61 protein-coding genes (2 of these 61 cut by a window edge) are annotated in these 54,890 nt (G+C 62.3%); 29 read left to right on the forward strand and 32 right to left on the reverse strand.

What is annotated here, in order from left to right; genetic code table 11:
• The 11 genes from ppsA to V5N12_RS06185 all read left to right on the forward strand — a co-directional run.
• Window positions 1-876 carry the end of a pyruvate, water dikinase gene (gene ppsA, locus V5N12_RS06135; protein ID WP_332898271.1) on the forward strand. It extends 1,398 nt beyond the left edge of the window, so only the last 876 of its 2,274 coding nucleotides appear in the window; its start codon lies beyond the left edge, outside the window; the stop codon is at window positions 874-876.
• A gap of 43 nt (window positions 877-919) precedes the next feature.
• Window positions 920-1,672: a DUF7537 family lipoprotein gene (locus tag V5N12_RS06140; RefSeq protein ID WP_332898272.1), complete on the forward strand. Its 753-nt coding sequence runs from the start codon at window positions 920-922 to the stop codon at window positions 1,670-1,672.
• Window positions 1,673-1,776: 104 nt separating this feature from the next.
• Window positions 1,777-2,343 carry a YqaA family protein gene (locus tag V5N12_RS06145; RefSeq protein WP_442904928.1) on the forward strand — a complete coding sequence of 189 codons (567 nt, stop codon included), beginning with the start codon at window positions 1,777-1,779 and terminating at the stop codon, window positions 2,341-2,343.
• Between the two features lie 43 nt (window positions 2,344-2,386).
• Window positions 2,387-3,076: a LiaF transmembrane domain-containing protein gene (locus V5N12_RS06150; RefSeq protein WP_332898273.1), complete on the forward strand. Its 690-nt coding sequence runs from the start codon at window positions 2,387-2,389 to the stop codon at window positions 3,074-3,076.
• A gap of 263 nt (window positions 3,077-3,339) precedes the next feature.
• On the forward strand, window positions 3,340-5,400 hold the full coding sequence (gene metG, locus V5N12_RS06155; RefSeq protein ID WP_332898274.1) for a methionine--tRNA ligase: 2,061 nt from the start codon (window positions 3,340-3,342) through the stop codon (window positions 5,398-5,400).
• Between the two features lie 50 nt (window positions 5,401-5,450).
• Window positions 5,451-5,648, forward strand: a complete 198-nt coding sequence (locus V5N12_RS06160) for a hypothetical protein (RefSeq protein WP_332898275.1) — start codon at window positions 5,451-5,453, stop codon at window positions 5,646-5,648.
• Window positions 5,649-5,694: 46 nt separating this feature from the next.
• Window positions 5,695-7,449 (forward strand): pyruvate kinase, encoded by a 1,755-nt coding sequence (pyk, locus tag V5N12_RS06165; RefSeq protein ID WP_332898276.1) that lies wholly within the window; start codon window positions 5,695-5,697, stop codon window positions 7,447-7,449.
• Between the two features lie 23 nt (window positions 7,450-7,472).
• Window positions 7,473-7,640: a DUF7312 domain-containing protein gene (locus tag V5N12_RS06170; protein WP_332898277.1), complete on the forward strand. Its 168-nt coding sequence runs from the start codon at window positions 7,473-7,475 to the stop codon at window positions 7,638-7,640.
• A 37-nt stretch (window positions 7,641-7,677) separates the two neighbouring features.
• A complete protein-coding gene (locus V5N12_RS06175; RefSeq protein WP_332898278.1) occupies window positions 7,678-8,241 on the forward strand; it encodes an NfeD family protein in 564 nt (187 codons plus the stop codon).
• Between the two features lie 559 nt (window positions 8,242-8,800).
• The gene (locus tag V5N12_RS06180) at window positions 8,801-10,015 is read left to right on the forward strand and encodes an SPFH domain-containing protein (protein WP_332898279.1); all 1,215 of its coding nucleotides are present in this window, start codon (window positions 8,801-8,803) and stop codon (window positions 10,013-10,015) included.
• Window positions 10,016-10,066: 51 nt separating this feature from the next.
• The gene (locus tag V5N12_RS06185; RefSeq protein ID WP_332898280.1) at window positions 10,067-10,681 is read left to right on the forward strand and encodes a winged helix-turn-helix transcriptional regulator; all 615 of its coding nucleotides are present in this window, start codon (window positions 10,067-10,069) and stop codon (window positions 10,679-10,681) included.
• Here the strand turns inward: V5N12_RS06185 and V5N12_RS06190 are convergent.
• Window positions 10,678-10,914 (reverse strand): DUF7123 family protein, encoded by a 237-nt coding sequence (locus tag V5N12_RS06190; protein ID WP_332898281.1) that lies wholly within the window; start codon window positions 10,912-10,914, stop codon window positions 10,678-10,680. The genes V5N12_RS06185 and V5N12_RS06190 overlap by 4 nt on opposite strands.
• Before the next feature lie 233 nt (window positions 10,915-11,147).
• On the opposite strand from V5N12_RS06190, the gene V5N12_RS06195 reads away from it, so the two are divergent.
• Window positions 11,148-11,573 carry a TRAM domain-containing protein gene (locus V5N12_RS06195; protein ID WP_332898282.1) on the forward strand — a complete coding sequence of 142 codons (426 nt, stop codon included), beginning with the start codon at window positions 11,148-11,150 and terminating at the stop codon, window positions 11,571-11,573.
• A 176-nt stretch (window positions 11,574-11,749) separates the two neighbouring features.
• On the opposite strand, the gene V5N12_RS06200 is transcribed toward V5N12_RS06195, so the two are convergent.
• Window positions 11,750-12,130, reverse strand: a complete 381-nt coding sequence (locus V5N12_RS06200; protein WP_332898283.1) for a hypothetical protein — start codon at window positions 12,128-12,130, stop codon at window positions 11,750-11,752.
• 244 nt (window positions 12,131-12,374) lie between these two features.
• Between V5N12_RS06200 and V5N12_RS06205 the strand changes: the two genes are divergently transcribed.
• Entirely contained in the window at window positions 12,375-13,559 is a 1,185-nt protein-coding gene (locus V5N12_RS06205) for an MFS transporter (RefSeq protein ID WP_332898284.1), read from the forward strand.
• A 24-nt stretch (window positions 13,560-13,583) separates the two neighbouring features.
• Here V5N12_RS06205 and V5N12_RS06210 read toward each other — a convergent pair whose 3' ends face one another.
• The 4 genes from V5N12_RS06210 to V5N12_RS06225 all read right to left on the reverse strand — a co-directional run bounded on the left by V5N12_RS06210 (window position 13,584) and on the right by V5N12_RS06225 (window position 15,664).
• Window positions 13,584-14,228 (reverse strand): YkgJ family cysteine cluster protein, encoded by a 645-nt coding sequence (locus V5N12_RS06210; RefSeq protein WP_332898285.1) that lies wholly within the window; start codon window positions 14,226-14,228, stop codon window positions 13,584-13,586.
• 36 nt (window positions 14,229-14,264) lie between these two features.
• Entirely contained in the window at window positions 14,265-15,047 is a 783-nt protein-coding gene (locus V5N12_RS06215) for an MBL fold metallo-hydrolase (RefSeq protein WP_332898286.1), read from the reverse strand.
• A 37-nt stretch (window positions 15,048-15,084) separates the two neighbouring features.
• Window positions 15,085-15,366 (reverse strand): MarR family transcriptional regulator, encoded by a 282-nt coding sequence (locus tag V5N12_RS06220; RefSeq protein WP_332898287.1) that lies wholly within the window; start codon window positions 15,364-15,366, stop codon window positions 15,085-15,087.
• A gap of 133 nt (window positions 15,367-15,499) precedes the next feature.
• Window positions 15,500-15,664: a hypothetical protein gene (locus tag V5N12_RS06225; protein ID WP_332898288.1), complete on the reverse strand. Its 165-nt coding sequence runs from the start codon at window positions 15,662-15,664 to the stop codon at window positions 15,500-15,502.
• Between the two features lie 107 nt (window positions 15,665-15,771).
• Here V5N12_RS06225 and V5N12_RS06230 point away from each other — a divergent pair, with 107 nt between their 5' ends.
• Entirely contained in the window at window positions 15,772-16,476 is a 705-nt protein-coding gene (locus V5N12_RS06230) for a class I SAM-dependent methyltransferase (protein WP_332898289.1), read from the forward strand.
• Between the two features lie 58 nt (window positions 16,477-16,534).
• Entirely contained in the window at window positions 16,535-17,437 is a 903-nt protein-coding gene (locus tag V5N12_RS06235; RefSeq protein WP_332898290.1) for a glycosyltransferase family 2 protein, read from the forward strand.
• Here the strand turns inward: V5N12_RS06235 and V5N12_RS06240 are convergent.
• Window positions 17,434-18,246: an amidohydrolase family protein gene (locus V5N12_RS06240; protein WP_332898291.1), complete on the reverse strand. Its 813-nt coding sequence runs from the start codon at window positions 18,244-18,246 to the stop codon at window positions 17,434-17,436. The two genes, V5N12_RS06235 and V5N12_RS06240, sit on opposite strands and share 4 nt — an antisense overlap.
• 246 nt (window positions 18,247-18,492) lie before the next feature.
• Between V5N12_RS06240 and thsA the strand changes: the two genes are divergently transcribed.
• On the forward strand, window positions 18,493-20,070 hold the full coding sequence (gene thsA, locus V5N12_RS06245; protein WP_332898292.1) for a thermosome subunit alpha: 1,578 nt from the start codon (window positions 18,493-18,495) through the stop codon (window positions 20,068-20,070).
• A gap of 2 nt (window positions 20,071-20,072) precedes the next feature.
• On the opposite strand, the gene V5N12_RS06250 is transcribed toward thsA, so the two are convergent.
• The 3 genes from V5N12_RS06250 to V5N12_RS06260 are packed head-to-tail and all read right to left on the reverse strand — an operon-like array spanning window position 20,073 to window position 21,954.
• Window positions 20,073-20,690, reverse strand: a complete 618-nt coding sequence (locus tag V5N12_RS06250; RefSeq protein ID WP_332900077.1) for a trimeric intracellular cation channel family protein — start codon at window positions 20,688-20,690, stop codon at window positions 20,073-20,075.
• Window positions 20,690-21,439 (reverse strand): SAM hydrolase/SAM-dependent halogenase family protein, encoded by a 750-nt coding sequence (locus tag V5N12_RS06255; protein ID WP_332898293.1) that lies wholly within the window; start codon window positions 21,437-21,439, stop codon window positions 20,690-20,692. Before V5N12_RS06255 ends, V5N12_RS06250 begins: the two co-directional genes overlap by 1 nt.
• The gene (locus tag V5N12_RS06260) at window positions 21,436-21,954 is read right to left on the reverse strand and encodes a nicotinamide-nucleotide adenylyltransferase (protein WP_332898294.1); all 519 of its coding nucleotides are present in this window, start codon (window positions 21,952-21,954) and stop codon (window positions 21,436-21,438) included. The genes V5N12_RS06255 and V5N12_RS06260 overlap by 4 nt, the downstream gene beginning before the upstream one ends.
• A 174-nt stretch (window positions 21,955-22,128) precedes the next feature.
• Between V5N12_RS06260 and lonB the strand changes: the two genes are divergently transcribed.
• The gene (gene lonB, locus V5N12_RS06265) at window positions 22,129-24,159 is read left to right on the forward strand and encodes an ATP-dependent protease LonB (protein WP_332898295.1); all 2,031 of its coding nucleotides are present in this window, start codon (window positions 22,129-22,131) and stop codon (window positions 24,157-24,159) included.
• A 4-nt stretch (window positions 24,160-24,163) separates the two neighbouring features.
• Window positions 24,164-24,853 carry a CPBP family intramembrane glutamic endopeptidase gene (locus tag V5N12_RS06270; protein WP_332898296.1) on the forward strand — a complete coding sequence of 230 codons (690 nt, stop codon included), beginning with the start codon at window positions 24,164-24,166 and terminating at the stop codon, window positions 24,851-24,853.
• Window position 24,854: 1 nt separating this feature from the next.
• Here the strand turns inward: V5N12_RS06270 and V5N12_RS06275 are convergent, their stop codons facing one another.
• Both V5N12_RS06275 and V5N12_RS06280 read right to left on the reverse strand, forming a co-directional pair.
• Entirely contained in the window at window positions 24,855-25,703 is an 849-nt protein-coding gene (locus tag V5N12_RS06275; RefSeq protein WP_332898297.1) for a VOC family protein, read from the reverse strand.
• Between the two features lie 83 nt (window positions 25,704-25,786).
• Entirely contained in the window at window positions 25,787-26,248 is a 462-nt protein-coding gene (locus V5N12_RS06280) for an MGMT family protein (RefSeq protein ID WP_332898298.1), read from the reverse strand.
• 93 nt (window positions 26,249-26,341) lie between these two features.
• On the opposite strand from V5N12_RS06280, the gene trpC reads away from it, so the two are divergent.
• The 5 genes from trpC (at window position 26,342) to V5N12_RS06305 (ending at window position 31,242) form a co-directional block, all read left to right on the forward strand.
• Window positions 26,342-27,094 carry an indole-3-glycerol phosphate synthase gene (trpC, locus tag V5N12_RS06285; protein ID WP_332898299.1) on the forward strand — a complete coding sequence of 251 codons (753 nt, stop codon included), beginning with the start codon at window positions 26,342-26,344 and terminating at the stop codon, window positions 27,092-27,094.
• Window positions 27,091-28,320: a tryptophan synthase subunit beta gene (gene trpB / locus V5N12_RS06290; RefSeq protein ID WP_332898300.1), complete on the forward strand. Its 1,230-nt coding sequence runs from the start codon at window positions 27,091-27,093 to the stop codon at window positions 28,318-28,320. The genes trpC and trpB overlap by 4 nt, the downstream gene beginning before the upstream one ends.
• Window positions 28,317-29,129: a tryptophan synthase subunit alpha gene (gene trpA, locus V5N12_RS06295; RefSeq protein ID WP_332898301.1), complete on the forward strand. Its 813-nt coding sequence runs from the start codon at window positions 28,317-28,319 to the stop codon at window positions 29,127-29,129. Before trpB ends, trpA begins: the two co-directional genes overlap by 4 nt.
• Before the next feature lie 28 nt (window positions 29,130-29,157).
• Window positions 29,158-29,952 (forward strand): 2-amino-3,7-dideoxy-D-threo-hept-6-ulosonate synthase, encoded by a 795-nt coding sequence (locus V5N12_RS06300; RefSeq protein WP_332898302.1) that lies wholly within the window; start codon window positions 29,158-29,160, stop codon window positions 29,950-29,952.
• 117 nt (window positions 29,953-30,069) lie between these two features.
• The gene (locus V5N12_RS06305; protein ID WP_332898303.1) at window positions 30,070-31,242 is read left to right on the forward strand and encodes a 3-dehydroquinate synthase II; all 1,173 of its coding nucleotides are present in this window, start codon (window positions 30,070-30,072) and stop codon (window positions 31,240-31,242) included.
• Here the strand turns inward: V5N12_RS06305 and V5N12_RS06310 are convergent, their stop codons facing one another.
• The 4 genes from V5N12_RS06310 to V5N12_RS06325 form a co-directional block, all read right to left on the reverse strand.
• Window positions 31,243-31,662 (reverse strand): zinc ribbon domain-containing protein, encoded by a 420-nt coding sequence (locus V5N12_RS06310; RefSeq protein WP_332898304.1) that lies wholly within the window; start codon window positions 31,660-31,662, stop codon window positions 31,243-31,245. It lies immediately after the preceding gene.
• Between the two features lie 53 nt (window positions 31,663-31,715).
• On the reverse strand, window positions 31,716-32,396 hold the full coding sequence (locus V5N12_RS06315) for a type I 3-dehydroquinate dehydratase (protein WP_332898305.1): 681 nt from the start codon (window positions 32,394-32,396) through the stop codon (window positions 31,716-31,718).
• 36 nt (window positions 32,397-32,432) lie between these two features.
• Window positions 32,433-33,470, reverse strand: coding sequence for a DNA-methyltransferase (locus tag V5N12_RS06320; protein WP_332898306.1), 1,038 nt, complete (start codon window positions 33,468-33,470; stop codon window positions 32,433-32,435).
• 85 nt (window positions 33,471-33,555) lie between these two features.
• Entirely contained in the window at window positions 33,556-34,530 is a 975-nt protein-coding gene (locus tag V5N12_RS06325) for a transcription initiation factor IIB (RefSeq protein ID WP_332898307.1), read from the reverse strand.
• A 232-nt stretch (window positions 34,531-34,762) separates the two neighbouring features.
• Here V5N12_RS06325 and yjjX point away from each other — a divergent pair, with 232 nt between their 5' ends.
• Window positions 34,763-35,272: an inosine/xanthosine triphosphatase gene (yjjX, locus tag V5N12_RS06330; RefSeq protein ID WP_332898308.1), complete on the forward strand. Its 510-nt coding sequence runs from the start codon at window positions 34,763-34,765 to the stop codon at window positions 35,270-35,272.
• On the opposite strand, the gene V5N12_RS06335 is transcribed toward yjjX, so the two are convergent.
• On the reverse strand, window positions 35,269-37,089 hold the full coding sequence (locus V5N12_RS06335; RefSeq protein ID WP_332898309.1) for a flippase-like domain-containing protein: 1,821 nt from the start codon (window positions 37,087-37,089) through the stop codon (window positions 35,269-35,271). The genes yjjX and V5N12_RS06335 overlap by 4 nt on opposite strands.
• An 80-nt stretch (window positions 37,090-37,169) precedes the next feature.
• Window positions 37,170-38,891 carry a radical SAM protein gene (locus V5N12_RS06340; RefSeq protein WP_332898310.1) on the reverse strand — a complete coding sequence of 574 codons (1,722 nt, stop codon included), beginning with the start codon at window positions 38,889-38,891 and terminating at the stop codon, window positions 37,170-37,172.
• Window positions 38,892-38,970: 79 nt separating this feature from the next.
• Here V5N12_RS06340 and V5N12_RS06345 point away from each other — a divergent pair, with 79 nt between their 5' ends.
• Complete coding sequence (locus V5N12_RS06345; RefSeq protein WP_332898311.1) at window positions 38,971-39,129, forward strand: DUF7559 family protein; 159 nt, start codon at window positions 38,971-38,973, stop codon at window positions 39,127-39,129.
• Window positions 39,126-39,593: an Hsp20/alpha crystallin family protein gene (locus V5N12_RS06350; RefSeq protein WP_332898312.1), complete on the forward strand. Its 468-nt coding sequence runs from the start codon at window positions 39,126-39,128 to the stop codon at window positions 39,591-39,593. The genes V5N12_RS06345 and V5N12_RS06350 overlap by 4 nt, the downstream gene beginning before the upstream one ends.
• Here the strand turns inward: V5N12_RS06350 and V5N12_RS06355 are convergent, their stop codons facing one another.
• On the reverse strand, window positions 39,594-40,706 hold the full coding sequence (locus V5N12_RS06355; RefSeq protein ID WP_332898313.1) for an NAD(P)/FAD-dependent oxidoreductase: 1,113 nt from the start codon (window positions 40,704-40,706) through the stop codon (window positions 39,594-39,596).
• Between the two features lie 31 nt (window positions 40,707-40,737).
• Window positions 40,738-41,520, reverse strand: coding sequence for a DUF7388 family protein (locus V5N12_RS06360; RefSeq protein WP_332898314.1), 783 nt, complete (start codon window positions 41,518-41,520; stop codon window positions 40,738-40,740).
• 200 nt (window positions 41,521-41,720) lie between these two features.
• Here V5N12_RS06360 and V5N12_RS06365 point away from each other — a divergent pair, with 200 nt between their 5' ends.
• A complete protein-coding gene (locus V5N12_RS06365; RefSeq protein ID WP_332898315.1) occupies window positions 41,721-42,530 on the forward strand; it encodes an alpha/beta fold hydrolase in 810 nt (269 codons plus the stop codon).
• A 4-nt stretch (window positions 42,531-42,534) separates the two neighbouring features.
• Here the strand turns inward: V5N12_RS06365 and V5N12_RS06370 are convergent, their stop codons facing one another.
• The 3 genes from V5N12_RS06370 to V5N12_RS06380 are packed head-to-tail and all read right to left on the reverse strand — an operon-like array spanning window position 42,535 to window position 44,748.
• A complete protein-coding gene (locus V5N12_RS06370) occupies window positions 42,535-43,134 on the reverse strand; it encodes an NUDIX hydrolase (RefSeq protein WP_332898316.1) in 600 nt (199 codons plus the stop codon).
• 25 nt (window positions 43,135-43,159) lie between these two features.
• Entirely contained in the window at window positions 43,160-43,621 is a 462-nt protein-coding gene (locus tag V5N12_RS06375) for a DUF7109 family protein (RefSeq protein WP_332898317.1), read from the reverse strand.
• Window positions 43,622-43,647: 26 nt separating this feature from the next.
• Window positions 43,648-44,748, reverse strand: a complete 1,101-nt coding sequence (locus tag V5N12_RS06380; RefSeq protein WP_332898318.1) for a glycosyl transferase family 2 — start codon at window positions 44,746-44,748, stop codon at window positions 43,648-43,650.
• Window positions 44,749-44,846: 98 nt separating this feature from the next.
• Here V5N12_RS06380 and V5N12_RS06385 point away from each other — a divergent pair, with 98 nt between their 5' ends.
• The gene (locus V5N12_RS06385; RefSeq protein ID WP_332898319.1) at window positions 44,847-45,230 is read left to right on the forward strand and encodes a hypothetical protein; all 384 of its coding nucleotides are present in this window, start codon (window positions 44,847-44,849) and stop codon (window positions 45,228-45,230) included.
• A 22-nt stretch (window positions 45,231-45,252) separates the two neighbouring features.
• Here V5N12_RS06385 and V5N12_RS06390 read toward each other — a convergent pair whose 3' ends face one another.
• The gene (locus V5N12_RS06390) at window positions 45,253-46,431 is read right to left on the reverse strand and encodes an MFS transporter (RefSeq protein WP_332898320.1); all 1,179 of its coding nucleotides are present in this window, start codon (window positions 46,429-46,431) and stop codon (window positions 45,253-45,255) included.
• 81 nt (window positions 46,432-46,512) lie between these two features.
• On the opposite strand from V5N12_RS06390, the gene V5N12_RS06395 reads away from it, so the two are divergent.
• The gene (locus V5N12_RS06395; RefSeq protein WP_332898321.1) at window positions 46,513-46,683 is read left to right on the forward strand and encodes an HVO_0758 family zinc finger protein; all 171 of its coding nucleotides are present in this window, start codon (window positions 46,513-46,515) and stop codon (window positions 46,681-46,683) included.
• Here V5N12_RS06395 and V5N12_RS06400 read toward each other — a convergent pair whose 3' ends face one another.
• The 8 genes from V5N12_RS06400 to V5N12_RS06435 form a co-directional block, all read right to left on the reverse strand.
• Window positions 46,684-47,772 (reverse strand): aldo/keto reductase, encoded by a 1,089-nt coding sequence (locus V5N12_RS06400; protein ID WP_332898322.1) that lies wholly within the window; start codon window positions 47,770-47,772, stop codon window positions 46,684-46,686.
• 36 nt (window positions 47,773-47,808) lie between these two features.
• Window positions 47,809-48,984, reverse strand: coding sequence for a DHH family phosphoesterase (locus V5N12_RS06405; RefSeq protein ID WP_332898323.1), 1,176 nt, complete (start codon window positions 48,982-48,984; stop codon window positions 47,809-47,811).
• A gap of 73 nt (window positions 48,985-49,057) precedes the next feature.
• Window positions 49,058-49,951, reverse strand: coding sequence for an SDR family oxidoreductase (locus V5N12_RS06410; protein ID WP_332898324.1), 894 nt, complete (start codon window positions 49,949-49,951; stop codon window positions 49,058-49,060).
• Complete coding sequence (locus tag V5N12_RS06415; RefSeq protein ID WP_332898325.1) at window positions 49,951-50,439, reverse strand: DUF5791 family protein; 489 nt, start codon at window positions 50,437-50,439, stop codon at window positions 49,951-49,953. Before V5N12_RS06415 ends, V5N12_RS06410 begins: the two co-directional genes overlap by 1 nt.
• Complete coding sequence (locus tag V5N12_RS06420) at window positions 50,414-53,422, reverse strand: DUF7286 family protein (RefSeq protein ID WP_332898326.1); 3,009 nt, start codon at window positions 53,420-53,422, stop codon at window positions 50,414-50,416. The genes V5N12_RS06415 and V5N12_RS06420 overlap by 26 nt, the downstream gene beginning before the upstream one ends.
• On the reverse strand, window positions 53,422-54,228 hold the full coding sequence (locus V5N12_RS06425; protein WP_332898327.1) for a DUF7284 family protein: 807 nt from the start codon (window positions 54,226-54,228) through the stop codon (window positions 53,422-53,424). The genes V5N12_RS06420 and V5N12_RS06425 overlap by 1 nt, the downstream gene beginning before the upstream one ends.
• 5 nt (window positions 54,229-54,233) lie before the next feature.
• The gene (locus V5N12_RS06430) at window positions 54,234-54,620 is read right to left on the reverse strand and encodes a DUF7285 family protein (protein WP_332898328.1); all 387 of its coding nucleotides are present in this window, start codon (window positions 54,618-54,620) and stop codon (window positions 54,234-54,236) included.
• Window positions 54,598-54,890 carry the 3' portion of a DUF7283 family protein gene (locus tag V5N12_RS06435; protein WP_332898329.1) on the reverse strand. Its footprint extends 178 nt past the window's final position, so 293 of the gene's 471 nt are visible here — the last part of the coding sequence; its start codon lies off the right edge, out of view; its stop codon occupies window positions 54,598-54,600. Before V5N12_RS06435 ends, V5N12_RS06430 begins: the two co-directional genes overlap by 23 nt.

Genomic DNA, 54,890 nt, shown 5'->3' on the forward strand with positions numbered 1-54,890 from the left:
ACCGAAGTGAAGGTCAACGTCTCCATCCCCGAAGCCGCCCCACGCGCCGCCGCGACGGGTGCAGACGGGGTTGGTCTGCTCCGGCTCGAACACATGATTCTCTCGACGGGCAAGACGCCAGCGCGCTACATCGAAGACCACGGCGAGGACGCCTACGTCCAGGAAATCGTCGAGGGCGTCCGCGGGGTCGCAGACGAGTTCTACCCGCGTCCGGTTCGCGTCCGCACTTTAGACGCTCCGACCGACGAGTTCCGTCAGTTGCAGGGCGGTGAAGACGAGCCGAACGAACACAACCCGATGCTCGGGTATCGTGGCATCCGCCGCAGCTTAGACCGACCTGAGGTGTTCGAACACGAACTCACCGCCTTCCGTCAGCTCTACGAGATGGGCTACGACAACGTCGAAATCATGTTCCCGCTCGTCAACGACGCAGAGGACGTGGTGAAGGCGAAGAACCTGATGGAGGGTGCGGGTATCGACCCACGCAAGCGCACGTGGGGCGTCATGATTGAGACGCCAGCGAGCGCGCTGTGCATCGAGGAACTCGCCCAAGCGGGCATCAAATTCGCCTCCTTCGGGACGAACGACCTCACCCAGTACACGCTCGCAGTTGACCGCAACAACGAGCGAGTCGCAGACCGCTTCGACGAACTCCACCCGGCGGTTCTCAAGCTCATCGGCCAGACCATCGAGACGTGCCGCGACTACGGCGTGAAGACGAGCATCTGCGGGCAGGCCGGTTCGAAGCCACAGATGGTTCGCTTCCTCGTCAACAAGGGTGTCAGTTCCATCAGCGCGAACATCGACGCCGTCCGCGACGTGCAACACGAGGTAAAGCGCGTCGAACAGCAACTCCTGCTCGATTCGGTCCGGTAAGCGAACGGAGTCTTTTTTCAAACCCCGCCACAGACCTGAGCGCATGCAACGGACAGCGACAACGCTCGCGCTCGTCGCGCTCGTCGCGCTCGCGGGGTGTTCACTCCCGTTTGCGGGGAGTGACGCGCCCGGTGCGGGCGATGCGACCACCGCACCCGGCGTGACCGCGGAGGGAATCACCAACGAAACGGCGCTGTTAGCGGCGCACGTAGACGCCTTAGGAGCCCAGAGCTACGAAACCGACATCGTCATCAACGGCACCATCATCCGCGAGGAGCAGTCTGTCGAGTTCTCGCGCCACCAACAAGTGCTCGTCGCTGAAGGCTATTCGCCGTATCAGTATCGCGTGACCGAAACCGCCGGGGCGTCTACGGCGCAGTTCGACGTGTGGGCAAACGAGAGCGCCCAGTTCGTCCGCGTCCAGAGCGGCGGTAACACCCAGTATCAGCGCGGCAACCCACAACCGCCTGCGAGTCTCGCAAGCGCGTCGTTCATCGACACCTTCGTCGACGACAGCTACACCGTCGAGAGCACGAAGGAAGAAGACGGGCACACGTACACGACGCTCACCACGGACACCGCACCGGACAATGTGACGAACCTCGTGCAGGGCGCATCAGACGTGTCCAACTTCGAGGGGACCATCATCGTCACCGAAGACGGCCGCGTCCACGCCATGTCCATCACGATGGAGTACATGCTGAACGGGTCGAAAGAGACGATGACCGTCGAGTATCAACTCATCCAGAACGGCGCTCCAGTCGAAAAGCCGTCGTGGGTCTCGGGAGGCGAATAGGCTAGTATGTCGTAAATTTGACTCCTGCATATGTGTCAGAGTGTACCACGATTCCTCGTGCCGTTCCCTCAAGACTTAGGTTCGCTGGGTCCTGACCAACGAGTGTGTCACCCGTTGCACTGGTGTCTGTCATCGAACTTTCCCTCTCCGTCGATGGCTTCTTCCATGCATTAGAACAGGCCGTTCAGACTGCGACGGGACCGCTCGGCCTCTTTATCATCGCGCTGTACTCGTTTCTCATTGCGATTGTCCTCCCGCTACCGAGCGAAGTCGTCCTCGGCGCGCCACTTGAACTTGGTCTGCCTCACTCGGTCGAACTCGGACTCATCATCTTCGTCAGCGGGCTTGGCAAGGCCGCAGGGAGCGTGTTCGCCTTCCACCTCGGTCATCAGGCAAAGCAAGCCGGGCCAATCGTTCGTGCGCTCGAACGCTCCGGTATCGACATCGTCGCGTGGTCTGAGCGGCGCATCGTCGCGCTCGCCAAACGCTTCGGGTTCGTCGGCCTCGCCCTCGCGCTGTCCGTGCCCGGCTTCCCGGACACCCTCTCGATTTACGCATTCACCGTTTTAGAAGAGGACTACGTGAAGTTCGCCGCGGCCACGTTTGCGGGGAGCGTCGGGCGATTGTTGTTCACCCTCGGCGTCCTCGGGGCGTTCTCGTCAGTGTTCTAACAAAACGATACGCTTAGGCTCTGAGGCGGCGAATTTCACTACTATGGCAGCTAGTCGTCGCAGGTTCTCTGGCCAACTGCTCACCGGTGGGGTTATCATCATAATTGGGCTGCTGTTGCTCATCCAGACAACGGGTTTGTACGACACCGGCCGGCTCTGGGAGTTCGTCCCGTCGTTGTTCGTCCTCCTTGGCGTGTGGGCCATCGTCCGCAGCAGGGGGCGCAATCTCGTCGGGCCGGTGTTCCTCATCGTCGTCGCCGGAACCATCCAACTGCTCGTCCTCGATGTGCTTTCCGATGCGTTCGTCGCCCAGTGGTGGCCCCTCGGAATAATCCTCGTCGGGGCAGCAATCATCCTCAACCGGGCGCGCCGTCGTGACGTACCTGCCGAACTCGTAGACCGTCTCGATACGATTGTTGCCTTCGGCGGCGTAGAGCGCCGTCTCGCATCGAAAGCGTTCACCGGTGGCGAGGTGATGGCGATTTTCGGCGGCGCGGACATCGACCTCCGCGACGCGACGATTGCCCCGCCCGCGACGCTCAACGTCATCGCCATGTTCGGTGCCGCAGAGTTCAGAGTGCCCCCGGAATGGGACGTTCGCTTGGAAGTGTTGCCCATCCTCGGCGGCGTCGAAGATTCGCGCCTGCGCCACCCGATGGATGAAGACCGGGAGGCACCAGACCTCGTCATCACGGGCTTTGCGGCGTTTGGTGGCGTCGAAATCACCGACTGAGGCGCGAACCTTTTTATTCGATTGCGGACTACGGGCTTCTGTGACGCAGACGGCTCCGTTCCAGTTTTCGATGCGTATGTAGCCCGCGCTCCATACGGAGCCGTCGTCGGGAGGAAGTCGCGCAAATCGCCTTCATACGGTGGCTGCGTGGTGGAAACCCGATTTTTCAAGTCCTGTACCGAAGCGCGACCAGCAGCTAATGAACTAATGACACACGACCGAAATCGGCGGGTTTTACACCGCCACGAGAGTGAGCACAGAGTATGAGTCACGATTCGTTTCCGACGGACAATCCCGCGGTGGTGACCTGCGGGTTGCCCTACGCAAACGGCGACCTGCACATCGGCCACCTGCGAACCTACGTGGGCGGCGACATCTATTCGCGCGGCCTGCGCAAACTCGGCCAGCAGACGGCGTTCGTCTCCGGCTCCGACATGCACGGGACGCCCGTCGCCGTAAACGCGTGGAAGGAGGGCGTCACGCCCGAGGAGTTCGCACTGCGCTTCCACGAGAAGTACGAGGCGACGTTCCCGAAGTTCAACATCGCCTTCGACAACTACGGCCACACCCACGACGAGACCAACACGGAACTCACCCAGGAAATCGTCCGCAAACTGGACGAGGAAGGGTACATCTACGAGAAGGAGATTATGGTCGCGTGGGACCCCGAAGAAGACCAACCGCTCCCCGACCGCTACGTCACCGGGACGTGTCCCTACTGTGGGGAAACCGCGCGCGGTGACGAGTGCGACGAGGGGTGTGGTCGCCACTTAGAACCCGGCGAAATCGAGAACCCGACCAGTATCATCACCGGGAACCCCGCAGAGTACCGCTCGCGGCCACACAAGTTCTTCAACTTGAACGAACTGCAGGGCTATCTTCAGGAGTTCATCGATCGCTTAGAAGGGACGGACAACGCCCGCAACCAGCCACGCGAGTGGATTGAAGGCGAACTCCAAGACTGGTGTATCACCCGCGATATGGACTGGGGTATCGACTACCCCGGCGAAGGTGCAGAAGACCTCGTCCTCTACGTGTGGGTTGACGCACCAATCGAGTACATCGCTTCGACGAAACAGTACAGCGAACGCGTCGGCGCGGACGTGTACGACTGGGAGGAGACGTGGAAAGAGAGCGGCGAAATCGTCCACGTCATCGGCCGCGACATCATCCAGCACCACACCATCTTCTGGCCCGCAATGCTCCACGGCGCGGGCTACAACGAACCGCGCGCCGTCATGGCGAGTGGGTTTGTAAACTTAGACGGCAAAGGCTTCTCGACCTCGCGAGGCCGTGCGGTTTGGGCGGACGAGTACTTAGACGAAGGCTTCCACCCGGACCTCCTGCGATTCTACATCGCCACCGGCAGTCGCTTCCAGCAGGACATCAACTTCTCGTGGGAGCGCTTCCAAGAGCGCGTCAATTCCGAACTCGTCGGGACGGTCGGCAACTTCCTCTACCGCTCGCTGCTGTTCGCCCACCGCAACTACGAGGGGACGCCCGACGCAGAACTCTCCGATGAGGTGCGCGACCGCATCGAACAGGCCATCTCCGAGTTCGGCGACGGCCTGAACGACTACTCCATCCGGCAGGCGACGACCGCCGGTGTGCGCCTCGCCCAGTTCGGCAACGAGTACATCCAGCGCAACGAGCCGTGGAAGCTCACTGACGACGACCCAGAAAAGGCCGCACAGGTCATCTACGACTGCGTGCAGCTTTCGAAGGCCCTCGCCGTCATCCTCGCCCCCGCGCTGCCCGAGAAGGCGGATACTCTCTGGAGCCAACTCGGTGAAAACGGCTCGGTCCACGACGTGGGCATCGAGGCCGCCCTCGATGAACCACAGCCCGATTTCGACGCGCCGAGCGAACTGTTCGAGAAGATTCCGGACGAGCAGGTCGAAAAACTGAACGAGAAATTAGAACAGGCCATCGCCGCCGCGGCGGCTGAAGACGACGCAGACGAAGACGACGATTCCGACATGCCAGAACTCGAACCCCTCGCAGACGACCGTATCAGCTTCGACGACTTCCTCGCGCTCGACCTCCGTGTCGGGGAAATCGAACTCGCAGAGCCAATCGAAGGCTCCGACAAACTCGTCCGCCTCGAAGTGGATATTGGGATTGAAACCCGCCAAATCGTCGCGGGCATCAAGCAACTGCACGACGTAGACGATCTCGTCGGCGAGCGCGTCATCATCGTCGCAAACCTTGAGAAGGCAGAACTGTTCGGCGTCGAGTCGAACGGCATGTTGCTCGCCGCAGGCGACCAAGCCGACCTGCTGACGACGCTCGGTGACGCAGAACCGGGCACGAAGGTCGCGTAAGCACCGGCTGGTCGAGCAACCTATTTGTTGGTAGGGTGACGAATTCACGTATGTCACTCCGCCAGGCGATTGCGTTCCCCCGACTGATTATCGTCGCCGGATTTTTCTCGATTGTGTCCGTCTCTATTTCGATAGGCATGCAGGTCGAATCGACCGCGTCGCCGCGTCTCACGCAACTCGGCTTCGCCCTTGGGACCATCCTCCTCTCGATTGGACTTATCCACCACGCCTACACCCGGCTGTGGTGACGACCTCTCACAGCCTTTTTCCCGTGCTGTCCCTTCGTTTCGAGTAATGCGAAACGCCAAAATCGTCTGTACGCTCGGCCCTGCTTCTTCTGGGTCCGGCGTCATCCGCGACCTTGCGGACGCGGGGATGTCTGTCGCCCGACTCAACACGAGCCACGGCTCCACCGAAGCGCGAAAAGACCTCGTCAAAACCGTCCAGCAGGTGGACGACGCGACCACCGAACCGCTTTCTGTCCTCCTTGACCTCGCCGGACCGGAAGTCCGAACTGCACCCTTAGACGACTCCATTGTCCTCGAAACTGGTTCGACCATCGAGTTCTACGAAGGCGACGACGCCACCCCAGAGCGCGTCGGCCTCTCGGTGAGCATCGACGGTGTCTCCGAAGGCGACCGCGTCCTCTTAGACGACGGCCGCATCGAAACCGTGGTCGAAGCCATCTCCGAGGACGCCGTCACCGCCCGCGTCGAGAGCGGCGGCGAACTCAAAGGCCGTAAGGGTGTGAACATCCCCGGCGTAGATTTGGGCTTAGACGTGCTCACCGAAGACGACCGCCGCGAACTCGATTTAGCGGTCGAAGCGGGCGTGGACTTCGTCGCCGCGAGTTTCGTCGGGAGCGCAGACGACATCTACGCCGTCCGCGAAGCCCTCGAACAGCGGGGCGCGGCCATTCCCGTCATCGCCAAAATCGAGCGCGCGGATGCGGTCGAGAATTTGGATGAAATCGTCGAAGCCGCCTACGGCATCATGGTCGCCCGTGGCGACTTGGGCGTCGAATGCCCGATGGAGGACGTGCCAATCATCCAAAAGCGCATCATCCGCGCCTGTCGGGACGCTGGTGTGCCGGTCATCACCGCGACCGAAATGCTCGATTCGATGATTCACTCCCGACGTCCGACCCGTGCCGAGGCCTCAGATGTGGCGAATGCCGTCTTAGACGGCACCGACGCCGTGATGCTCTCTGCTGAGACGGCGGTTGGCGACCACCCCGTGCGCGTGGTCGAAACGATGAACCGCATCATCCGCGAGGCAGAATCGAGCGACGACTACGTCGAAGGGCGCGAACAGCGCATCCCGAAAGCCGGTGAATCGCGCGCCGAGGCACTTTCTCGCTCCGCGCGCTACCTCGCCCGCGACGTTGGTGCGAGCGCGGTGGTCGTCGCCTCCGAATCCGGGTACACGGCGCTCAAAACCGCAAAGTTCCGCCCGGAAGTGCCCATTGTCGCCGCCACGCCGAACGATGTGGTGCGTCGCCAGTTGACGCTCTCTGCGGGTGTCAACCCGCAGTACGTCGATTTGGGCGCGAGCGAAGGCGTGGGGACCATCATTGACCGCGCCGCACAGGCCGCCCTCGACGCGGGCGTCGCCCAAAGCGGGGACACCGTCGTCGTGGTGTCTGGGATGATGAGCGAACTCGAAGGGCGTTCGACGAATATGCTCAAGGTGCACGTCGCGGCCGAACCGATTGCGACCGGCCGCAGCGTGCACATGGGCCGGGCAGTTGGCCCCGCGGTGACGCTCTCAGACGGCGACCTCTCGGATGTGAAACCCGGCTCGATTCTCGTCCTCGATGAGAACTTCGACGACGAGTTCGACGGCGACCTCTCGGTGATTGCGGGCATCGTGGCCCGCCAGCCCGGCCTGACGGGGTATCCGGCGCTCGTCGCCCGCGAACTCGACGTACCGATGGTGAGCGACGCGGAGCTGTCGGTACCTGCGGGCACGACGGTAACCCTCGACGCTGAACGCGGCGTCGTCTACGAAGGTAACGTGTTGCGCGGCCCGCGACGGGAGCCCTTTTGAGGCGGGAGCAACTAGAGTAACGCATGTCTGATGGCGACTGGAAATACGAACTCGAAGACCTAGAAGACCCCGACGCCGAGGCGGACGCAGACTCGGGGCTCACCCCTGGCTCGCCGAAGCCAGAGCACATCGCGTTCGTCGTCCTCGGAGCGTTGCTCGCCATTTTTGCCCTCTCGCGGCTCCTCCTGTAGGCCAAACGTTAATCCACACCCCGTACCAAAGTGGGGTATGGTAGAGCTTCTCGACCAGTCGCTATCGCTGTTGCTCGTTATCGCGGGCACCATTCTCGTCGTTGCAGAAGCACTGGCACCGGGTGCACACTTCATCGTCCTCGGCGTCGCCCTGCTCGTCTCCGGTCTCATTGGTCTCTTTCTCGCCTCGTTTATCGGTCCGGCGCTCATGCCCTTCGTCCTCGCTGGGCTCGTCCTCGGCGTTGGTGGGGCTGCCCTCTGGGCGTACCGCAACCTCGATATCTACGGCGGAAAGGGGTCGGGCCAGACAAGTGACTCTGCCTCGCTCAAGGGCCAAACCGGCCGCGTCACCGAAGCGGTCACCCAGACCGCAGGCGAGGTGAAACTCGACGCTGGCGGGTTCAACCCCTACTACGCCGCCCGCTCGGTACACGGCGTGATTCCCGTCGGCGCTGAAATTGTGGTCGTAGACCCCGGTGGTGGCAACGTCATCACCGTCGAATCGCTCGAACTCGCAGAAGACGACATCGACCGCGAACTCGCCCGTGGACGCAGCGACGCAGAACGCGTTGAGCGGGAGTCTGAGTCGGACGTGGTCTGACGCTCCGGTAATTTCCTCCGTCTCGGTTGCAGAAAACATATGCGCTGTGACACTCCACTGTCTATCACCAGACATGAACCGCCGTACACTTCTGGGGGCGACTGGAGGCCTTCTTTCTGTTAGTGCAGGCTGTCTCTCTCGCTTTGACACATCCAAGAATACGGAAGATCCCTATTCCTCGTTTCGAGTTACGAATAGAACTACTAACCTTGTCACTGTAACTGTCACAATTACCCTCTCCGGAGAGGAGACACCAGCTTTTGATGAACGCCTTTCTCTTGACCCGAATGAAACAAAAGCATTCGACGAAATTCTTGAAGGCGAAACTACGTATGAATATTCTGCGGTTACTGAATCTGGAATACGTGCTAGGGATTCGTTTGACACCTGTGGGCGGGGTGACGACGGGTGTTGGCTAAACATAGCAATTTTCGAAAATCACATCGATATCAGTTTGCAGGCTTACTAGACTCAATAGGGCCCTCAATCCCCAAAATACGCCAGTCGGTGGCCAGTTTCGGAGGAACCCTTTTCAGCCTACCCTTCTAGAGATTCACATATGCTCCCTGTAATACCCTTGCAAACGCTGGGGCCGAACTTCGTGTTCTCGATTGGAGCGGTCGTGGCGCTGTTGCTCGCCATCATCATCGTTTACCAGATGGTCGAAATCGTCAACGCGTACGAAAAACGCGCGCTGACGGTGTTCGGTGAGTACCGCCGCCTACTCGAACCCGGTATCTCCTTTGTCCCGCCGTTTGTCTCCCGAACCTATGGCTTCGACATGCGTACCCAGACGCTCGACGTGCCGCGCCAAGAGGCCATCACGCGCGACAACTCGCCGGTGACTGCCGACGCAGTCGTCTACATCAAGGTGATGGACGCGAAGAAGGCGTTCCTCGAAGTCGAAGACTACAAAACTGCGGTTTCGAACCTCGCCCAGACCACGCTGCGCGCCGTCCTCGGTGACATGGAACTGGACGAGACGCTGAACAAACGCCAAGAAATCAACGCGCGCATCCGCCGCGAACTCGACGAACCCACCGACGAGTGGGGGATTCGTGTCGAATCGGTCGAGGTGCGCGAGGTCAACCCGAGCGCCGACGTCCAGCAGGCGATGGAGCAACAGACCTCCGCCGAACGTCGTCGTCGTGCCATGATTCTCGAAGCCCAAGGTGAGCGCCGCAGCGCCATCGAGCGCGCAGAGGGTGACAAGCAGTCGAACATCATCCGCGCCCAAGGGGCAAAACAGAGTCAAATCTTAGAAGCACAGGGTGACGCCATCTCGACCGTCCTGCGCGCGAAAGCCGCCGAATCGATGGGCGAGCGCGCCGTCATCGACAAAGGCTTAGAGACGCTCGAAGCCATTGGCCAGAGCGAATCGACCACGTTCGTCCTGCCACAGGAACTCACCTCGCTGTTCTCGCGCTACGGCAAGCACCTCACTGGCAGCGACGTCCAGATGAACGCAGACCAGCTGACGAGTCTCGAATTCGACGACGAAACCCGCGAGATGCTCGGGCTTGACGACATCGAGAAAATCCTCGGTGAAATCGACCAAGAAGCCGAAGTCGATATCGAAGCCATGGAGGAGGCTGCCCAAGCCGTCAAAGCGGGCTCTGCTGACATGCAGAGCATCGACGAGGCCATCGAAGAAATGGACTCGAAACTCAGCGACGACCTCGATGTAGACAAGTCGAAACTCAAAGCAGACGAAGCCAACGAAACAGAGCCTGAAGCAGAACCGGAAGCTGAACCTGAAGCAGAACGCGAGTGAATTTCAGCCAAGCGAAGGCGTTTTATCGCAGAGCGCCTAATTTCACCGCATATGTCTGGTGGCCAGAACGTCGACGAAAGCAAGCGGGCGACGCTTAAGCGGTTCGCTGCACTGGGTGCGGCAAGCCCGCTCGCCCGCCTCGTCGATTCCGGCCGAGACACGGGCGAGAGTGACGCTCGTGAGGCCATCGCTGGCTACCTCGCGGCCACCCCCGGCGCACACTTTTCGAAGATTCGTGACGACCTGAAACTCGGGACTGGCGAGACCCAACACCACCTGCGTCGCCTCATCGAGGCCGGTGCCGTCGAAAGTCGGCGCGACGGCGATTACAAACGCTTTTTCGCCGCGGGGCAGTTTACCGAGTTCGAGCAAATCGCGCTTGGCTATCTCCGGCGTGAAACCCCACGCGGGATGCTGATTGCACTCCTGCGCGACCCCGAAATCACGGCGAGTGTGCTCGCAGAAAATCTGGACGTGTCGCGACCAACGGTGAGCAAGTATGCTGCCGAACTCGAACGCGCGGGCCTCCTTTCGCGGGCCGATGGCTACGCGGTCTTGAAACCAGAAACCCTGCTCACGCTGCTCGTCCGCTACGCAAACTCCTTTGACGAAGACGCCGCAGCGTTCGCCGCAGACGCCGCCTCGCTGATTCGCTACGACCCTTAGACGGTGACCTTCCACGTCGTCGATGAGGAGTAGCCCCACTTTTCGACGTGAATGTCGAATTCGCCGTTTTCGATGGCCGTCATGTTCGTCCCGACCTCTTTTGCCGACAGTCCGAGGTCTTTGCCGATGAGCCGCGATTTGAAGTAGGTCTTCGTCTCGCCGCGTTCGCGCAGGTACTGGAGGATGCGCCGTTGTTTATCGGAGAGATTGACTGCTGCCGCGCTCGTGCTCATACTCCATTCTATGCGCGAGGGTACTTTAGCCGGTTTGGTACGGCCAGTTAACACGCCGCAGTCTTGCGGTTCTTGAGTCGAATACCCACTCTGTGACCGCCCCTGTTGGCCCCGTTGGTACAGCCGGTTAACGTCCACGCCCGAGTGAGACTCCACAGTGTGTACGTGTTAGCCGGCGAGCGGCGGTACTTCTTTATCAGTTGCCTTCATTACCTCACGACGGAGGTTTACCCTTGGAGATTTCTGATAAGCTCTTGTGTCTGTTCAGCGCGGACGTGACGGTCACCGACGACACGTACGTCGTCGAGATTCCACGTCGTGAAATTGAAACTGGTTCTATCGAAGCCGGCGAAACCTATCGAGTTGCACTCATCTCCCGCCAAGAGGCGGAAGAATCGCAGAGCAGCGACGCTAGCGAACCAGCACCATCGTCCGGGTCTACGGTCTCATCTGAGCCCCAACCACCCGTCGAAATCGGTGAAATCCGCTACGTCGAAATCGAAGATATCGGCAAGCAAGGTGACGGCATCGCTCGCGTCGAGCGCGGCTACGTCATCATCGTTCCGGGCGCTGAAGTCGGTGAACGCGTCAAAATCGAAGTGTCGGAAGTCAAGTCGAACTTCGCCGTGGGCGAAATCATCGACGACGACGTCCTCTAGGAACTTTTTGCTGTGGGGGGTCGCTGCGCGACCCCCTCTTGCAAAAACTTCCATGAAAAAGGCCGAGAGCGATACCTCGCTCTCGGGTGCTAAAACGTGGAGCGAGCGCGCCACACCGCGACGCTCCACAATTCGCTTCGTTCTCCGAAAAACAAGCTGCTAATGGAAGTTCTCGGTCAGTCTGAGGCTTCCATCTTCTTTACGCCCTCACTGGCGGCTTCGAGAGTATCCTCGTAGGACTCGTCCAGTGGGCTGAACTCGACGAGTTTCGTCCCAGCTTCGATGGTCACGTTGTGTCCAGGCTTGATGTAGTACACCTCGCCAGCCTCGACAACCTCCTCCTCATCTTCGAATCGGAGGGTCATCTGTCCTTCAATCAAAAATCCCCAGTGGGACGACTGACAGCGGCCGTCTGGTAGGTCTTTGAACATCTCATCGGTCTCGACGTGGGCGCTAAACGTTTCGTAGCCTACGTTCATGTTGCCGAGGTGCATCTCGCGGAGAACCATCTCGTCGTTCGAAACTTCGGTGGGAATCGATTCTATTTTCGTGTGCATTTGCGCTTCCCCCAAGGAGGATTGGGTGCACGAACGCTTCGTTAGATTCAGACGACCTACCGATTTGACCTATTAATAGTGAGTGTCCACTCTTCTAGCCGATAGCACGGTTGGCGTGTCGTTTCCAGCCAACAGCCCACTATTCAACTTCTCTGGGGTGGCGTCGTGATGACGGAACCGAGTGGGAAAATGGCAAAGGTGCCGCAACCCCCGAGGCTTTACCGCCGCCGAAAGTGGTTCCACTATGACTACTGCGGGAGCATCCTCTAAGCGCCCATGGCTGGCACTTGTGGGCTGTTTCATCGTCTCAATCGGGTTCAACGCCTACCTCTTTGCTCCCGCGAGCATCATGCCGTCGTTCGTCGCGGCGTTCGGCATCGACAAACCGACTGCCGGCCTTTCTATCAGCGCCGTCTTCCTCGCGTGGGGGCTGTTTCAGATTCCGAGCGGCTTCCTGATGGACCGCTACGACAATCGGAAACTCGTGTGGGCCGGGGTGTTCCTCTTTCTCGTCGTCTCTGTGGCAAGCCTGTTCGCCCCGACGTACCCGACGTTTCTCGCAACGCGGTTCGTTGGCGGCATCACGGCCGTCTTTCTCTGGACGGCGAACGCCAATATCGTCAGCCAGTCGTTTCCACAGTCACATCGGGCCCTCGGGACGAGCCTGTTCGTGGCGAGCGCCCCCGCCGGAGTCACGCTCGCGCAGGCCGCTGGGCCGACGCTCGAACCACTCCTCGGGTGGCGGGGCGTCGTGGCCGTGTACGCTGTCGTGACGCTCTGTGGCTTGCCGTTGTTCGTCTGGGCGCTCGATGAGCCGGTTCGGAACTCGTCTGTCCTCTCGGTGTCGAAATTCGTGGCCGCGCTGGGGAATCGCCGGGTGTTGGCCATCGCGGTCAGCAGCTTCTGTGCGTACTCTCTGTTCGTGTTTTTGAACTCGTGGATGCCCACGTATGCGACCGAAGTGATCGGGGTTGATATCGCCACCGCGGGCGCACTTGCCGCGCTGGTTCCCGCGATGGGACTGGTCGCCCGGCCGGGCGGCGGGTGGCTCTCAGACCACATCGGTGGCCGACGGCGACCGGTGATTACCGCCGCGTTCTTGCTCGTGCTTCCGGCGCTCATCGTCGCCGTGTTCACCACGTCTGTGGTCGGCTTTGTGGTTGCGCTGGTGCTCGCTGGCATTGGTTCGCAGCTCGGGACGGGCGTGTTCTACGTCTACGTAGAGGAACTGTCTCCGAGCGAATCCGGCGGGACGAGCCTTTCGGTGTTGATGACCATCTCTATCGCGGGGTCGCTCGTCGCGCCGGTCGCCGCTGGCTGGCTCATCGACGTCGTCTCGTGGACGATGACGTTCGCCATTGGCGGCTTGGTCGCTGTGTGCGGGATTGCCGCCTTGGCTCGCCTTCCAAAAACAACATCTAGTCACTGACAGCCGAACCAGACAGCCCACCCCTCAGCGGTCGACCGGTGTTCCGTCCCCTTGCTTTGCCCCTTCCGAATCGTGTACCACGATGTCGCCGTCGTCGGGAGTGGTACCTGTGTAGTTGTCGCGGACGCCGATGGCTTCCTCCAACTCGCGAATCGCGCGTTCTTTGAGCGCCGCTGCCAACGCCTCCGCCTCCTCACGTGAAATATCGCGGCCCAACCCTTCGCACTCGTGGGCGCGAACCATCCCTGCTTGGTCGACGGCTTCGCCCATTGGCTGGCTGGTGCCGCCAAGCGCCACACTGAATGGGTAGGTCTGGCAGATGAGCGGGCGGTCGTCGTGAATCGAACACGCACCCACACCGTCTTTTTCGACATAGAACGAGCAGTCGCCACAGCCTGTGGTCTGGATGGCCCATTCGAAGGTCTCGCCCGCTCCGTCGTCTAAGCCGTAGGGCATCGGCCGGGCCACGTCGCGCCAGTCGTACTCGTGGGTCTGCTGGATGTCCCTGATTTCGTCGGGGAAGATAGTCGCCGTGTGTGGGTCGTCGTCGTCGGCTTTACAGCACGCGCCACACCGGGTACACTCGAAACCGATCGACTCGATGGCGTCGGCTAACTCGGAAACAGCGAGCGAGCGGGCCGTTTCGAGTTCGGCTTCGAGGCTTTGCATACGCCTGCTACCGCCCGAGTGCTGAAAAACGCGTCGTCAGCGTGGACTGGCGCGTGCGCCGTCCCAGTCCACCTTGTGCTCGACGGCAAGTTTCTCTAGGTGGGCGGCGACGGTTCCCTCCGCGAGCGGTCGCACCGCAGAGATGTCCTTTTCGTAGGCCGCGTCCGTGATGGCCTCCAGCGTGGTCGCCCCCTCGCGGACGGCGGTGAGCACGCGCTGCTCGCGGTCGAGTCGGTGGCGAATCAGGCGCGCACAGGTCTCACGCACGTTCTCGATGTCCTCACCGTGGCCCGGATACAGCCGCGGGGGGTTGCGGGCGGCGAGCCGGCGCAGGGAGGTGAGATAGGCGCGAATGTCGCCCTCGCCCGCGGCGACGACGACGCTTCCTTCGGCGACGGCGAGGTCGCCCGAGAAGATGCCATACTCGCTTTCGAGGGCGACGTGGTCACGCGCGTGGCCCGGCGTGTCGAGGACGGTGACTTGCTCGCCACTCCCTGCAGTGAGCGTCGTGCCCTCGATGCAGGTGCGGTCGGGCGCGACGCCGGTCGCGTCCTCGAAGGCGGCTTCGCGCCCTCGGCGCGCCCACACAGTCGCCCCAGTCTCTGCGGCGTAATCGGCGACGCCACCAACGTGGTCGGGATGGGTGTGGGTCACCAAGATGTGTGCGACCGTTCGTCGGGAGACTTCGCGGTCGAGGCCGTCGCTCCGGGCGGCGGGGTCTACGAGAATCGCGCCGCTCGTCCCGATGAGGTAGGCGTTGGTCGCCCCTTCCGGTGCGTAGGTAGCGACGCTCACGGGGCGTTTACAGACGGGTTCCATACCACAAAAACGTGGGTGGGTGACGAAAAGACTGGGTTCAGTTTTTCAGCGTGTAGACCTGCTTGCGCGCGTCGTGAAACGAGTAGCGCGAGTTCACGAGGTCGACTTCTTCGAGGCGGTTGAGCGCGTAGCGAACCGTGCGGTCTGGGAGCAGCGATTCGTCCGCGAGTTGGCCCTGTGAGAGCGGCGATTCGCCTTCGAGGACTTTTGCGACGAGCTTTGCGCTTGGGGGGAGCTCCCGCAGTCGCTCGCGGAACTCAGGATCTGCGAGTGGTGATTCTTCGGCCGTGCGAGTACGTTCCTTGGTGGTCGTGCTCATACCACTGGCTCAGCGAAGGTCTGTGGTAAATCTTGTCTCTATACACATCCAAATAATAGGGATGCATAAGTGCATATAATCATCCTTTAAACATAGAAGGTTGACCAGTCATGCTCGTTGTCATGTTCGGGCGCTACGCGCGCCGGAAGTGGTCTATTTGTGGATTGTCACCGTGGCGGTGGTAGCGACCAAGCGGTGCGTTACAGCCCGGACAGTGGATGACCACGAGGCGCGGGCGTTCGTGACGGATGAGTTGCTCGGTCGCGTAGTCGTTGCCGCAATGCGTACACGTCGGCATCGTACTATGTAGTTTGGTAGCAAGGGGCATAATTATGCCGCTCTTACCCGCTTTGGTCAGACTGTTCCAGTATCGTTTTATCCCCCCAACAGAGTAGTGAAGGTAGCGTGAAAGGGCAGGAGTGGTACCAGGCGGACGAGGTGGCCGAAGAGTACGATACAAAGCGGTTCTCTCGCGGCGGCCGACTCATCGACCGCCGGGAAAAACAGGCGTTGCTCGATGCCATAGGCGACCTCGAAGGCAAAGCCGTCCTCGAAATCGCCTGCGGGACCGGTCGGTTCACCGTGATGCTCGCAGAGCGCGGGGCTGACATCATCGGTCTCGACATCTCGACGGCGATGCTCCAACAGGGTCGCCACAAGGCACAGGCCGCGGGCGTCGCAGACCACATCGAGTTCATGCGCGGCGACGCCGCCCGTCTGCCGTTCCCCGACAACCACTTCGACATCGTGTTTGCGATGCGGTTTTTCCACCTCGCAGATACGCCTGCCTCGTTCCTCTCTGAGATGCGCCGTGTCTCGAAGGAAATCGTCTTTTTCGATACGTTCAACGCGCCGAGTGCGCGTTCTGTGTACAACTGGCTGCTCCCGATGGGCTCGCGCCTCTACACCGAAGACGAGGTCTCCTCGCTGTTTCGCGAGACCGACCTCTCGCTCGAACACGTCGAACACGACTTCCTCTTGCCCTACGGCTTCTACCGAAGCATTCCAAACGGCATCGCCTCGACGGCGCGCCGTCTCGACACCTCGCTTGGCGACACCCCACTCGGTGACCTCGCTTCCGTGTCCTACTGGAAAGCGACGATAAATTAACAGGTTCGCGGCCCTGAACACCGGGTATTTTTACCTATCCGTGGCGCTATCGAGTACTATGAAGCTCTCGGTGGTCATCCCAACGCTCAACGACCGAGAGCGCCTCGTTCGCAGCCTCGATTCGCTGCGTGAACACGCTCCTGCCGTCGAATGCGTCGTCGTAAACGGCCCATCGACCGACGGCACGACGGGCATGATTCGTGACCGCGACGATGTCGCGACGCTCGTCGAAATCGCAGACCGAAACCTGAACGTCGCCCGGAACGCCGGGGCCGTGCGGGCGACCGGCGACGCGATTGCCTTTCTCTCCTCGAATCGCGCCATCGAACCCGGCTGGTACGAAGCCGTCATCGAGCGTCTCGAAACGGCAGATGCCGCCACGGGCCCGACCCACCGCGAACTGCGGACGGGTCTCGCCTCCGAAGTCGTCGAATCGCGCTCGATTGCGGGCCGCGAGGTCACCTACATAAACGGGTCGAACGCGGCGTTCCACCGCGACGTCCTCACCGAGTTAGACGGCTTTGACGAATACCTCCAGACAGGGGGTGCCCGCGACCTCTCGCACCGCCTCGCAGCAAACGGCTTTTCTGTCGGCTGGGCGGGCAAAATGTGCGTTCGAAGTGGCCTCGAAGCAGACGGCGGCCGCCACGAGCGCGACTGGGGATGGAAGTATCGTGCCCTCTCGTATCGCCTCGTGAAAAACTACGGCATCCGACCGACCGTCGCCCGTCGGATGTTCAGCCACGGTGCGTCGGATGCCGTGGGAACGCTTCGTGACGTTGCTCGCGGCGAGGCGACGCCCTCGAGTTGGGTGGGCAACGGCCGCGACGTGCTGAGAGGGATGGGTCGGGGCACCGCAGACGCGGTGTTCGCGCGGCGAAAAGACAAACACACCCGACGCAACCCGAACGGCATTTCCGCACGCGCAGACCGTGCGGTCGAAGTGTACACTTGGCGTTAAGGTGCGAGCGCGTCGATGACGCGCGAAGGATTTTTCGAGAACACGCGAGCCATGGCGTCTTCCGGCACGTCGAGCGTGAGTATCTCCATCACCGAGACGTTTGGGTGGGTGTCGGGCGCGCCGCTGCCAAACAGCACCCGGTCTGGATGTTCGCGGATGGCGCGTTCGAGCTGGCCGCGATACCGGACGAAACTCGTGTCGAGATAGAGCGAGTCGTAGTCGTCTAACAGCGAGATAGCCTCGCCCATCAGGCCACGGTTGAGCGGATGGCCGCCGAAGTGTGCGAGAATCACGGGCACGTCCCAGTCGAGAAACGCCTCTGCGACGGCCGTTGGGGGGAAACTCTCGCCCCCGCGCACGAGCAGCGGAAGCGACACGTCTGCGAGTTGCTCGACAACTTCAGTGTCTGGGATGCCGTCTGTCTTCGGGTCGAGCATGAAGCCGCTGAAGCGGTCGTCGTAGGCGTAGCGTTCGACGTCCTCGGGCGAGGTGTGGTGGGGTTTGCGTCGAGCGGTGAGATTGCGCACCCGCGCACCGAGTCGTGCGTCCGCATCGAGCGCGCCGTTGATGCGGGCGAACGCGACAAACGGGCGTTCGACGCTCATTCGGGCGACGGCGTTGTTCGCCCGGAGGTAGTTCCCTTCGACAGAGCCGGGATAGACGACGGCTTTCACGACACCTGCTTGATGAATCTCGCGCTCTAAGTTCTCCGGGCCGATAGCGCGGCCGCGTTCTGAGACACCTTCTTCCGCCGTGCTGAGACGGGTGTGTACGTCCACAACACGGAATCCGTGTTCCAACTCCAGCATTTCACAAGGCATGGTTGGGGTGGGATATGGTCGTACCGATTCATGTCTGATGAAATACGTGTCGGTGGGAGTGAACACGCCCGCTTTGCCCCACGGTTTTCGAGTTGGCTGGCGGAGACTATCATATAGTTGAACGACCCTCTCACCAGAATGCGCCGCGCTACACCGTCGCTTGCGTGCGATTTTTTCGCACAGGCAGCAATCTTTATATAGAATTGTAAACATTCCTATAGCGAGGTTTCAATTATGTCACAAGCATTCTACGCCGGGGGTCAGCCCCTTTTCATTCTGAGTGAGGGAACGCGACGAACCCGCGGGCGCGACGCCCAGGGGTCGAACATCGCAGCAGGCAAAGCCGTAAGCGGCGCGGTTCGTACGACACTCGGGCCGCGTGGGATGGACAAGATGCTCGTCTCGTCGTCCGGTGACGTGGTCATCACGAACGACGGCGCGACCATCCTGAACAAGATGGACATCGAGCACCCGGCCGCCCAGATGATTGTCGAAGTCTCCCAAACCCAAGAGGACGAAGTCGGTGACGGGACGACCACCGCGGCAGTTCTCGCTGGCGAACTGCTCGCCAAGGCAGAAGACCTGCTCGAAGACGACGTCCACGCGACCACCATCGTAGAGGGCTACCACGAGGCCGCCCGCCTCGCCCACGAGGCCATCGACGCGCAGGTACTCTCCGACGAACTCGACGACAACCTGCTCGAAAAGGTCGCAGAGTCCTCGATGACCGGCAAGGGAACCGGTGACGTGGCCGCAGACGTGCTCGCAAGGACTGTTGTGAAGGCAATCCGCCACGTCCAAGGCAAGAAGAAAGTCGAGCGCGACAACGTTCGCATCCACACGCAGGTCGGCTCGTCGTCGTCTGCGACCGAACTCGTAGAGGGCGTCATCCTCGACGAGGAACCCGTAAACGAGAACATGCCACGGACGGTCGAAGACGCGACCATCGCCGTCCTCGACATGGAACTCGACGTGCGAAAGAGCCACGTCGATGCCGAGTACAACATCACCTCCATCGAGCAGCTAAACGCCGCAATCGAGGCAGAAGAGGGTGAACTCCGCGGCTACGCTGCGGCCCTCAAAGACGCCGGTGTTGACGTGGTGTTCGCCACCGACGACATCGACGACCGCGTCGGCTCGTTCCTCGCCAAAGCCGACATCCTCGCCTACGAAAACGTGGGCAAGAAGGACGCGACGGCCATCGCCCGGGCGACCGGCGCGACCCGCATCGGCACGCTCGAAGACGTCTCCGACGACGACTTCGGCCACGCAGACCGCATCCACGTCCGCCGCTTTGGCGACGAGGAACTCACCTTCCTCGAAGGTGGCGCGGCCGCAGAGTCCGTGACCGTCTTCGTCCGCGGCGGCACCCAACACGTCTGTGACGAACTCGAACGCGCGCTCGAAGACGCCCTCGACGTGGTCACCGCGGCCCTCGACAAAGGTGGTGTCGTGCCCGGTGCGGGCGCGACCGAAATTGCGGTTGCAGACTACATCCGTGCGAAATCCGCGGGTATCGAGGGGCGCAAGCAACTCGCCGTCAACGCCTTCGCGGACGCGGTGGACATGCTCCCGCGCACCCTCGCAGAGAACACCGGGATGGACCCCATCGACGCGCTCGTCGACCTCCGCTCGCGGTTCGAAGCCGAGGGTCGCGCAGGCGTCATCGCAGAAGGGCAGACCGGCGTCATCGGTGACCCGCTCGAATACGGCATCATGGACCCGGCCGCCGTCAAGCACGAAGCGGTCGAATCGGCCACCGAAGCCGCGACCATGATCGTCCGCATCGACGACGTCATCGCCGCAAAATAAGCTCACCCACCCACTTCGACGCGTGGTAACGACCAGTCGAAGCGAAGGGCCAGTAATCGCAACAACACGACCGTCGCGGCGCAGGCCGCGGCCGAAAGCTGTTCGCCCACGCCATTTATCGTCGCTACCCAGAATACGATGCCACCAGCGATGGCGCACGTCGCGTAGAAATCTTCTTTGAGCACGCCGGGCACGCGCTGGAGCAGTATGTCAGAGATAAGGCCGCCGCCGACGCCCGTGAGCGTGGCGAGCAAGACGATACCGAACCCTGAGACGCCCGCGTCCGCACCGACGAGCGCGCCCGTGGCGGCGAACGCGGCGAGGCCGATGGCGTCGGGGACGAGAATCGCGGAGTGTTGGACCCAGTTTTTCCGACTCCGTGAGAGTACGAGCGCGAGGACGACGCCCACGAAGGCAATCGTCACGTCGTCGGTTGATTGGAGCGCGTTCGGAATCGCGCCGACGAGCACGTCGCGGGTCATTCCGCCGCCGAGGGCGGTGAGGATGCCGAGCACCGCGACACCGAGCACGTCTAAGCGCTCTTCGATGGCTTTGAGCGAGCCGGTGACGGCGAACGCGAGCAGCCCGACGATGTTCATGACGGCGAAGGCGTCGAGCATCACCACGACAGTTCGACGCGGTCGCCGGGGTCGAGCGAGAACGCCTCGTCGCCGCGCCCGCGGTTCACCGCAAGTTCGACGTTGCCGTGGCTCCCGACGGTGACGACCTTCGCGCCGATGCCGACGGCCGCGAACGTGTGTCCAACGGGAACCTGCAGGTCGCCCACGCGCAGCACGTCTTTGTCTGCGAGGACGTGCCCCGGAATGTTCGTAATCACGTTGCCAAAGTCATCGACGACGAGCACCTCACCTTCTGCGCTTCCGGCGTTGAGGACGGGGTCGGGGAAGCGTTCGATTGCGTAGTCGTCGGTGGGCGTCACGCCGTCTATGACTGCGAGCGCGTCTACGCCTGCGTCGTGGATGATCGCAGCCCACGGCGCGAACACGTCGCGGCCGTGGAAGGTCGCACTTGCGGGGTTTTCAGCGTCGAGTTCGAAGACCTCGATGTCGTCTGCGAGGGAATGGGCTGCGGGCAGCGCGACGCCGTTGTCGGGCGCGACGATGGCGTGGTCACCCGCGCGCACGGCGAGGGCTTTGCGGTCGGTGCCGACGCCGGGGTCAACCACGACGAGGTGGACGGCCGGTGGGAAATGAGGGAGCACCTCGCGGAGCCAAAACGCCGCGGCGCGCACGTCTTGGCGTGGAAACTCGTGGCTCACGTCGACGAGGCGCGCCTCACTTTGCTGGAGGATGACGCCTTTCATCGCCGCCGGATAGGGCGAGCCGAAATCAGAGGAGAGCGTAATCATCCGTCGTTTGCGTCCGTGTCGCTTACGTGCTGGATGCGCTCGATGCCGTCGATTTCCTCGATGACCTCCGCCACTGCATCTGGGACGAGTTCCTCCCAGTCGGTGCCATCTATCATGCGCGCGCGGACTTCGGTTCCTTCGAACACCGCGCGGTTGAACATGGGCGATTGTCGCACCGTAACGCCCGCCTCTTTGAACAGGCGGACGACGAGGGGGTTGTTCGAGTAGGCAACGTCGAACGTCGGGCTCATGCTCTGGACGTGGCTCACCCAGACGGAGTTGCGGTCTAAGTCCTCGATGGGAACGGCGTAGGTGACGAGGTCTAAGTCGGTGAGCGCTTTCGTTATCATCATGATGCGCTCGCCCGCGGTGAACGGGTCGTTAGTGGAGTGGCTGTCACCGGCGCTCCCGATGCCGAGGACGAGTTCGTCTACGTCTTCTGCGATGCGCTCGACCATCGCAAAGTGTCCGTTGTGGAACGGCTGGAAGCGGCCGATGAAAAACCCACGAGTCATACCCGGAGTTACAAGCCGGGTTTATAAAATCCGTCGGGTCGGCCGAATCGGCTGGCAAGTTTCTCCGCAACCTCGCTCAGTCCGGGAGTTTCGGTCGTGTTTGCCCGGGACAATCGGGGAGAAAGTATATCAAAGGATAGCCCCTGAATCTCAGGTAGCGGAAACCGTAGTTCTATGAGTAACGACATGGATACTGACAACGTCTCGTCGGAAGCCGAAGAAGAGGTTTCTCCGGAGCCTGAACGAGACGAATCCAGAGATGAACTCGGCAGTGATGTCGAGGTCGGGGCCGAGTCGGCGGTTGTCAAAGCGGACGAAGACAGCCTGCTTGGTGGCCTGCAAATCACGTCCACAGAGGACATTGAAATCCCCGACAGATTGGTCGATCAGGTCATCGGCCAGGACCACGCCCGAGACGTCATCATGAAAGCCGCCAAACAGCGGCGTCACGTCATGATGATTGGCTCGCCGGGTACGGGCAAATCGATGCTCGCAAAGGCGATGAGTGAACTCCTGCCAAAAGAGGAGATGCAGGACGTCCTCGTCTACCACAATCCGGATGACGGCAACGAGCCAAAGGTCCGCACCGTCCCCGCGGGCAAGGGTGAACAGATTATTGAAGCACACAAGGAGGAAGCCAGAAAGCGCAACCAGATGCGCTCGTTCCTCATGTGGATTATCATCGCCATCGTGATTGGCTACTCGCTGCTCGTCGCCCAGCAGATTCTGCTCGGCATCCTCGCAGCGGGTGTTGTCTATCTCGCCTTCCGGTACGGCAGCCGGTCGAGTGACGCGATGATTCCGAACCTGCTGGTCAACAACGGCGACACGAAGAGCGCGCCGTTCGAGGACGCAACGGGTGCCCACGCGGGTGCACTGCTCGGTGACGTGCGCCACGACCCGTTCCAGTCCGGTGGGATGGAGACGCCGAGCCACGACCGCGTCGAGGCTGGTGCCATCCACAAGTCGAACAAAGGCGTGTTGTTCATCGACGAAATCAACACGCTCGACATTCGCTCCCAGCAGCACCTCATGACGGCGATTCAGGAGGGCAAGTTCGCCATCACGGGCCAGTCCGAGCGTTCCTCGGGTGCGATGGTCCAGACCGAACCCGTCCCGACTGACTTCGTCATGGTCGCCGCCGGGAACCTTGACGCGATGGAGAACATGCACCCCGCACTCCGCTCTCGTATCAAAGGGTACGGGTACGAGGTGTACATGGACGACTCTATCCGCGACTCCCCCGAGATGCGCCGCCGGTACGCCCGGTTCGTCGCACAGGAAGTCGCCAAGGACGGTCGCCTCCCACACTTCACGGAAGACGCCATCAGCGAGGTCATCCTCGAAGCCCGCCGTCGCGCGGGCCGGAAGGGTCACCTGACGCTGCGCTTCCGTGACCTCGGTGGCCTCGTCCGCGTCGCGGGTGACATCGCCCGCGCCGAGGATGCACAGGCAACCACGCGCGACCACGTCCTGCAGGCAAAACAGCGCTCGCGCTCCATCGAGCAACAGCTGGCAGACCAGTACATCGAGCGCCGCAAGGACTACGACCTCACCGTCAACGAGGGCGCAGTCACTGGCCGCGTCAACGGGCTTGCGGTCATGGGAGAGGACTCCGGTATCGTCCTCCCCGTGATGGCAGAAGTGACGCCATCGCAAGGCCCCGGCCGGGTCATTGCGACTGGCCAGCTCCAGGACATCGCAGAGGAAGCCGTCCAGAACGTGAGCGCCATCATCAAGAAGTTCTCTGACGAAGACATCTCGGAGAAGGACATCCACATCCAGTTCGTCCAGACCGGACAGGGTGGGGTCGACGGTGACTCCGCCTCTATCACGGTTGCGACGGCCGTCATCTCCGCGTTAGAAGACATCCCCGTCGAGCAGAACCTCGCGATGACGGGCTCGCTCTCGGTTCGTGGCGACGTGCTCCCCGTCGGTGGGGTGACCCACAAAATCGAGGCTGCCGCGAAGGCTGGCCTCACGAAGGTCATCATTCCGTCTGCAAACGAGCAGGACGTCATGATCGAAGACGAGTACAAAGAGCAGATTGAAATCATCCCGGTCAGCCACATCAGCGAAGTGCTCGAAGTCGCACTCGCGGGCGAACCGGAGAAAGATTCGCTCGTCGACCGCTTGAAGAGCATCACCGGACAGGCGCTCGACAAGTCGGGCCGTCCCGGACCCGGTAGCCCGAGCCCGAACTAAGGCCGTGGCTAGGTGGGCGGCGTTTTCGGGACTCGTCGCCCTCATTTTACTGCTCTTATTATCGCTCTCCTACGCCTCGCGTTCGGTCGTGAGCGAGGAGGATGAACCTGAACCGACACAGAACCTCTCGACGGGCTTGTTGCTCGTGAATGTCGCCTTCTCACAGGGTATTCTCGGCCTCTTTTTACTCCTCGCGGCGTGGATTGCCCAGATTCCATGGGCTGCACTTGGCGTTCACCTTCCTGATACAGCAACCGTTGGCCTCGGCCTCGGGCTTGGGGCCGTCCTATTTGGCGGCAATCAACTCGGCGCGTGGACTATGCGACGGTTTGGCTTCGACCACGAAAACGACCTCCGCGCCGCGCTCGCGCCGACCACGACGCGCGGCTGGCTGTTGCTCTTACTCGGTGTGTTGCCCATCATCGCAGGCTTCGAAGAACTCCTCTTTCGCGGGGCGCTCGTCGGGGCGTTGAGCGCGGGTTTCGTCGTCTCGCCGTGGGCGCTCGCCGCCTTCTCCTCGCTCGCATTCGCGCTCGGTCACGGCGCACAGGGCGTCGCGGGCGTCGTCGTCACCGGCCTCGTTGGCTTCGTCCTCGCCGCCGCGTTCATAGCCACCGGCAGCCTCGTGGTCGTCGTGGTGGCCCACTATGTCGTGAACGCGCTCGAATTCGTGGTACACGAAGGCATATTGTGAATTACGGCTCGACTCGCACACGCAGCTCGATGCTGTCCGGGTCGTGGACTCGAAGCTCGGAATCGGAATCGTCCACGTCGTAGCCCGCATCGGAAAGACGCGCAGATAGCGCGGCGAGCGCGTCTGCATCTGGAACGACGAGTTCGAACCAGTCAAGGCCGCGGCCCGTCGCCGGTTCGGTGCGGCCGTTCCACGAGTTCGCGCCGATGTGGTGGTGATACCCACCAGCCGAGACGAACAGCGACGATTCGCCGTACGGCGACGGCAGCCCCACGGGTTCGTCCATGCCGACTACTTCGGTGTAGAACGTCCGCGACGCTGGAATTTGCGACACTTCGAGGTGGATGTGTCCCACGTCGGTGCCCGCGGGCATTCGGCGCTCTGGATCGCCCGCCTCGCGCAGTGACGAAAGCGAGAGCGGGAGCGTGTCCATCCGGAGATTTCCAGCCTCGTCGCGCTCCCACTCCTCACGGGGGCGGTCTACGTACAGTTCGATACCGTTTCCTTCCGGGTCTCTGAGGTAGAGTGCTTCGCTCACGAGGTGGTCTGATGCGCCAGAGAGCTGCCAGTCACGCTCTACGCGCACGAGTGCATCAGCGAGCGCGGCTCGAGTGGGCACGCGAAACGCGGTGTGAAACAGCCCAGTTTCCTCTCGTGTTCGCTTCGGTAGGTCGGTCGCGGTGAGTTCGAGCAACTGCGTCTCACCCACACCGAGGGTGGCTGTCGTGGCCGTCGTTTCGAGCACGTCCAAGCCAATCGTGTCGCGGTAGAAGGACACGAGTTCGTCGAGGTCGGTGACGCGCAGGGCAACGCGGCCAATGTGTGTATCGGGGGCGATAGAATCAGTCATCGAAATTCACCGTGATTGTGTTTGGTAGGGGACGTGTTTGGATAGCCCCATCGCTCGGTGCAACGTGTGTCGCGTTCTGTCCGTCAGAGTCCTTCGAGCGACCGGAGTTTCTGCTCGATTTCCGGCGGTGCGGCGCTCGGTGCGTCGCGCACGCGGTGGTCTGGAATCAAAATCGGCGTCGGATTTTCGTCCAAGGCGGTTCGTACGAGCGTCATATCGTCGTCGTCCTGAGGGTTCAATTCGGGGGTCAGGCGTGCCACCTTCTCGACGGTGTACTGTTCGCCGTACGGGATTTGTCGGACCGTTTCGAGCACTCGTCGGTGAGCGGTGGGCACGGTGAGTGCAATATCGACCGTGGCGAACGACTCACGAACACCTTCTAAATACGCAAAAATGCGGTCGAGAATCGGGTGTTCCGAGGAACTCGCAGCATCGACCGTGTCGGGAAAAGAGACGGAGATGACCCGGTCGCCTGCGACGCCAATCTGAACGTATCGGTCGAGATACTCGGATTCTCGTGCGTAAATACCGGCGGACTCGTCCATAGCAGGTAGAGGGTCGTCACGGACTTGAACATTCGGCACTGACGGCCGGACGGCGCAAGTCTTATGTACAAATCAGTTCATCATTGAACAACAATGGTAGTTAGAGACGAGGTCGCCCCCGAAGTGGCCGCCATTCTCGCCTCCGCTCGCGAGCGAGATGGGGCCACAGAACGGGTGTCCGTCGACCCACGGTCGCTCGAATCGGCGTTTGCAGCCGTCGAGGGCGCCGGTCGGGTGCCACTCATCACGGAGGTGAAACCGACGAGTCCGACGACCGAGGGCGTGCGCGCAGACGACCCGGCCGAACTCGCCCGCGAGATGGTCGCGGGTGGGGCGGCCGCCATCTCGGTACTCACCGAACCCGACCACTTCGGCGGTTCGCTTTCGAATCTCAGCGCCGTCCGCGAAGCGGTGGACGTGCCGGTGCTCCGCAAGGATTTCATCCTCCGCGAGGAGCAACTCGACGCCGCCGAAGCAGACGTTGTTCTCCTCATCGTCCGCTTCGTCGATGATTTGGAAAACCTGCTCACCGCCGCCCGCGACCGCGGCTTTCAGGTGCTCGTCGAAGTCCACACCGAAGCCGAACTGGACGAAGCTCTTGGCGCAGGCGCGGACATCATCGGCATCAACAACCGCGACCTGACCTCGCTCAGCGTCGACCTCGGCACGTTCGAGAAATTGGCACCAAAGGTGCCAGACGACGTGACACTCATCGCAGAGAGCGGGGTGTCGACGCCGGACGACGTGGCGCGGATGCGCGCCGCTGGGGCGGACGGCCTGCTCATCGGAACGGCAATCATGGACGGCGACGTGACTGCAAACACGCGACTCCTCTCACAGCTATGAGCGATTCACCTGCGAAATTTGGCGACTACGGCGGCCAGTACGTCCCGGAAGTGCTGATGCCCGCCATCGAGGAACTGACCGACGCGTACGAACGCTACGTGCTCGAAAACGAAGACGGGTTCATGGACGACTTTCGCGCCCGGTTGCGGGACTTTGGCGGTCGCCCCACGCCGCTCCAGCACGCAGAACAGCTGAGCGCACGCTACGGCACGGAGGTGTACTTAAAGCGCGAAGACCTCGTCCACGGCGGCGCACACAAGCTGAACAACGCGCTCGGCCAAGTGTTGCTCGCCAAGTACATGGGCAAAGAACGCATCGTCGCGGAAACCGGCGCGGGCCAACACGGCACGGCGACGGCGATGGCCGCGGCCCATCTCGGCATGGACTGCGAGGTGTACATGGGTCGCCGAGACATCACCCGCCAGCGCCCGAACGTTTTCCGCATGCGCATCAACGGCTCCAAAGTCAACCCCGTCGACGTGGGCCGCGGAACCCTGAAAGAAGCCATCAATGAGACGATGCGCGACTGGGCGACCAACGTCGAAGACACCCACTACGTTATCGGGTCCGTCGTGGGGCCCCACCCGTTCCCACGGATGGTGCGCGACTTCCAGTCGGTCATCAGCGAGGAAGCGCGCGCGCAAATTCGTGAAAAGACCGGTGGCCTCCCCGACAGCGTCGTCGCGTGTGCGGGCGGCGGGTCGAACACGATGGGCGCATTCCACAACTTCGTCCCCGACGAGGACGTGGCGCTGTACGCTGTCGAAGCCGGTGGCTCCAGTCTCGACGTAGACGAGGAGACGGGCGTTGCGCCGAACTCCGCATCTCTTTCGACTGGGTCAGTCGGCGTGCTTCACGGCGCGCGCACCCGCCTGCTCCAGTCACGAGACGGCCAGATTCTCGAATCGCACAGCATCAGTTCGGGTCTCGACTACGCCGGCGTCGGCCCGGAACTCGCCCACCTCGTCGATACTGGGCGGGTGACGCCCGTGACAGTTCCCGACGACGCCGCACTCGAAGCGTTCCACCGCTTCTCGCAGGAAGAAGGAATTATTCCAGCACTCGAAACGGCCCACGCGATTGCCTACCTCGAAACGGCCGACAACCTCGGGGAGTCGGTCATCGTGAACATCTCCGGGCGCGGCGACAAGGATTTGGAGTCCGTGCTTGAGGAGACGGCAAAGCGCGACCTTGCGAACGCGCCGGAGATGGGGGTGTTCGAATGAGCGAGATTGGCGACGCCTTCCGCGACGGCCCGGCCCTGATTCCGTACATCACGGCAGGCGACCCGGACGCAGAGAGTACGAAAGCACAGGTTCGCGCGCTCGCCCGCGGTGGAGCGGACATCATCGAACTCGGCCTGCCCTTCTCGGAGCCAATCGCGGACGGGCCAACCATCCAGAACGCCATCCAGCGGTCACTCGACGCGGGAATGACGCCACAGTCGTATCTCGACCTGGTGGCCGACCTCGACGTGGCCGTGCCGATTGTCTGCATGACGTACTACAACCTCATCTACCAGTACGGCGACGAACCCGTCCGGGCGTTCGTCGAAGCGGCCGCCGAAGCAGGAATTTCGGGGCTCATCGTCCCCGACCTTCCCGTCGAGGAGTCGGACGACCTGCGGGCGGCCTGCGACGAGTTCGGCCTCGACCTCATCTTCATCGTCGCCCCGACGACGAAAGGCGAGCGCCTAGACCGCGTCATGGAGCAGGTTTCAGGATTCGTCTACGTCCAAGCCCGCCTCGGGACGACCGGGGCGCAGGCGGACGTGAGCACCCAGACCCACGACAGTCTCGGTCGGTTGGCAACGTACGACGTGCCAAAGGCCGTCGGCTTCGGCGTGAGTGAGGGCCACCACGCCCGCGAAATCGTCGCGGCGGGAGCAGACGGGGTCGTCGCCGGAAGCGTCTTCGTCGATCTGATTGGTTCCGGGGAGGATGTCACGTCGAATTTAGAACGAAAAGCGAGAGAACTGGCAGAAGGCGCACGGACTGGATTCGAACAACGTGTGCCGCGACCGGAACGCACATAACTAACGCTTGCCACACACTAACATACTAATGACTATCGGAAAAGCAGCTCGGCTCGAACGCATCGGTACACGGGGTCGATTCGTCATCGTCCCGATGGACCACGGCATTACACTTGGGGCGGTACAAGGCCTCAAAGACATCGAATCGACAATTGATGCGGTCACACGCGGTGGCGCAGATTGCGTGCTCACCCAGAAGGGGATTGCACCACGCGTCCACGGAAACAAAAACGGCAAAGGCTACATCGTTCATCTCAACGCTTCTACGACAATTGGACCGGATTCTAACGACAAACGAATGACGGGCACCGTAGAGGACGCCATCCGCGCGGGTGCAGACGCCGTCAGCCTCCACGTCAACGTCGGCTCTGACCATGAGCCAAAGCAGATGGAAGACTTAGCGCGCGTCACCTCCGAGGCAGACCGCCTCGGCATCCCCGTGCTTGCGATGACCTACGCCCGCGGTCCCGGCATCGACGAACACGACGCAGAAGCCCTCGGCCACGCCGCTCGCTTCGGTGAGGAACTCGGCGCGGACATCATCAAAACCGCCTACTCCGGCGACCCAGAGAGCTTCCGACACGTCACCGAATCGACCCGCCTGCCGGTCGTCATCGCCGGTGGCTCGCGTGGCACTGACTTAGAGACCATCCAGATGGTTCGCGGCGCGATGGACGGCGGTGCGGCGGGCGTCTCGATGGGCCGGTCTATCTTCCAACACGAGAGTCCAGAAGCAATCGCCCGTGCGGTCACCGACGTCGTCCACAATGACGCCCCCGCGGACAAAGCCCTCGAACGCGCTGGCCTCGCCGTCAAAGCCTGAGCCCGACACACTGTTTCTCTCGAAATCCCCATACAGAGCGGCCGCACTGAAATCGGGCGGTGAGACGGAAGTGCCACTTCCGCCACGTTCAAGAATCCCCGCCGCGAGCGTCAAAGTATGACACGCTCCGTATGGCTCAAAGCCGACGACACCGTCGGCGACTGGGAGGCGCGACGAAAACGAATCACCGCCGGACTCGAAGCCGGTGTCGACTGGGTGCTCGTCGATAGCGAGGACGTTTCGAAAGTCCGCGAACTCGGTCAGGTGAACGTCGCGGCGTTCGCAAACGGCGACGTCCACGTCATGGACGCAGAACCCGACGCCGTCGAAGACCTCCCCGACGTGACCATCGTCGGCAAAGAAGGCGAAGGCGACGGCACGGTCGACCTCCCCGCTGATTTCTCTGGCTCTGCTGACCTCTCTACCCTGCGTCGGAGCGACGACCGCGCCCACGGCGCGTACGTCCGCATCCTGAACAAAGAGTACGAGGCGTTCGCAGAAGCCGCCGCCCACGACGCAGAGTACACCATCGTCATCGGTGAAGACTGGACCATCATCCCGCTCGAAAACCTCATCGCTCGGATTGGTGAGGAGACCGAACTCGTCGCAGGCGTCCAGACCGCAGAGGAGGCCAAAACCGCGTTCGAGACGCTCGAACTCGGCGCTGACGCCGTGTTGCTCGACACCGACGACCCGGACGAGATTCGCCGGACGGTCGATGTGCGCGACGAATCAGAGCGCGAATCGCTCGACCTCCAGTGGGCGACCGTTACCGCCGTCGAACAGACCGGCTCTGCAGACCGCGTCTGCGTCGATACCGGGTCGCTGTTCGAACACGACGAAGGCATGCTCGTCGGCAGCATGAGCCGCGGGCTGTTTTTCGTCCACGCAGAGACCGCGGAGTCGCCGTACGTCGCTTCCCGGCCGTTTCGGGTGAACGCCGGGGCGGTTCACGCCTACGTCCGGACGCCAGACGGCGGCACGAAGTACCTTGCCGAACTCAAAAGCGGCGACGAGGTGCAGGTCGTCGACACGGCGGGGCACACCCGCGAGGCCATCGTCGGACGGGCGAAAATCGAGAAACGTCCGATGTTCCGCGTCGAGGCCGAAACGCAAAGCGGCGACCGTATCGAAACCCTCCTCCAGAACGCAGAGACCATCAAAGTCGCCACATCTGAGGGTCGCAAGGCAGTCACCGACCTCGCCGTCGGCGACGAGGTGAAAATCTACTACGAGGACACGGCTCGCCACTTCGGGGAAGCCGTAGAAGAGAGCATCATCGAGAAATAATCAGTTTGCGTCGTCGCCCATCGTGGGCGGCAATTCCGTCGTACACCAGTGACAGAAGTCGAGTTCGGGGTCGATGTCCCGACCACACGACGGACACCGCGTCCCCTCGACGACGGCTTTGACCGCCTGATTTTTCGTTGCCGCGAGCCGGTAGGCGTCAATCATGCTCAGCAGCGTGATGAACAGCACCGTAAACGCCGCTTCGAGCGACAGCTGCTCGCTCGCGCGAGTGAGCGCAGCAATCGAGAGGTCGGCCGTCTGGACGGCCTGTTCTGGAATGACGAACGACGCCGTTGCAATCATCAACCCGAACCAGAGCAGTGCTCTGAGCCATTCACGGATGTAGACGTGACCAAGGCCGGGATAGACGAACGCCAACAGCGCCGCAAGCCACGGGCGCTTACGCGAGGTTTGCCCCATTACTTCCTCCGTCTCGGTTGTCACCGTTTGTTAAACTTCCGAAGGTCACTGTCTCAGTCATTGCTGTCGAGTTTGTCTACGAGCATGCGCATCGTTTCGAGATCGTACTGGCCGGGTGCGGTCGCATCTTCCGGCTTAATTGGGGCATAGCCAATCCGCGACCCATACAGCGGCGCGACGACGCGTGAGTGTCTGCCCACCTCACCCATCGCCATCGTCGCTACGGCGCGGCCGTTCGCATCGAACGTCCGGGTGGCGAACAGCACGTCGAGGACGTCATCGAGCGAGGTGGCCGTACACGCGAGTTTCGCCACGTCGCCGTGGTCGCTCGCGGTTTTAAGCAGGTGGCGAAGCTCGGCAATCGGTGGCGTCGCCTCGAAATCGTGCATCGAGACGATGACGGTCGTCTCCGCCTCGCGGGCGGCCGTAACGACGCGCTCGCCGTCGCCCGATTCGATGGCTTCGAGTTCGATGTCAACCGCGCAGACGGCGTCATGTTCGGCCGCCTCACAGAGCGCGTCGAGGCGGGCTGCGTCGTCTGCGGCCTCGCCGCCTTCCCAGTGGACGCGGTTGGTCGCGATGAGTGGCAACTCACCGTCGTAGTCGCGGAGCGCCGAGCGGGGGTTTGTGGCGAGGTCCATCCGGTATTCGACGGCGTCGGCCACGGGGCGGGCGTCGGGTTCGTCGCTGAGCGTCGCCGTACTCGCGGCGAGGACGAACTCGTCGAAATTCATAGCTGTGTGTACGCGCTCAGATGGAAAAACGTACCCCTATTCGGTGTGGCGCTCGTGGCGGACGAGATAGCCGTCTTCGTGGGGTTCGACCGCGGCGACGTCGTAGAGCAAGATGTTGCGCTCTTGTTTGGTCACGACAGCAAAGTCGTAGTGGGTCGCGTCGTAGTCGAGCGACTCGCCCGTCGCGGCTCTGGCGGTCACGAAGTCGCGGTGGGAGTCGAGTCGGTTTTCGAGTCGTTCGCTGGCGATTTCAGGCGCGTTCTCGACGCGGTCGTCGAAGCGCTCGATGAGGGTTTCGTCGAGTTCGTAGCCCACCGAGTTTCGCCCTGCGACCATCGCTGCGAGCGTGGTCGTGCCGGTTCCCCAAAACGGGTCTAAGACGGTGTCGCCGTACACCGAATACATCTGAATCAGGCGCAAGGGAATTTCGAGCGGGTAGGCTGCAGACCGCTCGCGGGTCGCCCCGTCTAGCGACTGCCCGGTTCCCTGTACGTCCGTCCAGAGGTCTGAGAACCACTCGTTTCGCTCCTCCCAGAAGAAGGCGCTCTCGTAGCGTTCTGCACACCCGGGGTCGAACGCGCGGGTGCCGCCGTTTCGAAACACGAGGATGTACTCGTGTTCGAGGGTCGCGTAGGCGTTCGACGGAAGCATGCCAGAGCCCATGAACTTTGTCAGCCGGTTCGAGGGCTTTCGCCAGAGGATGTCGGGGAGGACGGAAAACCCGCGGTCGCGCATGGCGTCGATGACGGCGACGTGATTCGGAAAGAGTTGAAACTCGCCGCCAATCGAGCGGGTGGCGTCGCCGATGTTGATGCAGGCGATGCCACCGGGGCGAAGGACGCGCTTGAGTTCGTCCCAGACCGGGGCGAGGGCGTCGTGCATGGCATCGAAGGCGTCGTCACCCGCGCCCGATTCGAGGTGAGATTCGACCGTCGAATCAAGCGACGAGAACAGCCCATCCCACATCTCTATCATCGGATAGGGCGGGGAGGTGGCGACGAGGTCGACTGCACCCTCGTCTACGTGTGCCATCTCGCGGGCGTCCGACGCGTAGATGGCGTGGTCGGTCTGCATGGACGTACAGTCAGGGGCCTTCCGTACTAGTCTTGCGGTCTCTCGACTCGGCGGTGGTGAAAACGCAAAAATGGTAGTGCCGAACTTACGCCATCGGCACGTCCTGCTCGGCTTCGAGCAGTTCGTGGTAGCGGTTGCGGATGGTGACTTCGCTGATGTCTGCGACTTCGCTCACGGCGGCTTGGGTCGTCTTCTCGTTGGTGAGCAGCGCGGCGGCGTAGACGGCGGCGGCGGCGAGGCCGACCGGCGATTTGCCGCTGTGGACGCCCTGTTCTTTCGCGTTGCGAAGGAGCTGGCGGGCGCGGTGTTCTGCTTCCTCAGAGAGGTCGAGCGAGGAGGCAAAGCGCGGGACGTAGCTCTCCGGGTCGGCCGGGCGCACTTCGAGGCCGAGTTCGCGTACGACGTAGCGGTAGGTGCGCGCGATTTCGCTCTTTTCGACGCGGGAGACCTCTGCAATCTCGTCGAGACTGCGGGGCATGCTTGCTTGGCGGGCGGCGGCGTAGACGGCGGAGGTGGCGACGCCCTCGATGGAGCGGCCGGGGAGGAGGTCTTCGGTGAGCGCACGGCGGTAGATGACGGAGGCGGTCTCGCGAACGTTGTTCGGGAGGCCGAGGGCGCTGGCCATGCGGTCGATTTCGCCGAGCGCCTGCTTCAGGTTACGCTCTTTGGAGTCGCGGGTGCGGAAGCGTTCGTTCCACTTGCGAAGCCGCTGCATCTTCGCGCGCTGGCGGCTGCCGAGGGACTTGCCGTAGGCGTCCTTGTCGCGCCAGTCGATGTTGGTTGACAGTCCCTTGTCGTGCATGGTGTTGGTCGTCGGTGCGCCAACACGCGATTTTTTATCCTTCTCGCGGGCGTCGAATGCGCGCCACTCCGGGCCGCGGTCGATTTCGCCTTCGTCGACGACGAGACCGCAGTCCTGACAGACCGTCTCGCCGTGGGTCGAGTCGGCGACGACCTTGCCGGAGCCACATTCTGGGCAGTCGAGTTTACTGCCCGATTCCTGTTCTTTCTCGCTCTCTTCTTGGTTCGCTCGGGTTCGTGTTCGAGTGTGTTCTCTCATGGGTGTGCGCTGGCGGGGGCTGTCCGGGAAGCGTATCTGGAGAAATCCCGGATGGCTGTCCGTGGCCCGGGCTTCGGACGAAACTTATATAACCGTTTTGGTTTACCTCACCGAACCCGGTCGAAACCAGAAAATATGGCCGTTTCAGGCCAAATCAGCACAAGTGTTATATATTGTCATGGTCGGGCCGCGGATACGAACCACCAAGTGCCCGGCCTGCCACCGCCCTGCTATGCGAGTGGGCGTTGGCAGTCAGAATCCAGTCAAAGTCAGGGCGACCGAACGCGCCGTGGGCGACGTACTCTCCACGACCGTCGACGCCGTCTCGGTCGCCTCAGGCGTGAGCGAACAGCCCTACGGCCTCACCGAAACCATCTCGGGCGCTGAAAATCGGGCGCGTGCGGTGCTTTCCACGGGCGAATACGACCTCGGCGTCGGTATCGAAGGCGGTGTGGCACCCATCGAGGGCGAGCTGTATCTCGTGATGTGGGCGGCCGTCACCGACGGTAAAACTGTGGGCAAAGGCGCAGGCCCGAGTCTCGTGTTGCCGGATTCTATCGCCACACGCATCGAGGCGGGCGAGGAACTCGGCCCGGTCATGGACGACGTGCTCGATATGACCAACGTGGCGAAAAAACAGGGTGCTGCGGGCGCGCTCACGGCGGGCGTCGTCGACCGCGAAGACGCACTGACCCACGCCGTGGCCGGGGCGCTTGGCCCCTTCGTCACTGAACTTTACTAGTTATCGACGGCCTCAACGTCTGGTACGTCGCGGCTCTCTTTGACTGCCGTCGTGAGCGAGACGTTGAGCAGCAACATCGATGCGACGCCGCCGATGACCGTCACGACGTTTTTCACCGCGTGGTCGACGATCGCCGCGCCAAGGGCGAGTTCCCACGAGACGGGGAGCAGGGCGACCACGAGCAGCGAGAACGCCCCTTCGTAGAGGCCGACCCCACCGGGTGAGAGCGGGAGCACTTTCGCCAAGTTCCCGACGCTCACGGCGAAGAAGCCAACCGCGAGCAGCGTCGTGAACGGCAAGGAGACGCCGAAGGCGGCGAACACGAGGACGGCGGTGAGCACGTCGAGCGTCCAGATAAGGAGGCTACTCGCGCCCACGCGGGCGAACGCTCGCTTGTCGTTTGCGACGACCTGTACGTCACCGGCGAACCGCTCTAGGACGCCCGCCACGTAGTCCGCATACGAGTCGTTGCTGATGCGGGTGATGAACGAGCGGACGTAGTTGCTCTCGGTGCGTGCGGAGGCGACGATGAGTGCCGTCGCAGAGATGGCTGCCACGCCGACGAACCCGGCGAGGTAGAGGGCGTATCTCCCGCTGTTGCCCCGTTCGCCACTGATTTGCGTGATGGCTTGGGCGAACCCTTCGACGCTCGTGAAGCCGGTGAGCGCGAGTAGGATGAACACCGACCCGGCGAGCACCGTGATGGTGAGCAAGTCGAACACCCGTTCGACGGCGAGCGACGCGAAGCCGGAGGGATACGGTACTTTCCGCCGGGTTTTCACGACGTAGGCGCGCACCCCGTCACCGAGGCGGGCGGGGAACACGAGGTTCCCGGTCTGGCTGATGAAGATTGCGCCGGTGAGAAAGCCGGTCTTCTCGCGGAAGCCGAGTTTGTCGAGGATGTCCTTATAGCGCGCCCCGCGAAGCGGCCACGAGACGAGGTAGACAAGCGCGGCCACCCCGATGAGGACGGGGTCTGCGCCCTCCATCTCCGTGATGACTTGACTGAAGTCGAGGTATTGGGTCATGAAGACGAGCGCGACGAGGGTGAGCACCGTCCCCGCCGCGAGCGTCGTGGTGCGGTTGATTTTCGGGCTCACGGAGAACTCGTACCAGACGCGCAGAATCTGACTGCCCATCCCGAACACGTCGCGGACGAGGTCCACTTTCGTGTCCTCCATCGGCGTCCAGTCGACGGCGAACTCCTTGATGCGGTAGCCCTTCTTCTGGGCGCGCACGAGGACTTCCGTGTCCCAGAACCAGTGATTGTCCTCTACGTCGTCCATAATCGAGAACAGCGCCTCGCGGTCGAACGCTTTGAACCCACACTGGTGGTCGAGCAAGTCAGAGCGCAGGAACAGCCGCGTGAGGCCGTTAAACCCTTTGCTCGGAATCCCACGCTTTGCGGGGCGGTCTATCTCCTTGCCCGGCATCCACCGCGACCCGGTTGCGATGTCGTACTCGCCGGAGCGAACGCTCTCTACGAGTTCTTCTAGATGCCGCATATCCGTCGCCAGGTCCGTGTCGAAGTACACCAACGTACTGCCGTGGGACGCCTCGAATGCCCGTTCTAACGCGCCGCCGCGGCCGAGTCGTTCGTCTGAGTGGAAGTGGCGAACCGCCGGGTAGGCCGCTTCCATCTCGTCTGCGAGTTCTGGGGTGCGGTCGTCACACCCGTCCTCTGCGACGATGACTTCGAACGAGCCGGGGGGAAGAAATGATGCGAGCGTATCGAGCGTGGTTTTCACCGTGTGCTCGATGGTTTTCTCCTCGTTGTAGGCGGGGAGAACAACGCTCACTTCAACGTCTTGGCTCATTACCCGAATTTCGGCCACCGACTCCTAAAGCACTTCTGGCCTGCGTTCAGCGGCCAGACCAGTCTTCTTCCAGAGTAGTTTTACTGGTCGGGAAGTAGCGTGTCGATGAAGGGGCCAACGTCCGCGCCGACTTGCGATTTCAGGTCGTCCGGCGTCGTGTAGGGTCGATTGACAATGATGTCGCCAGCACGCTGACGGCCAAGCCCGGGAATCGCCATCAGCTCGTCCATCGACGCCTCGTTCACGTCGAGTGGGTGGCAGACGCCCGAAATCGAGCGATAGCCGTGGTCGGTCACCGCGATGTCCACCGACTGCCCGAGTTCGCGTTCGCCCGGTACGGCGACGAGAAGCGGATACGTCCCGAGTTGACGGCCGAACGTCTTGCCGTCTTTGTGGTACTCTAAGTGAACGTTCGGGAGGATGGTTCCCGGCGGCGCGACCCGTTTGAGCATCGGGTTGTCGATCTCTTCGCGCACCTGTGTTTTGTACTTCTTGAACAGCTTCTTGTGGTCTTTGGCGATTGACGCCCCCGTCTCTGACATCTCGGTCCCAGCAAACGCCATGACTTGGCGGATGTTCACCCGACGAACCATCAGCCCCTCGTCGTAGACGCGCCGGAGGAAGTCCAGATTGTGCTGGTAGGTTGCTTTCGTCTCGCCTTTGAGGCCGTGGAGCAGGTTGATACCGGGGAGCAGCTTTGGGAGCCGGGCTGCTGCTTCTTCGCCGTGGGTGGGCGCGACAGACGGGTCTTCGCCGGGTCGCCAGCCCGCCTCTTCGTTGACGATTTTCACCGCCTCGAAACACTGTTCTACGGTGACGTTCAGGTTGTTTTCTTCCTGAACAACGGGGTCTGCGCTTTCGAGGCCGAACGCCGCGGTGTCGCCGGGCGTATTGTGCTTGGCGATAATCCGAATGCCCTCTCTCGACAATTCGGGCCACTTCACGACGGTAATCGGGTTCATATTGTCGAGGTGGAGCGTCCCGAGGTCGGGGGCTACCTCGCGGATGCCGCCGTAGAGGTCGCGCAGGGCGTCTGGGTTCGGCTTCTCACCGTCGCCGCCGAAGGCGAGGATGTCGGCCTGTCGCCCGAGGCGGAAGTGGCGCGCACCGCGGTTGTAGAGCGCCTCGACTTCGCTCACGACCGACTCAGCCGAGCGGAAGGCGGGATTTCCGTAGAGGGGTTCGGTACAGAACGAACACCGGTAGGCACAGCCCCGAGAGGTCTCCATCTCGCAGATGAGGTACTCGGGGTAGTTCGGGTGGTTCTCGATGACGAACGCGCCGTTTGCCGCCCAGCGGTCGATTTCCTCGTTCGAGCGCATCCGGTCGCCAAAGCCTTCGAGACCGCTTTCGACGAGGTCGTGGGCCGCGGCCTCGATGTCGCCTTTGGCGACGAAGTCGTAGTCTAAATCCTTGCGCTCCATGTCGCTGCCGCCCTCGTTCTGTTCGCCGACGCCGAAGCGGATGGGGCCGCCCATGAGCGTCGTGCCCGTCGCGGTCCACGCGAGACGTTTCACTTCGTCGGGTTCTGCGGGCGTCCCGCCGACGTACTTGCCGGGGACGGTCATCCCGCCGACGTAGATGAGCAGGTCTGCTTCCTCCACGTCCTGCCAGTTCATCATCTCGTCGCGGAGGGCGTCGATGGTGTGGTAGGTGATCTGGGCTTCCGGAACCCCGGCGTCTACCAGCGCGCCCGCCGTGTACCGAGGGTACGTCGAGATGTACGGCGGCACGCCGAAGTGCGCCGGTTCGTCGACATAGCCGTCAACGATGGTAACCTGCAGGTCGGCGGGGTCAGTCATTGGGCCTCCTAGCCAGTCGAGCGGTAAAACGGATGCGAAAGCCCTCGCGCTTATACTCGTGGATACACTATCCACCCCCATGCCCAAGACCGTCGAAGTAGCCTGTACCAACGACGCCTGCGAACTCGACATGTTCGAGCTGCACTACACCTACGACATGCCAGAGAGCGTCACCGTCGCGGACTTCATCTGTCCGTACTGCGGAGACGGCGATTCGCTGGAGGAAATCACCGTATGATAAAGGAACTTGGCAAATCCATCGGCAACGTCATCGTCGAGAACGTCGGCCGCGCCTCTTCGCGCGTCCAAGAGCGAAAGCCGCTTCCCGTAGACCTCCTCGAAAGCGACGAGGCCTATCTCGCCGTCTTTGACGCGCCCGGCGCGACCCAGAGCGACATCCAAGTACGCTTTGCAGAGAACGCCATCCACGTCCGCGTAGACCGCTTCCGTGACTTCCACGACGGCTACGAGATGCGGTTTCCCGGCCGCGGCCTCTCGCTCGACGGCAGCGTCACCCTCCCACCAGAGGCCGAGGTAAACACCGACGAAGCGACCGCGACGCTCACGAAAAGCGGCACGCTCGAAGTTCGCGTGCCGAAAGAACGCGAGACGAACGTCGAAGTCGGAACAGACGAGACGGTCGAAATCGAAGCCACGCAGGGCGAGATGGACGACGAACCTCTCGACGCCGACGAAGAATAATCAGCTCAATCCTTCGACGATTTCGAACTCCTCGTCGCCGCGGAATCGCCGTGGGTCGAATTCCTGTATTCCTTCTCCGCCGAGCACGTGCTCTGCGAGCCGTTCTCCGATTGCTGGCGCGCGCATGAAGCCATGGCCTTGGAACCCACAGGCGACGTACAGCCCGTCTCGAAGTTCGCCAACCAGTGGGTCGCAATCCGGTGTCGCGCCGCACATCCCCGCCCACGCACGGGAGACGGTTGGCTCGAACGTAACCCGATTTTCGACCCGGGAGCGATTTGTCTCGACAAAGCTGTCGTCGGCGTCTTTCGGGTAATCGTCAGGGTCGCTCTCGAACAACTCTGTTCCATCACCAACCAGCAGACCGCCCTTTCGCGGTCGGAAGTAGAACCCTTCTGTCGCGTCGTAGGTCATCGGAATCCCGTCGCTCGCCTGCGTCTGCTCGGTCGTGAGCGCCTGCACGCGATAGGGTTTCATCGGAAGCTGGATTCCACTCTCCGCGAGTACCTGCTTTGTCTGGACCCCGGTTGCGAGCACCACGGCGTCGAACTCGTGAGTCGCCGCGGGTGTCAGAATCGTTCCCGATTCCCTCAACCGAACCGGCGTGTCCTCTTCGATGCGAACACCAGCCTCTCGCGCTTTCGCCCCCATCGCCCGAACGTACGTCGCTGGCTCGGTGTAGCCCGCGTCGTCACATCGTGCGGCAACACCAATACCAGCCGTTTCGAGCGCGGGGAACGCAGTACGGAGGGCGTCGGGAGAGACCACCGAAACGTCCGCACCGACCGCGTTCATCTGCGCGACCTGTTTGCGCACGCCGTCACACCGTTCTGTATCATCTTCGTGAGCGAACCAGACGTAGGGACACCCGGTAAACTCGAAGTCGTCGCGGCTCTCAGAGAGCGCACGAAATCGGTCGAGTGAGCGACGGCCGTTTTCGGCGTCCACGGCGTGGGGAAACGCCGAGTAGCAGACGCCCGCGGCCCGGCCGCTCGACCCACTCGCCAGCTCGTCGCGTTCGAACAGCGTTACGTCCGCACCGTCGCGGGCGAGGTCGTGGGCGGCGGTCACGCCAACGGCTCCGCCACCGACGACGGCGACGTGCAGTGTCATACCGGAAAAACGAGCGAGGGGGACTTAGTTTTCAGCGGAGGAACTCGTCTAAGCCACGGGCGGGATAGCCAACGACCGTATCCACGCCAACTGCGCGCAGGGCGTCGATTTGCTCGCGAACGCGTCGGGGCGTCCCGACGAGCGCGTAGTCTCTGCTCGCGGCGAGAAGCACCTTCCGTGCACGCCCGGTTGCCGACGAATCCGTGGCCGCGCCGTCGGGGAGCGCCCGCGCGACGGGGCGTCTGCGGGACGCATAGGCTCCGACCGCGTCGAGAATCGCGTCCTCGTCGTCGGTGAGAACCGTAGGCGCGTAGACGGCAAGTTCGCCGTCATAGCCCGCCGCTCTGAGCGCGCGGGTATCCCGGCGCGTCGTCCGCGAGAGAAGGTCGAACTGCGTCCCGCCGGTGGCGAGCGCGATTCGTTCGATACCCTCCGTACCGACCCACGAGTCGGGCGCGGCAGCGAGTGCGGCGGACAACCGAGGCGCAATGGGTCGTTTACGCTCGGCGTCGGTGAGATACGCAGAATGCCCGGCGACGAGCACCTGTTTGATGCCCTCAGGTAACTCGTCGTAGCGCGAATCGTCGCCGAGGGGGTCAAAGCCGTCTGCCCGAACGGGTGTCGTCAGCCTGACTTCCTTGGTCTCGGTGAGCGTGGCAAGCACCTCGGCATCGGGGAGGTGTTCTGCCCCCTCGTAGTCGATTGTGATGACATCCACTGCCAGAGTTGCTGCTCGGCCCACGTCACACTCTGCGGGCTTGAGCGCAACTGCGTCCAGCCCGGTCTCAGAGAGACGCGTCTCGCCAGTTAGCATTGGACACCTCGCATGGAAAATACACTATCGCCAGTCCGGAACTCGATCCATCGTCTGTGCGACCATACCTCTTCTATCGCCGTTCCCGGCAAAAGGCTATCGCTCGTGGCGAAATTATCGATTGCATGCTTGGAACGCTCTCGAAACGCTGAGAAAAAGAGACGTTCGTTGCCGGCGTTTTCTCAGGTAGGTGTGGACGTATGGACACAGTTACCTCAGCAGACGGAACCACGATTGCCTTCGAAAAAATGGGACAAGGGCCGCCACTTGTCCTCGTCCACGGGACGACCGCAGACCACACGCGGTGGGAACCAATCCGCCCTGCCCTTGAAGAACAGTTCACGGTCTATGCGATAGACCGTCGTGGTCGCGGCGAAAGCGGTGATTCTCCTGAGTACGCGCTCGAACGCGAATTTGAGGACGTTGTCGCCGTCATCGATTCGATTAGCGAACCCGTGGTGTTGCTCGGGCACTCCTACGGCGCGCTCTGCTCGCTCGAAGCGGCACTGCGTACTGACAACCTCAGAAAACTCATCCTGTACGAACCGCCGTTCTTGCGGGAGCCGGGCGAACTCACCCCGACAGCGACGCTCGCAGAACTCCACGCACTTGTCGAAAACGAAGAAAACGAACAGGCACTCGTGCAGTTCTTTACTGACGTTGCCGGAATGTCACTCGACGAAGTGGACGTGCTTCGCGCCGCACCCAACTGGCCAGCACGCGTCAGTGCGGCCCACACTGTGGTCAGAGAGGAAGCCGCACCGGGTGCGTACGTGTTTGACGCCGACCGACTGGCAACGCTCGAAACACCGACGCTCCTGCTGACTGGAAGTGAGAGCGCGCCATTCCTCAAAGAGGCGACTGCCGCGCTCGCCGAGGTGCTCCCGAACTGTCGTGTCGTCACCTTCGAAGGCCACGGCCACGTCGCAATAAATTCGGCGACAGACCGCTTCGTAGCGGAGGTGCTCGCCTTCGCTGGTGAGTCTGAGTCACTTCCGCAGACGCCGTGAAAAGTCAGGACGGAAGGTCAGCATCTGGATCAACCACCCGATCAACTTCTGGCGGCATCTCCCAGTCGGTCGCAACTTCGAGGAAATTCACGAGGATGCGGCCGGTCGCGCCCCAGACGGTGTAGCCATCGACGTGGAAAAAGTGCAGGCGGATGTCGCCGTAGTGTGGGTGCATGCGGCGCTCTGATTCGTAGTTGTCGAGGTTCGTGAGATCAGACAGTTTGAGCACGACGATTTCTGCGACCTCGCGCTCGTCGGGCGTGTACGTCGCGTCTGGAACCGTGGCGACGAACGGGCGGACAGCGTAACTCGTGATTGTCCGAATATCGTCGAGTTGGCCAACGATGTCCGCAGTTGTAGGATCTAAGCCAATCTCTTCGTTCGCCTCTCTGAGCGCGGTTGCGGCGAGGTCATCGTCTGCGGGTTCGCGCCCGCCGCCGGGAAACGACATCTGACCGGGGTGCTCGCCAAGGTGGTCTGCGCGCTTCGTAAACAGCAGATACGGTTCGTCGTCGCGGGTGAGGATGGGGACGAGCACACCCGCTTCTCGCTCCTCGTCCGTGACTGCCGTGGGCGAGTAGCGAGCCACCCGGTCGAGATTCATAGTCGAAGTCATGCGATGGAGCGGCTTAATTCGCCCGGGCCGCGTCGAGCAGGTCGCGTTCGTCGCCCAATTCGACCGGTCCCCACGCCTCTAAGTCGTAGCTCACGTCGAGGAGGTGGTGGATGCGCTCGTCATCGCCATCGTCCACCGCGGCGGCGGCGTCCTTGCGAAACTGGGCTTCGAGCGGCGTGATAATCGCCTCGCGGTCTACCTCGCGCTTCTCGACCGAGAGGATGTGCGGGAGGTCTTCGCCGCCCTCGGGGAGTTCGGGAAACGCGACGGGGCCGGGCGTGAGATAGGTCGTGCCCTCGCGCTCGAACTCGACCAGAAAATATCGCTCTATGGCCGCGTCGATTTCCTCGACTGGAACGTCGCCTTCCTCGCCGTTTCGGTAGGCGAGTTCCGAGAGTGCGGTGGTGAGTTCCTCGCGCGTGAGCGCAGAAAAGAGTGAAACTACCCCCGCGAGTTCGTCGTGAGTCAACTCCATTGTCTGCACATATTGGCCACCCGTGCTTAATCTTCATCCCTCGCGTGTGCGAGGTCAGCTTGTGCTGCCTCCCACACCTCGTCGGGTGAGAGCGGACTCTCGTCCCACGACGGCAGGCGCGTATCCTCCCTGAGTGGGTCGATGGCATCGGCGTACACGGCTACCTGCTCGCGTTCTGCCTCGCGGTCGTAGTTGAGGCCGTTGAACGCGGCGTCTGCGGCGTACTGGCGGATGAACTCGTAGGCCACTTCTTCGTAGCGACTCGGCAGACTCTCGTAGGCGGGCGTCACGTCGTGGTCTGCGAGCACCTGCAAGAGCGCCTGCCCGACGCCGTGGCTCATCTCAGAGAGACCGGTCGGCCCGGACACCGCGCGGTGGTCGTGTTCGTGTCTACCCAAATCGACCTGCGCGGAGCCGGTGAAGCCAACCGCGCCGAAGGCGTCACCGAGCGTCGAGAGTTCGAGTCCCCACTGACGCTGGGGTCGGAGGTGGCGCGCGAGCTTCGAGGTGACCGCGAACTCTCCGGCGAGTGGATAGCGAAACGCCGCCAGATAGTCAAGAACGGGCGCGTCGTGTTCGTCTGCGAGCGCCCGGATGAGTGGCGCGACGAACAGCCGGGCCAGCCGCCCGTAGAGCTGGTTGTTCTCGACGCGCGCGTAGTAACCCTTCGTGAACTCAAACTCGCCTGCGAGCGGCGAGAGCAGGCGTGGGACGTGCGCCCGCGAGTAGGTTTTCGCGTCGGCGTCGTGGACGACGACGAACTCCTCGCTCGCCGCGAGGCCGAGCGCGAGCCACACGTCTCTGCCCTTTCCCATCGCCCCCGAGACGCCAGCGTCCGCGAGGAGCGCTTTCAGTTCTGGGCCGTTACACCAGACTAGGTCTACGTCGAGCTCGAAGGCGTCGAACCAGTCTCGAAAGTCTTCGACGTGGTCTGCGCTGGCGCGAAGGGGGACGACCACGCGGGCCGGGGATACGGCTTCGAGCGTTGAGAGCACGCCCTCTGGGGCCAGTCCGGCGTACTCGCGTTCGGTCATCGGCACGACGACGGCGGCCCGGTCGGTCGGGGCGTCGGGGACGTGCCCAGTGAGGTCGTGGAGCGTCGTGACGCGCTCTTGGACGTACTCCATTGGTGGTTGATAGGTTCCGGGTCGCAAAAAGCGGCGCTATCTCTGTGCACGAGTAAACTCGTCACAAAATTTAGGTGTGTAAACTCGCATTCAGACACATGAAGCGGTCCCAGCAGGTGGCGATACTCGGAATCGTGTCGCTTCTCGTATTGCTCGTGGTTTTCTTAGGTGGATTCTGGGGTGCCTCGGTGGAACATAAGGTGGTCATCGACAATCACGACGACTCGGCTCACGCTGTTAGCGTCCAGATTGCAAAGAATGGCGAGCTGGTTCGTTCCCGAGAAACGGTTGAGCCGGGGGCGACGTGGAACGTGACAACGCTCTCTGCCAAGGGTGACTACGAAATAACAGTCACCGTAGCTGACGAACGAATGGCGAGAGAGACGTTCTCGCTCCCGTTAGAAACGGATGGAACCTCGTATTCGTCCTTCACAATCCAAGAGAATGGCAGCATTGAGTCATCGACGTACTGGCAGGACTAACTGCGAAGCAGGTTGGCCCGGTTTAGTTTTGAACCTCGCCGCGTCGTGGAATCCGCCCCGTCCGGTTAAGCACGAAAAGGAACACCATGAAGCCGACGAGGCCGAGCGCGAACAACTGGTAGACGCGCGAGTAGCTGTACCCCATGTCGGTGAGGCTGCCAACGACGTACGAACCCGTCGATTGCAACGGCATCATCGTCCCGCTGAACACGGCGTAGGCGCTCCCTTTGTGTTTGTCCGGCAGCGAGGTGAGCATGTAGGTGTCCACGGTGGGGAAGATGCTGTGGATGAAGAATCCGAGAACCACGCTCACGGCGATGAGCGGGACGAGCCCGGAAGTGAGCGTGAGCGCCACGAGACTCACAGAGAACGCGCCGATGATGGCGAACAGGAGTCGGACGGTATCGAAGCGGTCTGCGAAGCGGCCGCCGACGAAGAAGGCGGGGACGCCCGCGGCGAACACGACCGACAGCATGGTTCTCGACGTTTCGGGAGTCAGGCCTTTTGCGGTCAGATAGGACGGATACCAGTTGAACAGCCCGTTCCAGACGAACGAGGTCGCGCCGATGAAGGCGATGCCAGCGAGGATAACTGGCCACTGGTGGCGAACCGCGGCGAGCAGGTCGCGGTCTGACGCTCCGCTGTCCGGGATGTCCGTCCGACGCGCAACGAGATAGAGCACACCGGTCGCGAGCAGCGCGACGACGGCGACGAGTTGGAACACCGCCCGCCACGTATCGAGGAACAAGACGGCGGTCACCAGTAGGGGCGCGAGAACCGCCGCAAGCTGACTCGACATGCCGTGAATCCCGATTGCCCGCCCGAGGCGCTGTGGATACAGCTCGCTCACGAGTGGGTTTGCGGCCATGAAGTACGCCCCGCTCGCAAGCCCCATCGAGAACGAGCCGACCATCAGCATCTGGACGGAGGTGGCGAGTGAGGTGAACAGCGAGGCAACGGTCAAGATGAGTCCCGTGAGGAGGATGACTCGATGACGGCGGACCCGTGTGAGGAGGTAGCCCGTTGGAATCCGGGGGACGGCACTGCCCATCCACGCGAGGGTGGCCACCAGCCCCATCGTCGTCCGTGTCGTGTTGAAATCGACGATGAGTGGCTCTAAGAGGGGGGCAAACAGCACTCGCCCCAAGTTGACGAGAAACACCATCGCACAAAGCGACCCGAAGAGCTGGCGGCGTGACACACTTGGATTTTCGCGAGCGCCCCCTCAAAGGTTGCGAACTGACCCCGGTATTTTTCCCCGATGGCTTCGTAGGCCGGTGGTATGGAATCCACCCGCAAGGGCCTTCGGTCGGGCGCAATCACCAAAGACACCTACGAACGACTCACCTGCGCGGAGTGTAAAAAAACGCTCAAAACCCGAAACGACCCGGACGAAATCGGCTCGATTCGAGCGTGTCCGGACTGCGGAACCGAGTGGCGAGAACTGCGCTAATCACTCGAAAATCGCGTCGAACGCCCGGGCACCCATCGCGTCTCCCTCACCGGCTTTCAAATTCTCTTCGACGTGGGCGGGCGAGGACATCCCGACGAGCGAGCACGTCACACCCGGCGCGCTTCTCGCAAAGTTGAGCGCGCGCTGGGCCGTCGTCTCACCGGGCAGTTGGGCGGCCACCGCCTCGGGGAGGTCCGTCGCCAGTTTCCCTTGCAACAGACTCGCACTCGTGAACACATTGAGGCCAGCTTCGCGCGCGAACCAGAGCGCGCTCTGGGAACCGTCCGGGCCGTCGTGGCTTTCTTCAGTGAACGCATCCGCCATCCGAACGTTGAACGGCAGTTGAATCGCGCGAAAGTGCGTCGCGGTATTGCCCGCCGCACGCGCGGCTTTCCGTGCTCGGGAAACGACTTCGACAATCGAAAGATAATGCTCATGTTCTTTCGGCACGCGGAAGGCGTCCCACGTCGCCACGCCGTAGTGGTTGATGTCGCCCGCCGCCGCGCGTTCTTCGAGCCGGGTGAACGTGGCTTCGAGTTGGTCGTACACGCCCTCGGGTGAGCGCACGTCGAGTTGCGTCTCGGGGTTGTGGACGTAGTAGAGGTCGATGGTATCGAGGTCGAGATTCGAGAGCGAGCGGTCGAGTTGGTCGTCGATATAGTCGGGTGCAATACAGTGGCTACCGTGAGCCAACCCGTCGCGGGAAACTAGCCCAGAATCGACGTACTCGGACTTGATGTACGCACCCGGACTTTCGGGTCGGTCGTCGTCGAACGGCACGAACCCGCCCTTGGTTGAAAGCAGGATTTCGTCGCGTTCGACATCGGCGGCTTCGAGCGCCTCCCCGACCACTCTCTCCGAGCGTTGATTCCGATAGTTGATGGCGGTGTCGACGACGTTACAGCCCGACTGGAGCGCGGTGACGATGGCATCGTAGTACGCCTCGTCCACCGCGTCGGTTGGCTCGCCAAGGTAGGTGCCAACGCCGATGCTCGTGACCGTCTGGTCGCCAAAGCGCCGAAAGTACGCGCGGCCGAACCGCTCGAAGTAGCGGTTACGGTAGCGCCACGTGCCGTCCTGTGTGGCCATACAGTGCCTTACGGCGCGAGGAATAAAAGCGGGGAGTTAGAGTTCGCCCGCCATCCCGTCGAACAGGCGGTCTACGAGTTCCGAGCGGTTGAGGCCTTTTCGCGGCCCGATGCCCTCCATGTGCTCGAGCGAGAGTTGGCCGCCACCCATTCGCGCGTGGCCGCCCGCACTCGACATCGGGATGTTGTCGACGACTTCTTGGAGGGTTTTGCCCATGTGGACGCGGTCGTCGCGCGAGCGCCCCGAGAGGTGAATCGTCCCGTTTTGCGAACCGAGGACGACGACGGCGGTCACGCCTTCGAGGCGCACGAGTTCGTCTGCGGCTTGGGGAATCGCATCGACGATTTCCACATCGCCCACGTCGCTCACGGCGAACGGCGGGTTCACGTCGCACTTCGTAATCGCACGGGCCTTGATTTTGAGCACCTCACCTTCGACCTGCGGATTGGCGATGCGGTCGAGGGCATCCTCGTCGACGCCTGCAAAGAGGTAGCTACACGCCCGAAACTCCGCTGCAGAACAGCCTTTCGTCAGGTGTTTTGTGTCCGATTGAATACCGTACAGTAACCCCGTCGCCAGTTCGCGGGGAAGCGGCGTTTCGACCGTCTCATCCTCCCGATGTGGCTCGTAGCCCAACTGGTCTATGTACTCTGCGAGAATCGTCGCACACGCCCCGTAGTCGGTTCGACAGTCGGTAAACTGCGTTCCCGTGCCCGTTCCGGGATGGTGGTCGATGACCGCAAACGGAGTGATTCCCGACGCGCCGTCGAACCCGCGTGCGACGTTGTGGTCTACGAGGACGACGTTCTTCGAGGCGAGTTCGCTCGCGTTGTCGATGTTCTGGAGTTCGAGGTCGAGCACCGTCTCGAACGCCCGATTTTCCTGGTGGCGAATCTTCCCCGGATACTGCAACGTCGCGTTTGTATCCACACTGTCGGCGAGAAAGGCAACCGCGGCCGCACAGGCCATCGCGTCCGGGTCGGGGTTCGGGTGCATCAACACCGACACCTCGTCGTACTTCTGTAGCTGCTTTACAAAGCGTGCACCTTTGGGTCGTCGAAGCCGAGGTGGGCCGTTTCTGAACACCACCACGAGAATGAGGAGTACCACAAGCGCAACCACGACGAGGACGAGCGGATTTTGCTCGACAAAGGCCGAAGCAGTATCGGTCAACTGACCGAAATCTCCTCCTACGACGGCCTGTTTCGACATATCAATTCGCTCTACGCCGATTGGTAAGTATGTTACCCTCAATCACGAAACCCAACCGAAAATCGTTGACATATTACGCGCCTGCGTCTCGGTACGCGTCGATCGCCCCTCGGTAGCCCTCGCGGTAGGTCGGATACGCAAGCTCGTAGCCGAGCGAGCGCAGGCACTCATTCGAACACCGTTTGCTCGTCAGAATTCGGCGTTTTGCGGCCGCAGAAAGCGTCTCGTCTGCAAGCCGCTCGGCTTTCGTCTGTTTTGGCGGTTCTGGGACGCCACACGCCGTGGCGAGCCAGTCGGCAAACTCCCACTTCGGGGCGGGTTCGTCGTCTGCGACCAGTACCACCTCGCCGCGTGCGCAGTCGGTTTCGAGGAAATAGCGAAGCGCACCGGCCGCATCGTCTCGGTGCACCATGTTGAGATAGCCCTCCGTGACCGGCCCCGTGAGGTAGCGGTCGAGGCGGTATCTGTTCGGGCCGTACAGTCCCGCAAAGCGTGCGACGGTGCCGTCGATGCCGACTGTGTCGGTCGCAGAAAGCGCCACATCCTCGGCTTCTGCGAGGACGCGCGTCTTCTCGGTGGTCGGGTCGATTTCTGTCTGCTCGTCCACCCACGCGCCGTCGTGGTCGCCGTACACGCCCGTACTGGAGGTATACAGGAGGCGGTCGGGGACGGTTTCGCGCTCGCCAAAGTGTTCGAGTGCGCCGTGGAGTCCGTCCACGAAGATTCGACGGGCGGCGTCCGGGCCACGGCCACCGGAACTCGCCGCAAAGACGAGCGCATCGACGTCTGGAACCGCCGCCAGTGAGTCGGGTTCGGTCAGATCTGCCCGCACTGCGTCGAAGCCAGCAGCCTCGATGGCGGCCAATCCCGCATCAGACCGGCGGACACCGACGACTTCGTGGTCGGTCGAAAGCTGGCGGCCGAGTTCGAGGCCGACGTAGCCACAGCCGAGAATTGCGACGCGCATCAGCGTTTGCGGCTCTCGATGAACTGATGGAGCGACGCGAATTCGGTGAGCGTCATCGGCGCACGCCCTTCGATTTTCTGCTGGATGTCGCGGGCGTCGAGGTGGTTGTTCAGCCCCGATTCGATGGCTTCGACGTCGAGAATCGCCATCGTCATCCCCATCAGCAGGTGGTCGCGGACTTCGACCAGAATGGTGCGTTTGTCAGGGAGGTCCTCGTCACAGGCGAGAATCGAGGCAGCGTCTTCGAGCGTCAGCGCTGGGGAGTCGCCGCCTGCGAGTTCTTCGATGATTTCTACGTCCACGTCGCTCTTGGTTGCGACCGTTTCGATGCCCACCGCGGAAATCGTTTCGCGCAACTCCGTCTCGTAGAGGGCGCGAAGCTCGGTGGGCGACAGGTCGCCCGCTTCGTCGCTCACGTCGTACAACATGCTCCCCGGTATGCCCTCCGGGTACAAGTGGTTGTCACTTGTCGTGCGACTGCGTGCCATCTCTCCAGCCTGCAGAGCGTTCGTCTGCGTTCCCGTCGATGTCGCCAACGCCCGTCCCGCCGGGTGGCACGACCACCGCGACTGCGGTTTCAACCGAAAACGACACGCGCGGTGCGCGCCCGAACCGTTCTTTTTCCCCGTCGCCATCTACATCGAGCGTCGCGGCTTGTCCGGCGCGCGTGTAAGAAATTCCACCCTGTCCGGTTGGCACACCGACTGTGAACCGGGCGTACTCACCCCTCACGTTCGCCGTCCACAGATTCGTCGTCGCGTACCAGTAGCCGGGCACTGGTGCGACGGGCAGGCCAGACGGGAGGCGCGCAAACGACCGGTCTAACCGCTTTTCGAACACGGCTTTGCTCGTCTGTTTGGTGGCGTTCGCGACGACCTCACGGGCGCTTTTTCGAACCACTTTCCGAGTAATCTGAAGCGTCTCGTTCACCGTCCGTTCCGGTGGCTGTGCCTCTGTTTCGCGGAGTGCCGTCATGATAGCGACGTTCAGATGTACGGCGAGTCGCTCACGGCTCACATCAGAATGGGCGTGCGCCGCCCGCCTCGCAATCGCCTCGCTCGCACTGCCGTTGCTGTACGCAAGCGCGGTTTCACTGGGGGTGTCCCACCGGTCGAGCGACGCCGCGACGAGTTGCTCGCGTTCGGTGTCGCTTTCGCCCACACCGTTCGCTGCGAGCGTCTCTACGGCGCTCGCTTCGACGTGGTCGGTGCTCTCGCGTATCGAAATCCGCAACGCAGTGCGAGCAGTCACGAACGAGTCGTTTGCTGCCGTTTCTGGGACGTTCGACGCCGCCCGTAACACTGCACCAGCGGGTGCAAGTCGGACGCGACGGCTGTTGGTTTCGAGACCTGCCGTGACCGTGTCGGCTGCGTCGCCGTAGGGAATCGTGAACAAATTTTGATTCCTCGCACGCAGCGGATGGGTTGGCTTCTCGACGGCTGGAACCGTCTCGCGGGTCACTTCAGACAGCGTCAGATACGCCGGTGCGCCATCTACCGAGAAGGTGACTGGCCCCGTAAGGGTCCCCTCAATCGGGCGCATGTCTCCCTGTTTCACCGCGCTCTGGGCGTCGAGAATCGCGCCGACGTTGTCCATCGACTTCGCAACGGTGTCCGCGAGAACCGAATCCAACCCCGCTTTCGTCGTCTCGGTCTCTTTCGCCCGTGATTCGAGGTTCGCGATCACCGCATCGAGATAGGCGGCGCGCGCGGCAACGCGGGCTTTCGCGGCCACACTCGGGTAGGTCTCTGGTGCGTCGAGCAGTTGTTCTCGTTCCGCTTTGACACGGCTTGCGAGCCGGTTTGCTGGATTCGTCTGGAAGGTGCCGACGCGCTGGCGCGAGACGTTCACCGAGAGCTGTTTGACCGCCTGATGCAGCGAAAAGAGGTCTGCGCGCACGTACTCGCGGAACCCGACCGGTTTTGCGCCGTGGATGTGAACTGGTTCCGTACCGAGCGTGCCCGAGACGGCCTTGCGAGCAACTGAATTTTCCCCGCCAGCCTCGTCGATGAGTCGCGCGCGTGCTTTGCCGACCACGCCTGCCAGATTCGGGTCCTGAAGGTGGCCCGTCCCTGCCCGGTGGACGGTGCGAATCCGGCGGTCTGGTGCGTTCGAACTCTGCGCGTGTGTGCCCACGACCGCCACCGTGACGACGTACGTTTCGCTCCCGCGCTCGACCGTTTTCGTCGTTCGATTGCCGTTCGCCCACGTCCGGGTGACGCGCGTCGTCTCGGTCACTTCGCGGTGGAACTGGTCGAGCGCGTGCCAGCCAGCGAGGCCTGAGACCGCCGACTGAGACGCTGGCTCGACTGCTATGTCGGTTCGCACTCGCTCGTCGAGAAGCGTCCAATTTGCGCCGGGTGGCGTTGGGTCTGCGACGGGCGTGTCGTCGACCTGAGAGACGTGGGTCTGGAGTTTTGCGTCGGCGCTGTACACCGTAGCAATCGCGTCGTCCATCGCCCCGTTTTCCGCAGTGACCGAGAGGAACGCCCGGTCTGCGGCGAGTCCCGGCGAAATCGTCGTGGTCACGTTCTGCCGGCCCGCGAAGCCACCAGCTTCGGGTTCTGCGTGGACGTTTGGTGCGATTGGCTTCAACACGTAGCCCACCCAGTTCTCTGCGCCCGTCCCGGTCACCGCGAGGAGGTCTTTGAGGCCAAGTCCGAGGGTTGCGCGCTTGTGGGCGCGAACCCCCGCTCTATCGTGGTTCCCGAACACGAGACGTTGTTCTTCGAGCAAGGCTCCGTTCGTCAGCACCTCGATGTGGCGGTTGGCGAGGACGTTTTGGATGGGTGCACCCCCATACTGGGCGTACCCGCGCGCCCAGACCGCGCCGTACAGTTTGGCGGTCACGCGGCGGGACAGGCCGGGATCAAGCGGGCCGCGGTCCAGCCGTCGTTCGTATCGCCTCACGCGCTCGTGGAGTGCGAGAACAGGCGTCGAAACCACCAGCTCGATGGCCGCATCGCGCTGTTCGACCACGCGAGCCCCGCGAATGGCGCGAATCGACACGTTTTCGACGCGAACGCGGAGCGCGGTTGCATTCGCGCCAACCGCCTCGATGTGTACGCGCTGTTTCGCCCGGCGCAGGTCGGATGGCGACCTCACCGCCGAAAGCGACGCAGTGGTCTTGACGCCCCCCGCACGCGATTCGACGGTGCGAAGGTCACGCTGAAGCTGGAGATAAATCTGGATTCGAACCCAGTCTCGGAAGGGCGAAGAGTCGTTGAGTACTTCGCCCCATTTCGTGTCTGCAGGTGCAAGCACCGGCGTGGCTGCTGCGCGCCGACTCGCGGTTTTGACGCCGTGTCGGGTGACCGTCTGCAGGCTCGCAGTCACATCGTCCATCGTTCGCTCGATTGCGGGGGTCGTGGGCTGAGTTGATTGCGAATAGAGGCCTGCAGAGAGCGTCGCACTGCTGACAAGCAGTACCACTCCAACGAGCGCGAACGGCACACGTGCACGGTCGTCCATCATGCAGCCCACACCGTGACGGTCAGTCGTACCGTGCTCACAGAGACGGCTTCTGCGGCCGCGTGTGGTGTCTCGAACGAGTCACGAAGGTCTGCTTCGAGCTGTGCTTTGAGTGTCTCTCTGAGAACGCGGCGTACGGCGTCGCTATCACCCGATTCGAGGGCGTCTTCGATGTTCACGCCGAGAGCCGACGCAAGCCTCTGGGCGCGGCGTCGGGTCGCCTTCGCGGCCGGGTCAGTTCGCCGCGGTTCGAGCTGTGACTCTGGTGTGACGGAGCCTTGTACAATCGTCTCTGCAATGACCGTCGCAACGCCTGCATAGCCATCGCGAGCGGCGGCATCGAGGGCCGTCGTTCTCGCTTGGGGAAGCTCGCTCGGAACAGCGAGTGTCGCTGTGCGTGCTTGCGTCCCCTCTGGGGGGCGGTTCCCAGCAGAGAAACAGCCCGTCAGTGGCGCACCCGGATAGGGCTGCCACTTCGCGGTCACGGCGACCTGTGCGTTTGGTCTGCGTGTCGCATTCTCTACGGCGGTTTCAGTCGCTTGCGTGGGGGCGGGGTCACCACGTCCGCCCGGTCCGGTGAGATTGGCGACGGTTGCGTCTGCCACCAACGCGGCGTAGGTGCCGCGGTGGTGCGTCGTTTCGCCTGCTGTGCGGGGTACGAGTACGTCCGTCGTGCTCGTGGCGAGCGCCTGTGCTTCTGCCTCCGCATCGGGTGGCTGGCCGTCGGTGGCCGGCGGTACCATAAACGCGACGACAGCACCTGAAAGGAGGAGGAGAAACAGGCACACGTCCACCACGGTACTCATTGCCCTCATTGCCACAGCCTCACGGTGAGCCAACCGAGGTTGATGCGACCGGGAGCCACACGAATGCTGACCCGTTCGCGTGCAGTGGCTGCGTCTGCGGGCGCCGTTGGCCCGCGTGACCACCGTTTTCCGCCGGCTTCGAGTGTGGCGTTCGTTTCGTAGCCTGCTGGCCCAACCGAATCGAGCCGGTGCAGGCGTCCGGGTTCGACGACGCCGTTCGTCTGCATGTGGGCAGACAGGTGGTGGAGTGTCGGCGTTGGGTTCACCTGGTGATTTGGTAGGAAGTCGGTCACAACCCCTGCGTAGAGGCTCATCCCAAGGCCGACGACGACCACCGCGATGAGCGCCGGGACGGGGTCAAGTTGCGCCCTACGCGCTGACGAGCGTTGCATTCACGCCCTCCCACGTGAGTTTCCGCATGGTGAGTCGTCTCGGTGCAGGCCGCCACGTCGCCGGTGTCTCCCGCGCCTCGATGCAGGCCTGTTCGAACGACCGTGCCGTGTCGAACACCGTTCCCGGCGGTGCACCCTGAAGCACCCGCCACAGCGCCGTTCCTCGTGACACGGGCGTGATTGGGCCGTACGAAAACGTGCTGTGAGAGACAGTGTCGCCGGTTTCGGTGGCGACTCGCTGTGAGCCGAGTTTGATGCGGTCTGCGCTCA

The sequence above is a fragment of the Haladaptatus sp. CMSO5 genome (assembly GCF_036689885.1).
Taxonomy (GTDB): domain Archaea; phylum Halobacteriota; class Halobacteria; order Halobacteriales; family Halococcaceae; genus QDMS2.

Coding starts and splice junctions, on each gene's coding strand:
- V5N12_RS06140 (WP_332898272.1), top strand. CDS start 920: ATGCAACGGACAGCGACAACGCTCGCGCTCGTCGCGCTCGTCGCGCTC.
- V5N12_RS06150 (WP_332898273.1), top strand. CDS start 2,387: ATGGCAGCTAGTCGTCGCAGGTTCTCTGGCCAACTGCTCACCGGTGGG.
- metG (WP_332898274.1), top strand. CDS start 3,340: ATGAGTCACGATTCGTTTCCGACGGACAATCCCGCGGTGGTGACCTGC.
- V5N12_RS06160 (WP_332898275.1), top strand. CDS start 5,451: ATGTCACTCCGCCAGGCGATTGCGTTCCCCCGACTGATTATCGTCGCC.
- pyk (WP_332898276.1), top strand. CDS start 5,695: ATGCGAAACGCCAAAATCGTCTGTACGCTCGGCCCTGCTTCTTCTGGG.
- V5N12_RS06170 (WP_332898277.1), top strand. CDS start 7,473: ATGTCTGATGGCGACTGGAAATACGAACTCGAAGACCTAGAAGACCCC.
- V5N12_RS06175 (WP_332898278.1), top strand. CDS start 7,678: ATGGTAGAGCTTCTCGACCAGTCGCTATCGCTGTTGCTCGTTATCGCG.
- V5N12_RS06180 (WP_332898279.1), top strand. CDS start 8,801: ATGCTCCCTGTAATACCCTTGCAAACGCTGGGGCCGAACTTCGTGTTC.
- V5N12_RS06185 (WP_332898280.1), top strand. CDS start 10,067: ATGTCTGGTGGCCAGAACGTCGACGAAAGCAAGCGGGCGACGCTTAAG.
- V5N12_RS06190 (WP_332898281.1), bottom strand. CDS start 10,914: ATGAGCACGAGCGCGGCAGCAGTCAATCTCTCCGATAAACAACGGCGC.
- V5N12_RS06200 (WP_332898283.1), bottom strand. CDS start 12,130: ATGCACACGAAAATAGAATCGATTCCCACCGAAGTTTCGAACGACGAG.
- V5N12_RS06205 (WP_332898284.1), top strand. CDS start 12,375: ATGACTACTGCGGGAGCATCCTCTAAGCGCCCATGGCTGGCACTTGTG.
- V5N12_RS06210 (WP_332898285.1), bottom strand. CDS start 14,228: ATGCAAAGCCTCGAAGCCGAACTCGAAACGGCCCGCTCGCTCGCTGTT.
- V5N12_RS06215 (WP_332898286.1), bottom strand. CDS start 15,047: ATGGAACCCGTCTGTAAACGCCCCGTGAGCGTCGCTACCTACGCACCG.
- V5N12_RS06220 (WP_332898287.1), bottom strand. CDS start 15,366: ATGAGCACGACCACCAAGGAACGTACTCGCACGGCCGAAGAATCACCA.
- V5N12_RS06225 (WP_332898288.1), bottom strand. CDS start 15,664: ATGCCGACGTGTACGCATTGCGGCAACGACTACGCGACCGAGCAACTC.
- V5N12_RS06235 (WP_332898290.1), top strand. CDS start 16,535: ATGAAGCTCTCGGTGGTCATCCCAACGCTCAACGACCGAGAGCGCCTC.
- V5N12_RS06240 (WP_332898291.1), bottom strand. CDS start 18,246: ATGCTGGAGTTGGAACACGGATTCCGTGTTGTGGACGTACACACCCGT.
- thsA (WP_332898292.1), top strand. CDS start 18,493: ATGTCACAAGCATTCTACGCCGGGGGTCAGCCCCTTTTCATTCTGAGT.
- V5N12_RS06250 (WP_332900077.1), bottom strand. CDS start 20,690: ATGCTCGACGCCTTCGCCGTCATGAACATCGTCGGGCTGCTCGCGTTC.
- V5N12_RS06255 (WP_332898293.1), bottom strand. CDS start 21,439: ATGATTACGCTCTCCTCTGATTTCGGCTCGCCCTATCCGGCGGCGATG.
- V5N12_RS06260 (WP_332898294.1), bottom strand. CDS start 21,954: ATGACTCGTGGGTTTTTCATCGGCCGCTTCCAGCCGTTCCACAACGGA.
- lonB (WP_332898295.1), top strand. CDS start 22,129: ATGAGTAACGACATGGATACTGACAACGTCTCGTCGGAAGCCGAAGAA.
- V5N12_RS06275 (WP_332898297.1), bottom strand. CDS start 25,703: ATGACTGATTCTATCGCCCCCGATACACACATTGGCCGCGTTGCCCTG.
- V5N12_RS06280 (WP_332898298.1), bottom strand. CDS start 26,248: ATGGACGAGTCCGCCGGTATTTACGCACGAGAATCCGAGTATCTCGAC.
- trpC (WP_332898299.1), top strand. CDS start 26,342: ATGGTAGTTAGAGACGAGGTCGCCCCCGAAGTGGCCGCCATTCTCGCC.
- trpB (WP_332898300.1), top strand. CDS start 27,091: ATGAGCGATTCACCTGCGAAATTTGGCGACTACGGCGGCCAGTACGTC.
- trpA (WP_332898301.1), top strand. CDS start 28,317: ATGAGCGAGATTGGCGACGCCTTCCGCGACGGCCCGGCCCTGATTCCG.
- V5N12_RS06300 (WP_332898302.1), top strand. CDS start 29,158: ATGACTATCGGAAAAGCAGCTCGGCTCGAACGCATCGGTACACGGGGT.
- V5N12_RS06305 (WP_332898303.1), top strand. CDS start 30,070: ATGACACGCTCCGTATGGCTCAAAGCCGACGACACCGTCGGCGACTGG.
- V5N12_RS06310 (WP_332898304.1), bottom strand. CDS start 31,662: ATGGGGCAAACCTCGCGTAAGCGCCCGTGGCTTGCGGCGCTGTTGGCG.
- V5N12_RS06315 (WP_332898305.1), bottom strand. CDS start 32,396: ATGAATTTCGACGAGTTCGTCCTCGCCGCGAGTACGGCGACGCTCAGC.
- V5N12_RS06320 (WP_332898306.1), bottom strand. CDS start 33,470: ATGCAGACCGACCACGCCATCTACGCGTCGGACGCCCGCGAGATGGCA.
- V5N12_RS06325 (WP_332898307.1), bottom strand. CDS start 34,530: ATGAGAGAACACACTCGAACACGAACCCGAGCGAACCAAGAAGAGAGC.
- yjjX (WP_332898308.1), top strand. CDS start 34,763: ATGCGAGTGGGCGTTGGCAGTCAGAATCCAGTCAAAGTCAGGGCGACC.
- V5N12_RS06335 (WP_332898309.1), bottom strand. CDS start 37,089: ATGAGCCAAGACGTTGAAGTGAGCGTTGTTCTCCCCGCCTACAACGAG.
- V5N12_RS06340 (WP_332898310.1), bottom strand. CDS start 38,891: ATGACTGACCCCGCCGACCTGCAGGTTACCATCGTTGACGGCTATGTC.
- V5N12_RS06345 (WP_332898311.1), top strand. CDS start 38,971: ATGCCCAAGACCGTCGAAGTAGCCTGTACCAACGACGCCTGCGAACTC.
- V5N12_RS06350 (WP_332898312.1), top strand. CDS start 39,126: ATGATAAAGGAACTTGGCAAATCCATCGGCAACGTCATCGTCGAGAAC.
- V5N12_RS06355 (WP_332898313.1), bottom strand. CDS start 40,706: ATGACACTGCACGTCGCCGTCGTCGGTGGCGGAGCCGTTGGCGTGACC.
- V5N12_RS06360 (WP_332898314.1), bottom strand. CDS start 41,520: ATGCTAACTGGCGAGACGCGTCTCTCTGAGACCGGGCTGGACGCAGTT.
- V5N12_RS06365 (WP_332898315.1), top strand. CDS start 41,721: ATGGACACAGTTACCTCAGCAGACGGAACCACGATTGCCTTCGAAAAA.
- V5N12_RS06370 (WP_332898316.1), bottom strand. CDS start 43,134: ATGAATCTCGACCGGGTGGCTCGCTACTCGCCCACGGCAGTCACGGAC.
- V5N12_RS06375 (WP_332898317.1), bottom strand. CDS start 43,621: ATGGAGTTGACTCACGACGAACTCGCGGGGGTAGTTTCACTCTTTTCT.
- V5N12_RS06380 (WP_332898318.1), bottom strand. CDS start 44,748: ATGGAGTACGTCCAAGAGCGCGTCACGACGCTCCACGACCTCACTGGG.
- V5N12_RS06385 (WP_332898319.1), top strand. CDS start 44,847: ATGAAGCGGTCCCAGCAGGTGGCGATACTCGGAATCGTGTCGCTTCTC.
- V5N12_RS06395 (WP_332898321.1), top strand. CDS start 46,513: ATGGAATCCACCCGCAAGGGCCTTCGGTCGGGCGCAATCACCAAAGAC.
- V5N12_RS06400 (WP_332898322.1), bottom strand. CDS start 47,772: ATGGCCACACAGGACGGCACGTGGCGCTACCGTAACCGCTACTTCGAG.
- V5N12_RS06405 (WP_332898323.1), bottom strand. CDS start 48,984: ATGTCGAAACAGGCCGTCGTAGGAGGAGATTTCGGTCAGTTGACCGAT.
- V5N12_RS06410 (WP_332898324.1), bottom strand. CDS start 49,951: ATGCGCGTCGCAATTCTCGGCTGTGGCTACGTCGGCCTCGAACTCGGC.
- V5N12_RS06415 (WP_332898325.1), bottom strand. CDS start 50,439: ATGGCACGCAGTCGCACGACAAGTGACAACCACTTGTACCCGGAGGGC.
- V5N12_RS06420 (WP_332898326.1), bottom strand. CDS start 53,422: ATGGACGACCGTGCACGTGTGCCGTTCGCGCTCGTTGGAGTGGTACTG.
- V5N12_RS06425 (WP_332898327.1), bottom strand. CDS start 54,228: ATGAGTACCGTGGTGGACGTGTGCCTGTTTCTCCTCCTCCTTTCAGGT.
- V5N12_RS06430 (WP_332898328.1), bottom strand. CDS start 54,620: ATGCAACGCTCGTCAGCGCGTAGGGCGCAACTTGACCCCGTCCCGGCG.